52 protein-coding genes, 1 pseudogene and 1 riboswitch are annotated in these 56614 nt (G+C 73.0%); of the genes and pseudogenes, 43 read left to right on the top strand and 10 right to left on the bottom strand.

What is annotated here, in order from left to right; all coding sequences use genetic code 11:
* Positions 1–319: 319 nt before the first annotated feature.
* From ACZ7LB_RS24340 to ccsB, 4 genes are read left to right on the top strand one after another with little or no spacing between them, the layout of a single operon-like run.
* The gene (locus ACZ7LB_RS24340) at positions 320–1000 is read left to right on the top strand and encodes a TlpA family protein disulfide reductase (protein ID WP_471471126.1); all 681 of its coding nucleotides are present in this window, start codon (positions 320–322) and stop codon (positions 998–1000) included.
* Between the two features lies 1 nt (position 1001).
* Positions 1002–1772 carry a cytochrome c biogenesis CcdA family protein gene (locus ACZ7LB_RS24335; RefSeq protein WP_365207727.1) on the top strand — a complete coding sequence of 257 codons (771 nt, stop codon included), beginning with the start codon at positions 1002–1004 and terminating at the stop codon, positions 1770–1772.
* Positions 1773–1776: 4 nt separating this feature from the next.
* On the top strand, positions 1777–3564 hold the full coding sequence (gene resB / locus ACZ7LB_RS24330) for a cytochrome c biogenesis protein ResB (RefSeq protein WP_471471123.1): 1788 nt from the start codon (positions 1777–1779) through the stop codon (positions 3562–3564).
* Positions 3561–4700 (top strand): c-type cytochrome biogenesis protein CcsB, encoded by a 1140-nt coding sequence (gene ccsB / locus ACZ7LB_RS24325; protein ID WP_471471121.1) that lies wholly within the window; start codon positions 3561–3563, stop codon positions 4698–4700. Before resB ends, ccsB begins: the two co-directional genes overlap by 4 nt.
* A gap of 46 nt (positions 4701–4746) precedes the next feature.
* Here the strand turns inward: ccsB and ACZ7LB_RS24320 are convergent, their stop codons facing one another.
* Together ACZ7LB_RS24320 and ACZ7LB_RS24315 are read right to left on the bottom strand one after the other, a co-directional pair.
* A complete protein-coding gene (locus ACZ7LB_RS24320; RefSeq protein ID WP_471471119.1) occupies positions 4747–6147 on the bottom strand; it encodes a condensation domain-containing protein in 1401 nt (466 codons plus the stop codon).
* A 288-nt stretch (positions 6148–6435) separates the two neighbouring features.
* Positions 6436–7047, bottom strand: a complete 612-nt coding sequence (locus ACZ7LB_RS24315; RefSeq protein WP_471471118.1) for a DUF7848 domain-containing protein — start codon at positions 7045–7047, stop codon at positions 6436–6438.
* A gap of 109 nt (positions 7048–7156) precedes the next feature.
* On the opposite strand from ACZ7LB_RS24315, the gene ACZ7LB_RS24310 reads away from it, so the two are divergent.
* Genes ACZ7LB_RS24310 through ACZ7LB_RS24295 form a run of 4 tightly spaced genes read left to right on the top strand, consistent with a single transcriptional unit; the run spans position 7157 to position 8609 of the window.
* Positions 7157–8113: a helix-turn-helix domain-containing protein gene (locus ACZ7LB_RS24310; protein ID WP_471471116.1), complete on the top strand. Its 957-nt coding sequence runs from the start codon at positions 7157–7159 to the stop codon at positions 8111–8113.
* Positions 8061–8174, top strand: coding sequence for a DUF397 domain-containing protein (locus tag ACZ7LB_RS24305; RefSeq protein ID WP_365207719.1), 114 nt, complete (start codon positions 8061–8063; stop codon positions 8172–8174). Before ACZ7LB_RS24310 ends, ACZ7LB_RS24305 begins: the two co-directional genes overlap by 53 nt.
* Positions 8175–8178: 4 nt before the next feature.
* The gene (locus ACZ7LB_RS24300) at positions 8179–8370 is read left to right on the top strand and encodes a DUF397 domain-containing protein (RefSeq protein ID WP_471471114.1); all 192 of its coding nucleotides are present in this window, start codon (positions 8179–8181) and stop codon (positions 8368–8370) included.
* Positions 8371–8408: 38 nt separating this feature from the next.
* Positions 8409–8609, top strand: a complete 201-nt coding sequence (locus tag ACZ7LB_RS24295; protein ID WP_471471112.1) for a DUF397 domain-containing protein — start codon at positions 8409–8411, stop codon at positions 8607–8609.
* 91 nt (positions 8610–8700) lie between these two features.
* On the opposite strand, the gene ACZ7LB_RS24290 is transcribed toward ACZ7LB_RS24295, so the two are convergent.
* Entirely contained in the window at positions 8701–9015 is a 315-nt protein-coding gene (locus ACZ7LB_RS24290; RefSeq protein ID WP_265295068.1) for a PLD nuclease N-terminal domain-containing protein, read from the bottom strand.
* A 97-nt stretch (positions 9016–9112) separates the two neighbouring features.
* Between ACZ7LB_RS24290 and ACZ7LB_RS24285 the strand changes: the two genes are divergently transcribed.
* The 9 genes from ACZ7LB_RS24285 to ACZ7LB_RS24245 all read left to right on the top strand — a co-directional run bounded on the left by ACZ7LB_RS24285 (position 9113) and on the right by ACZ7LB_RS24245 (position 17056).
* Positions 9113–10564 (top strand): menaquinone biosynthesis decarboxylase, encoded by a 1452-nt coding sequence (locus ACZ7LB_RS24285; RefSeq protein WP_471471110.1) that lies wholly within the window; start codon positions 9113–9115, stop codon positions 10562–10564.
* On the top strand, positions 10561–11466 hold the full coding sequence (gene mqnP, locus ACZ7LB_RS24280; RefSeq protein ID WP_471471108.1) for a menaquinone biosynthesis prenyltransferase MqnP: 906 nt from the start codon (positions 10561–10563) through the stop codon (positions 11464–11466). Before ACZ7LB_RS24285 ends, mqnP begins: the two co-directional genes overlap by 4 nt.
* A 142-nt stretch (positions 11467–11608) precedes the next feature.
* Positions 11609–12298 carry a UbiX family flavin prenyltransferase gene (locus tag ACZ7LB_RS24275; protein WP_471471106.1) on the top strand — a complete coding sequence of 230 codons (690 nt, stop codon included), beginning with the start codon at positions 11609–11611 and terminating at the stop codon, positions 12296–12298.
* A gap of 256 nt (positions 12299–12554) precedes the next feature.
* Positions 12555–13010, top strand: coding sequence for an Lrp/AsnC family transcriptional regulator (locus ACZ7LB_RS24270; RefSeq protein ID WP_161227443.1), 456 nt, complete (start codon positions 12555–12557; stop codon positions 13008–13010).
* Positions 13011–13109: 99 nt separating this feature from the next.
* A complete protein-coding gene (mqnE, locus tag ACZ7LB_RS24265; protein ID WP_161227406.1) occupies positions 13110–14273 on the top strand; it encodes an aminofutalosine synthase MqnE in 1164 nt (387 codons plus the stop codon).
* A gap of 217 nt (positions 14274–14490) precedes the next feature.
* On the top strand, positions 14491–15033 hold the full coding sequence (locus tag ACZ7LB_RS24260) for a GNAT family N-acetyltransferase (protein WP_471471104.1): 543 nt from the start codon (positions 14491–14493) through the stop codon (positions 15031–15033).
* A gap of 72 nt (positions 15034–15105) precedes the next feature.
* On the top strand, positions 15106–15405 hold the full coding sequence (locus ACZ7LB_RS24255) for a DUF4229 domain-containing protein (RefSeq protein WP_471471102.1): 300 nt from the start codon (positions 15106–15108) through the stop codon (positions 15403–15405).
* A gap of 177 nt (positions 15406–15582) precedes the next feature.
* Positions 15583–15684, top strand: a complete 102-nt coding sequence (locus tag ACZ7LB_RS24250) for a putative leader peptide (protein ID WP_471471101.1) — start codon at positions 15583–15585, stop codon at positions 15682–15684.
* 64 nt (positions 15685–15748) lie between these two features.
* A complete protein-coding gene (locus tag ACZ7LB_RS24245; RefSeq protein ID WP_471471099.1) occupies positions 15749–17056 on the top strand; it encodes a dicarboxylate/amino acid:cation symporter in 1308 nt (435 codons plus the stop codon).
* Between the two features lie 204 nt (positions 17057–17260).
* Here the strand turns inward: ACZ7LB_RS24245 and ACZ7LB_RS24240 are convergent, their stop codons facing one another.
* Together ACZ7LB_RS24240 and ACZ7LB_RS24235 are read right to left on the bottom strand one after the other, a co-directional pair.
* Positions 17261–17932, bottom strand: coding sequence for a class I SAM-dependent DNA methyltransferase (locus ACZ7LB_RS24240; RefSeq protein ID WP_471471097.1), 672 nt, complete (start codon positions 17930–17932; stop codon positions 17261–17263).
* Positions 17933–18013: 81 nt separating this feature from the next.
* Positions 18014–18217, bottom strand: a complete 204-nt coding sequence (locus ACZ7LB_RS24235) for a cold-shock protein (protein ID WP_004984723.1) — start codon at positions 18215–18217, stop codon at positions 18014–18016.
* A gap of 288 nt (positions 18218–18505) precedes the next feature.
* Between ACZ7LB_RS24235 and ACZ7LB_RS24230 the strand changes: the two genes are divergently transcribed.
* The 5 genes from ACZ7LB_RS24230 to ACZ7LB_RS24210 all read left to right on the top strand — a co-directional run bounded on the left by ACZ7LB_RS24230 (position 18506) and on the right by ACZ7LB_RS24210 (position 22968).
* Positions 18506–19354, top strand: a complete 849-nt coding sequence (locus tag ACZ7LB_RS24230; RefSeq protein ID WP_161227411.1) for an MqnA/MqnD/SBP family protein — start codon at positions 18506–18508, stop codon at positions 19352–19354.
* Between the two features lie 124 nt (positions 19355–19478).
* Positions 19479–20222 (top strand): prepilin peptidase, encoded by a 744-nt coding sequence (locus ACZ7LB_RS24225; RefSeq protein WP_471471094.1) that lies wholly within the window; start codon positions 19479–19481, stop codon positions 20220–20222.
* 140 nt (positions 20223–20362) lie between these two features.
* Positions 20363–21562 carry a cyclic dehypoxanthinyl futalosine synthase gene (mqnC, locus tag ACZ7LB_RS24220; RefSeq protein WP_471471092.1) on the top strand — a complete coding sequence of 400 codons (1200 nt, stop codon included), beginning with the start codon at positions 20363–20365 and terminating at the stop codon, positions 21560–21562.
* A 7-nt stretch (positions 21563–21569) separates the two neighbouring features.
* Entirely contained in the window at positions 21570–22175 is a 606-nt protein-coding gene (locus ACZ7LB_RS24215) for a hypothetical protein (protein WP_471471090.1), read from the top strand.
* A 97-nt stretch (positions 22176–22272) separates the two neighbouring features.
* Positions 22273–22968 (top strand): demethylmenaquinone methyltransferase, encoded by a 696-nt coding sequence (locus ACZ7LB_RS24210; protein WP_471471088.1) that lies wholly within the window; start codon positions 22273–22275, stop codon positions 22966–22968.
* On the opposite strand, the gene ACZ7LB_RS24205 is transcribed toward ACZ7LB_RS24210, so the two are convergent.
* Entirely contained in the window at positions 22955–23491 is a 537-nt protein-coding gene (locus ACZ7LB_RS24205) for a GNAT family N-acetyltransferase (RefSeq protein ID WP_471471086.1), read from the bottom strand. The two genes, ACZ7LB_RS24210 and ACZ7LB_RS24205, sit on opposite strands and share 14 nt — an antisense overlap.
* A 97-nt stretch (positions 23492–23588) precedes the next feature.
* Here ACZ7LB_RS24205 and ACZ7LB_RS24200 point away from each other — a divergent pair, with 97 nt between their 5' ends.
* Positions 23589–24881 (top strand): geranylgeranyl reductase family protein, encoded by a 1293-nt coding sequence (locus tag ACZ7LB_RS24200; RefSeq protein WP_471471084.1) that lies wholly within the window; start codon positions 23589–23591, stop codon positions 24879–24881.
* A 265-nt stretch (positions 24882–25146) separates the two neighbouring features.
* Here the strand turns inward: ACZ7LB_RS24200 and ACZ7LB_RS24195 are convergent, their stop codons facing one another.
* The gene (locus ACZ7LB_RS24195) at positions 25147–26025 is read right to left on the bottom strand and encodes a C40 family peptidase (RefSeq protein WP_471471082.1); all 879 of its coding nucleotides are present in this window, start codon (positions 26023–26025) and stop codon (positions 25147–25149) included.
* A gap of 805 nt (positions 26026–26830) precedes the next feature.
* Between ACZ7LB_RS24195 and ACZ7LB_RS24190 the strand changes: the two genes are divergently transcribed.
* The 15 genes from ACZ7LB_RS24190 to recQ all read left to right on the top strand — a co-directional run bounded on the left by ACZ7LB_RS24190 (position 26831) and on the right by recQ (position 45258).
* Positions 26831–27190, top strand: coding sequence for an NADH-quinone oxidoreductase subunit A (locus ACZ7LB_RS24190; protein WP_161227419.1), 360 nt, complete (start codon positions 26831–26833; stop codon positions 27188–27190).
* Positions 27191–27203: 13 nt separating this feature from the next.
* Positions 27204–27758 (top strand): NuoB/complex I 20 kDa subunit family protein, encoded by a 555-nt coding sequence (locus ACZ7LB_RS24185; protein WP_161227420.1) that lies wholly within the window; start codon positions 27204–27206, stop codon positions 27756–27758.
* Positions 27755–28495 carry an NADH-quinone oxidoreductase subunit C gene (locus ACZ7LB_RS24180; RefSeq protein WP_471471079.1) on the top strand — a complete coding sequence of 247 codons (741 nt, stop codon included), beginning with the start codon at positions 27755–27757 and terminating at the stop codon, positions 28493–28495. Before ACZ7LB_RS24185 ends, ACZ7LB_RS24180 begins: the two co-directional genes overlap by 4 nt.
* Complete coding sequence (locus ACZ7LB_RS24175; protein ID WP_471471077.1) at positions 28492–29826, top strand: NADH-quinone oxidoreductase subunit D; 1335 nt, start codon at positions 28492–28494, stop codon at positions 29824–29826. The genes ACZ7LB_RS24180 and ACZ7LB_RS24175 overlap by 4 nt, the downstream gene beginning before the upstream one ends.
* A complete protein-coding gene (gene nuoE / locus ACZ7LB_RS24170) occupies positions 29823–30692 on the top strand; it encodes an NADH-quinone oxidoreductase subunit NuoE (RefSeq protein ID WP_471471075.1) in 870 nt (289 codons plus the stop codon). The genes ACZ7LB_RS24175 and nuoE overlap by 4 nt, the downstream gene beginning before the upstream one ends.
* Positions 30689–32038: an NADH-quinone oxidoreductase subunit NuoF gene (nuoF, locus tag ACZ7LB_RS24165; RefSeq protein WP_471471073.1), complete on the top strand. Its 1350-nt coding sequence runs from the start codon at positions 30689–30691 to the stop codon at positions 32036–32038. The genes nuoE and nuoF overlap by 4 nt, the downstream gene beginning before the upstream one ends.
* Entirely contained in the window at positions 32035–34548 is a 2514-nt protein-coding gene (locus tag ACZ7LB_RS24160) for an NADH-quinone oxidoreductase subunit G (RefSeq protein WP_471471072.1), read from the top strand. The genes nuoF and ACZ7LB_RS24160 overlap by 4 nt, the downstream gene beginning before the upstream one ends.
* The gene (nuoH, locus tag ACZ7LB_RS24155; protein WP_471471070.1) at positions 34545–35921 is read left to right on the top strand and encodes an NADH-quinone oxidoreductase subunit NuoH; all 1377 of its coding nucleotides are present in this window, start codon (positions 34545–34547) and stop codon (positions 35919–35921) included. The genes ACZ7LB_RS24160 and nuoH overlap by 4 nt, the downstream gene beginning before the upstream one ends.
* On the top strand, positions 35914–36561 hold the full coding sequence (nuoI, locus tag ACZ7LB_RS24150) for an NADH-quinone oxidoreductase subunit NuoI (RefSeq protein WP_471471068.1): 648 nt from the start codon (positions 35914–35916) through the stop codon (positions 36559–36561). Before nuoH ends, nuoI begins: the two co-directional genes overlap by 8 nt.
* The gene (locus ACZ7LB_RS24145; protein WP_471471066.1) at positions 36558–37400 is read left to right on the top strand and encodes an NADH-quinone oxidoreductase subunit J; all 843 of its coding nucleotides are present in this window, start codon (positions 36558–36560) and stop codon (positions 37398–37400) included. The genes nuoI and ACZ7LB_RS24145 overlap by 4 nt, the downstream gene beginning before the upstream one ends.
* Complete coding sequence (nuoK, locus tag ACZ7LB_RS24140) at positions 37397–37696, top strand: NADH-quinone oxidoreductase subunit NuoK (protein ID WP_161227429.1); 300 nt, start codon at positions 37397–37399, stop codon at positions 37694–37696. The genes ACZ7LB_RS24145 and nuoK overlap by 4 nt, the downstream gene beginning before the upstream one ends.
* Before the next feature lie 15 nt (positions 37697–37711).
* A complete protein-coding gene (nuoL, locus tag ACZ7LB_RS24135; protein WP_471471064.1) occupies positions 37712–39685 on the top strand; it encodes an NADH-quinone oxidoreductase subunit L in 1974 nt (657 codons plus the stop codon).
* A gap of 5 nt (positions 39686–39690) precedes the next feature.
* The gene (locus ACZ7LB_RS24130; protein ID WP_471471061.1) at positions 39691–41289 is read left to right on the top strand and encodes an NADH-quinone oxidoreductase subunit M; all 1599 of its coding nucleotides are present in this window, start codon (positions 39691–39693) and stop codon (positions 41287–41289) included.
* Positions 41286–42935 carry an NADH-quinone oxidoreductase subunit NuoN gene (nuoN, locus tag ACZ7LB_RS24125; RefSeq protein WP_471471059.1) on the top strand — a complete coding sequence of 550 codons (1650 nt, stop codon included), beginning with the start codon at positions 41286–41288 and terminating at the stop codon, positions 42933–42935. Before ACZ7LB_RS24130 ends, nuoN begins: the two co-directional genes overlap by 4 nt.
* Positions 42936–43158: 223 nt before the next feature.
* Positions 43159–45258 (top strand): DNA helicase RecQ, encoded by a 2100-nt coding sequence (gene recQ, locus ACZ7LB_RS24120; protein WP_471471057.1) that lies wholly within the window; start codon positions 43159–43161, stop codon positions 45256–45258.
* Positions 45259–45417: 159 nt separating this feature from the next.
* On the opposite strand, the gene ACZ7LB_RS24115 is transcribed toward recQ, so the two are convergent.
* Both ACZ7LB_RS24115 and fahA read right to left on the bottom strand, forming a co-directional pair.
* Positions 45418–46356 carry a M56 family metallopeptidase gene (locus ACZ7LB_RS24115; protein ID WP_471471055.1) on the bottom strand — a complete coding sequence of 313 codons (939 nt, stop codon included), beginning with the start codon at positions 46354–46356 and terminating at the stop codon, positions 45418–45420.
* Between the two features lie 600 nt (positions 46357–46956).
* On the bottom strand, positions 46957–48174 hold the full coding sequence (fahA, locus tag ACZ7LB_RS24110) for a fumarylacetoacetase (RefSeq protein ID WP_471471054.1): 1218 nt from the start codon (positions 48172–48174) through the stop codon (positions 46957–46959).
* Positions 48175–48421: 247 nt separating this feature from the next.
* Here fahA and ACZ7LB_RS24105 point away from each other — a divergent pair, with 247 nt between their 5' ends.
* Entirely contained in the window at positions 48422–49273 is an 852-nt protein-coding gene (locus ACZ7LB_RS24105; RefSeq protein ID WP_471471053.1) for an HAD family hydrolase, read from the top strand.
* Here ACZ7LB_RS24105 and ACZ7LB_RS24100 read toward each other — a convergent pair.
* Positions 49260–49739, bottom strand: coding sequence for a transglycosylase SLT domain-containing protein (locus ACZ7LB_RS24100; protein WP_471471051.1), 480 nt, complete (start codon positions 49737–49739; stop codon positions 49260–49262). The two genes, ACZ7LB_RS24105 and ACZ7LB_RS24100, sit on opposite strands and share 14 nt — an antisense overlap.
* 3 nt (positions 49740–49742) lie before the next feature.
* Positions 49743–49908, bottom strand: a riboswitch (cyclic di-AMP (ydaO/yuaA leader).
* A gap of 638 nt (positions 49909–50546) precedes the next feature.
* Here ACZ7LB_RS24100 and ACZ7LB_RS24095 point away from each other — a divergent pair.
* The 4 genes and pseudogenes from ACZ7LB_RS24095 to ACZ7LB_RS24080 all read left to right on the top strand — a co-directional run bounded on the left by ACZ7LB_RS24095 (position 50547) and on the right by ACZ7LB_RS24080 (position 55619).
* On the top strand, positions 50547–51557 hold the full coding sequence (locus tag ACZ7LB_RS24095; protein WP_471471049.1) for a polyprenyl synthetase family protein: 1011 nt from the start codon (positions 50547–50549) through the stop codon (positions 51555–51557).
* A gap of 442 nt (positions 51558–51999) precedes the next feature.
* Positions 52000–53304: a LolA family protein gene (locus ACZ7LB_RS24090; RefSeq protein ID WP_471471047.1), complete on the top strand. Its 1305-nt coding sequence runs from the start codon at positions 52000–52002 to the stop codon at positions 53302–53304.
* Between the two features lie 493 nt (positions 53305–53797).
* Positions 53798–54742, top strand: a pseudogene (locus ACZ7LB_RS24085) (ABC transporter ATP-binding protein); the annotation flags it as partial.
* The gene (locus ACZ7LB_RS24080; protein ID WP_471471045.1) at positions 54729–55619 is read left to right on the top strand and encodes an ABC transporter permease; all 891 of its coding nucleotides are present in this window, start codon (positions 54729–54731) and stop codon (positions 55617–55619) included. The pseudogene ACZ7LB_RS24085 and the gene ACZ7LB_RS24080, both read left to right, overlap by 14 nt.
* Positions 55620–56614: the final 995 nt, after the last annotated feature.

Below are 56614 nucleotides of genomic sequence, written 5' to 3'. Positions count from 1 at the left end.
GGACGCGCCCCGGTCCCCTTTGAGTCCCCTCCGGAACCTGGCCGCCGAGGCTTCCCGGTGAGACCCGGGCCGAGGCCCCGGCGAGACCCCGGCCGAGGCCCCGGCGAGGCCCGGCCGAGCGCCGCCGCGCCGCCGTCCCCACCCGCCGAGCCGAGCCCCCGCCGCGCCCGCGAGCCGCGCCGCCGGGTCGCGCCCCGCACCCCCGCCCCGGCACCGGCCGACGCCCCCGGCACTCCCGGCGAACACCCCCTGATGTGCGGGTTCCTCCCGGTGAGGGGGGTGCCCAAGATCCCCGGAACCGACATGCGAAACTTTTCACATGAGTGCCGACAGTCGCGCCCCGCTGCTCTCGAACCGCGCCGCCCCCCGGCGCTCGCGCCGCGCCGCCGCCCGCGTCCGCCGACACGCCGCCCTGACCGCCTCGGCCGCCGCGTGCGTGCTGCTGGTCTCCGCGTGCACCTCGGGGGGAGTGTCCGGCGGAGGCGGCCAGACCGGGTTCATCACCGGCCCGGACGGCATCTCCACCGCCAAGGAGAGTGAGCGCGCCGACGTCCCGGACCTGTCCGGCGAGACCGTCACCGGGGGCCGCGCCGACGTCGCCGACTACAAGGGCAAGGTCGTCGTCGTCAACGTCTGGGGCTCCTGGTGCCCGCCCTGCCGCGCCGAGGCCAAGAACTTCGAGAAGGTCTACCAGGACGTCAAGGACCAGGGCGTGCAGTTCCTCGGGATCAACACCCGGGACCCCTCGGTCGGCCCGGCCCGCGCCTTCGAGGAGGACTACGGGGTCACCTACCCGAGCCTCTTCGACCCCACCGGCAAGCTGATGCTGCGCTTCAAGAAGGGCACGCTCAACCCGCAGTCCGTCCCCTCCACCCTGATCGTCGACCGCGAGGGCAGGGTCGCCTCGCGCTCCCTCCAGGCGCTCAGCGAGGAGAAGCTGCGCACCATGCTCGCCCCGTACCTCGACGACGCCCCGAAGAAGACGAACGCGGAGAAGTGACGTGAGCGCCCTCACCACGCTCGCCGCGGACGGCGCCAACGGCACGGTGCTCAACGGCGCCCTGCTGCTCGCCCTGCCGATCGCCCTGCTCGGCGGCCTGGTCTCCTTCTTCTCCCCCTGCGTGCTGCCCCTCGTCCCCGGCTACCTCTCCTACGTGACCGGGGTCGCCGGCACCGACCTGGGCGAGGCCCGGCGCGGCCGGATGGTGGCGGGCGCCTCCCTGTTCATCCTCGGCTTCACCGCGGTGTTCGTCTCCAGCGGCGCGCTGTTCGGGTACTTCGGCGACACCCTCCAGTCCAACCGGGGCGTGCTCACCACCGTCCTGGGCGTGCTGATGGTCCTGATGGGCGTGTTCTTCATGGGGCTGATGCCCTGGCTCACCCAGCGCGAGTTCCGCTTCCACCGCAGGCCGGTCAGCGGACTGGCCGGGGCGCCGGTCCTGGGCGCGCTGTTTGGCATCGGCTGGACGCCCTGCATCGGCCCCACCCTCGCCTCCGTGCTGGCGCTCTCCGCCGACCAGGGCACCGCGGGCCGCGGCGCCGCGCTGACGGTGGCCTACTGTCTCGGCCTCGGCCTGCCGTTCGTGCTGGCCGCGGTCGCCTTCCGGAAGGCGCTCGGCGCCTTCGGCTGGGTCAAGCGGCACTACGTCTGGGTGATGCGGGTCGGCGGCGTCATGATGATCGTGACCGGCGTCCTGCTGATCACGGGTGTGTGGGACACCATCGTGCAGCAGATGCAGGTCTGGTCCAACGGCTTCAACGTGGGAATCTGAACCGATGAGCGGTACTTCGAAAACGGCGCCGGACAAGGGTCCGCGGACCGGCGGCGACGACCGGGAGCTCGGCGCGGCCGGGTCCGCGCTCTCCACCGCCCCGGTGGAGGAGAGCGCCTCGGCTCCGCCCTCCTTCGGGGTGGTCGGCTGGCTGCGCTGGTTCTGGCGCCAGCTCACCTCGATGCGGGTGGCGCTGCTGCTCCTCCTGCTGCTGTCGCTGGGCGCGATCCCCGGCTCGCTGATCCCGCAGTCCGGCTCGGACGCCTTCAAGGTCGCGGAGTTCCGCCGCGACCACGAGGTGCTGGGGCAGGTCTACGACCGGCTGGGCCTCTTCCACGTCTACAGCTCGGTGTGGTTCTCCGCGATCTACATCCTGCTGTTCGTCTCGCTCATCGGCTGCATCGTCCCGCGCACCTGGCAGTTCGTCGGCCAGCTCCGGGGCCGTCCGCCGGGCGCCCCCCGGCGGCTGACCCGGCTGCCCGCCCACACCACCTGGCGCACCTCGGCCTCCCCCGAGGAGGTCCGGGGGGCCGCCCTCGCGCTGCTGCGCCGGCGCCGCTTCCGCGCCCACACCGCCGGTGACGCGGTCGCCGCCGAGAAGGGCTATCTGCGGGAGGTCGGCAACCTCGTCTTCCACGTCGCGCTGATCGTGATGCTGATCTCCTTCGCCTGGGGCCAGCTCTTCAAGTACGAGGGCAACAAGCTGATCCTGGAGGGCGACGGCTTCTCCAACACGTTCACCCAGTACGACGACTTCAAGTCCGGGAACCTCTTCGACCGGGACCACGACCTGGTCCCCTTCAGCTTCTCCCTGAAGGACTTCCACGGCACCTACGAGCTGTCCGGTCCCAACCGCGGCACCCCCCGCACCTTCGAGGCCGAGGTGGTCTACAGCGAGGGCGCCTACGGTGAGGAGAAGGCGAAGACCATCAAGGTCAACAAGCCGATGCAGATCGACGGCTCCAAGGTCTACCTCACCGCCCACGGCTACGCGCCGGTGCTCACGGTGCGGGACGGCCGGGGCAACGTGGTGATGGACCGCGAGGCCACCGCCCTGCTGCCGCAGGACGCGAACATCACCTCCGCGGGCGCCGTCATGGTCCGCGACGGCTACCGGAACGCCAAGGGCGTCAAGGAGCAGCTCGGCTTCTCGGCGGTGTTCGTGCCGACCTTCGCGGGGGAGGGCAGGGGCACGATGTTCTCCCAGTTCCCGGCCCTGGTGAACCCGCGGCTCGCGCTGAACGCTTACCACGGCGACCTGGGCGTCGACGCGGGCATCCCCAAGAGCATCTACCAGCTCGACACCCGCAAGCTGAAGCAGTTCAAGGACGCCGACGGCAAGCCCTTCGCCAAGCGGCTCGCGGTGGGCGAGACCATGACCCTGCCGGACGGCGCCGGGACGGTCACCTTCGACGGCGTCCGGGAGTGGGCCAACTTCCAGGTCACCGAGCAGCCCGCCAGCGGCTGGGCGCTCGCCGGTTCCGTCGCCGCCATCCTGGGGCTCGCCGGCTCCCTGTTCATCCAGCGCCGCCGGGTCTGGGTGCGGGCGGTCCGGGGCGCCGACGGCGTCACCGTCGTCGAGATGGCCGGGCTCGGCCGCAGCGAGTCCGCCAAGGTCCCGGAGGAACTCGGCGACCTCGCCGCGCTCCTGTACGAGAAGGCGCCCGGCGTTACCGACGCCGGACCGGCAGACGGTGCCGCCGGGGACGGGCCCGAGCCCGCCGCCCCGGCGGACGAGACCCCCGAATCCCCCGACCCGCACCCCGCATCCGCCGAAGGGGCTGAGCAGTGACCCTCGCCGCCGCAACCGAGTTGGCCCTCGCGACCAACGAACGCCTCGCGAACGTCAGCAACACGCTGATCTACTCCGCGATGGCCGTCTACACCCTGGCCTTCTTCGCCCACATCGCCGAGTGGCTGTTCGGCAGCCGCAGCAAGGTCGGCCGCACCGCCGCCGCGCTCACCGCCGACGCCGGGGCGCGGGCGGCGGAGGCGGCCGGCCCGTCCGTCACGGTGCGCGAGGGCGGCGGCACCGCCGTGCTGGAGCGGCCGAAGGTCGTCGTGCGCGCGGCGGCCGGCTCCCGCGACGTGCCCGACGGACCGGGCGCCCACGGCGGCACCGAGAAGGGCGACCTGTACGGGCGGATCGCGATCTCGCTCACCGTGCTGGCCTTCGCCGTCGAGGCGGGCGGGGTGCTCACCCGGGCCCTGTCGGTGCGCCGGGCGCCGTGGGGCAACATGTACGAGTTCAACATCACGTTCACGACGGTCGCCGTCGGCGTGTACCTCGTGCTGCTGGCGATGCGCAAGAACGTCCGCTGGCTCGGCCTGCCGCTGATCACCACGGTCCTGCTCGACCTGGGCCTCGCCGTCACCGTGCTGTACACGGCCAGCGACCAGCTCGTCCCGGCCCTGCACTCCTACTGGCTGTACATCCACGTCTCGACGGCGATCTTCTGCGGCGCGGTCTTCTACGTCGGCGCGGTCTCCACGATCCTGTACCTCTTCAAGGACAACTTCGAGAACAAGCTCGCCACCGGCGGCTCGCCCGGCCGCTTCGCCAACTCCGTCCTGGACCGGCTGCCCTCCGCCGCCTCCCTGGACAAGTTCGCCTACCGCGTCAACGCCGCGGTCTTCCCGCTGTGGACGTTCACGATCATCGCGGGCGCGATCTGGGCGGGCGACGCCTGGGGCCGCTACTGGGGCTGGGACCCCAAGGAGACCTGGTCCTTCATCACCTGGGTCGCCTACGCCTGCTACCTGCACGCCCGCGCCACCGCCGGCTGGAAGGGCCGCCGGGCCGCCTATCTGGCCCTGGCCGCCTTCGCCTGCTGGCTGTTCAACTACTACGGCGTGAACATCTTCGTCTCCGGCAAGCACTCCTACGCCGACGTGGGCCTCGCCGCCCTGCGCTCCGCCGGGTTCTGACCGGCGGCCGCCGGCCGGCGGCGGTCACGGCCGCCGCCGGTCCCGGCTACACCCGCTCGCGGGCGGCCGTGCGCACGGTGTCGCGCAGCCGCTCCAGGTACAGCCGCATGTTCTTGTGCGCCTCCTCGGTGTCCGGGTGCCGGGCGGCGAACCACAGGCCGTCGGGGAGCCGGGTGACCCAGACGCACACCTGGTCGCCGTAGGAGACCCGCAGCAGGGCGTAGGCCGTCAGCTCGGTCCAGCGGTCGGCGCCGGGCACGCCGCGCGCGTCGACGTACGACACGATCGAGTACAGGTCGGGCGAGGTGGGGCGGAAGTCCGTGCCGAGCAGGCGCAGCACCCGGTCGACCGGCATCCGGGCGAGCCGCCGGTTGGCGCGCAGTTCGGCGTGGACGGTGCGCAGCGCCGCCGGGAAGCCGGTGGCCGCGCTGACCGGGACCTCGACCGGGGCGGCGCCGACGTACCAGCCCACCGAGTCCGACCACTCGGAGCGGGCCCGGGTGTGGAAGGGCACCACCGTGCGGTACACCGGGAGGCCGCCGATCTCGTGGACGGCGACGGCGGTGGCGGCCAGCACCCCGGCCAGGGTCCCGCCGCTGGTGCGGCAGTACGCCTCGAAGGCGGCGGCGTCGGCGGCGTCCACCAGGGGCTCGCGGAGCATCTTCTGGACGGGCAGCGGGGCTCCGGGCTCCAGGCCGAGGTCCAGCGGGAAGGACGGCAGCCGCCCTTCGCAGCGCTCGATGAACTCCCGCCAGCGGGCGACGATGTCGTGGCCCCCGTCGATCCGGTCCGCGTCGGCCCGCTCCGCCTCGCAGAAGTCGACGTAGCTGCCGACCGGGGGGTCCGCCGGTTCGGTGCCGGCCACGCCCGCCGCGTACAGCTCGTGGATCTCGACGGGGATGCGGTAGATCGAGTAGGCGTCGACGTTGCTGTGGTCGAAGGCCATGTACACGCTGGCGCCGTCGTCGCGCAGGACGGCGGTGTAGATGAGGTTGGGCCAGCGCAGGGCGTCCGCGACCCCGTCGAAGCGGTCCTGGAGGTAGCGCGCGAGGACGGCGGGGTCGGTGAACTCCCCGGCCTCCTCGCGGTGCAGCGACACCGCGTCCGGGCCGAGCGTGAACCGGCGCATCCCGGTGCCGGGTTCGCCGCTCCAGCGGAAGCCGCTGCGCAGCGTCTCGTGCCGGACGGTCCAGCGGCGCAGCGCCTCCTGGAGGGCGTCCAGGTCGACGGGGCCCGGGATGTCGAAGGCGGTGCCGAGCCAGGTGGGCACGAACAGGCCGCCGTCGCGCACGGAACGGGCGGTCCGGATGTGCGACTCCTGGATGTAGGCGGGCGGCCGGACGTCGTCCGGCAGTTCCGCCGCGGCCCGCACGGTGCCCGGGCCGAGGGTCCATTCGACGAGGCGGCCGGGCCTGATCTCGCAGCGCTGGATGTCGGTCATTCGCACGAGGGGCTCCGTTCGCAGGGTGTCACAGACCCGACCAAGGGAATGCCGTTCCGGCCGCGGCACACCCCGGGTCCGGGAACACTTCAGCGAAACGGATGGCTCCTCGAACGCCGATACGCCCCCGGCGGGGCCCGGGGCACGACCCCCGGCCGGTGCCCGCGCCTCCCGGCCGGTGCCCGCGCCTCCCGGGTCCGCCGGGGAGAGGGACGGGCCGCGGGAGGCGGCTGACCGGGTCCCGCTCCGCCGTCCGGCCCGGTACCGCCGTCCGGCCCGGTACCGCCGTCCGGTTCAGCAGGCGAGCCGGACCAGCAGGGCGTGGTCCGTGGCGCTGCGCCGGTAGCGCAGGTGCCGGGTCTCGCGCGCGTGCCGCCGCTGCCAGTCCTCCACGTCGGCCGGGTCCTGGCACGGCCCGGACGCGGCACCGCAGCCGGCGCCCTCGCCGGAGACGCAGCGGGCCTCGTACTCCGGCCGGGCCGAGGGGTCGGGCAGGATCGAGTACGGCACCCGGCGCGGCAGCGGCGCCCCGGGGTGGCCGTCGCGGAGGTGCCGGCCGAGCAGCACGTCGGCGTCCGTCTCCGCGCTGCCGTCCCCCGCGGCGCGGGCGGTCTCCCGCCGCGCGGTCAGGGCGGCGCAGCCGGCGCACCCCGCGACCGGCTCGGGCGCGGGCCCGGCCGGGACCAGCGGCCGGGCGTCCCACACCCCGTACGGGGAGAGGCCCTCGGCCGCCCGGCCGCCCGCCCCGCGCCGCTCCTCGGGGGTCACCGCCCGGAGCGCGGCCGGATCGGCCTGCCACTCCCGGCCGCCGCCGACCTGCCGCAGCGTCACCCGTGGCCCGGCGGGCCCCCGGTACTCACCCACCGCGCGCGTGTGCCGGTCGTAGACGAACGTTCCCGGTTCCATGTTCCTGCCTCCGTCACTCTGGGTGCAACGAGAGTTGCCCAATGGAACCGGCTGGGGCAATGCTTGACGCGTGACACCGATCGTCTGTCACGGAGGGGGAGTTCGTCCCATGGCACGGCGCAGGACCGGCGGCTCGGGCGCGACCACGGCCGTCGTATTCGGTGAGGTGCTGCGGCACTTCAGGGAGGGCGCGTCCCTGACGCAGGAGGCCCTGGCGGCCCGCATCCCCTGTGACCGCTCGCACGTGGCGCGGGTGGAGGCGGGCACGCGGGTCCCGCAGGACACGTTCGCGAGGACGTGCGACACCCTGCTGGCGACGGGCGGGGTACTGACCCGCCTGTGGAGCCGGATCGACTGGTACCCGCAGGTGGAACACCCGGACTGGTTCCAGCGGCGGGCGGAGATGGACGAGACGGCGGTCGCGTTGTGGCAGTACCAGGAGCGGGTGATCCCGGGACTGCTGCAAACGCCCGCGTACGTGCACGCGCTGTTCTCGCGTGTGACCAAGGGCCGGGAGCTGGAAGAACGCGTGCAGGCCCGGCTGAGTCGGCAGCAGCGCTTCCTCAGCGAGGACGGACCGTCGTACGTGGCTGTGCTGGATGAGAGCTGCCTGCGCAATGTCCTGGGTGACCCGGGGCTGATGATGGAGCAGTGCGCACATTTGCTGGAAGTCGGCCGGAAGCCCAATATTCGCCTCCAGGTGGCTCCGGCGAACCTTCCCGGGCTGGCCCGGCCGAATGCCTCCATGTCGCTGATCCGGTTGCCGGACGGCCACGAGTGGGTCTACTCGGAGTCGGTGGACCGGGGGCATTTCAACGACGACCCGGCCATCTACGCACGGCACTTCCGAACTTATGATGTGCTCAGGGCAGACACTCTGTCGGCTCCGGAATCCGCCGCACTGATCAGCGACTTGATGGCGAGGTACGAGCAGGATGAACAAGGACGAGCTCGGCGCGACGACCTGGGTCAAGAGCAGCTACAGCGGCGACAACGGCGGCGACTGCGTCGAGGTGGCCCCCGGATTCTCCGGCGTCGTTCCGGTCCGCGACAGCAAGAACCCTGACGGTCCGGTGCTGGTCGTCGGTGCGGTGGCGTGGTCCGCGTTCACGTCGGCGCTGGACTGATCCGGTGGACGGCCGGGAAGCCGACCGGACCCGCTGGGTCAGAAGCAGCCACAGCGACGCCAACGGCGGCAACTGCGTGGAGGCCGTTCTCGGATTCCCGGGCGTCGTTCCGGTCCGCGACAGCAAGAACCCCGACGGGCCGGTGGTGGCCATGGGCCGCGATGCCTGGAGAGCCTTCATCCCCATGCTTGGCTGACGACGGAACGCCCCGGCACGCGGGCGGAAGGGGACGAGATGGCGAGACACCAGGGTCTTGGTACGGCCGTGACCTGGAGCAAGAGCAGCTACAGCGGCGCCAACGGCGGCGACTGCGTCGAGGTGGCCCCCGGATTCCCCGGCGTCGTTCCAATCCGCGACAGCAAGAACCCTGACGGCCCGGTGCTGGTCGTCGGCCGGGCCGCGTGGACCGCGTTCACCGCGCCCCTGTCCGGCTGACGCCGGGGACCGCCCCGCGCGCCCGGAGGCGGCGCCCCGTGGCCGTCGTCCTTCCGCGCAACCCCGGGAGGGTCCGCGCCCCCCGGGAGGCTCAGTCCCCCTTCGGGTCCTCGTCGCGGTCCTTCTTGCGCTCCTCGTCCAGGGACTTCAGGAACTCCGGGTTGTCGTCCGGGGCCACCCACTGCCGGCGGGAGCCGCCGGGCTGCCAGGGCGAGCCGGCGCCCGGGTGCCGCTTCTTGCCGGCGATCAGCCACGACAGGGAGCCGACGAGCGGGAAGAGCAGCACGAGGATCGCCCAGAGCGGCTTGGGCATGTGGCGGATGTCCTCGTCCTTCGTGCTGATGCAGTCGATGAACGCGTACACGCTCATCGCCAGGGGCACGAGGAACATCAGCACCCGGAGCATGGTGCCCTCCAAGGGACGAGGTGGGGCGATACGGGCCGGTGCGGCCGATACGGGGTCGGTACCAGGCCAGGGTAGCCGCTCGGGGATACTGGACCGCATGGCTTACGACGATCTCCGCTCCCTGCTCAGGGCCCTGGAACGCGAGGGCGACCTCAAGCGCGTCAAGGCGGAGGTGGACCCGCACCTGGAGGTCGGGGAGATCGTCGACCGGGTGAACAAGGCCGGCGGCCCCGCCCTGCTCTTCGAGAACGTCAAGGGCTCCGACATGCCCCTGGCGATGAACGTCTTCGGCACGGACCGCCGGCTGCTCAAGTCCCTCGGCCTGAAGTCCTACGACGAGATCTCGGAGCGGATCGGCGGGCTGCTCCGCCCCGAGCTGCCGCAGGGCTTCGGCGGGATGCGCGAGGCGTTCGGCAAGCTCGGCACGATGACGCACGTCCCGCCGAAGAAGGTCAAGGACGCGCCCGTCCAGGAGGTCGTCCTCACGGGTGACGACGTGGACCTCGACCGGCTCCCCGCCCTCTTCACCTGGCCGCAGGACGGCGGCTCCTTCTTCAACCTCGGCCTCACCCACACCAAGGACCCGGAGACCGGCATCCGCAACCTGGGCCTCTACCGGCTCCAGCGCCACGACGAGCGCACCATCGGCATGCACTGGCAGATCCACAAGGACAGCCGCAACCACTACCAGGTGGCCGCCCGGCGCGGCGAGCGGCTGCCCGTCGCCATCGCCTTCGGCTGTCCGCCCGCCGTGACCTACGCCTCCACCGCCCCGCTGCCCGGCGACATCGACGAGTACCTGTTCGCCGGGTTCGTGCAGGGCAAGCGGATCGAGATGGTGGACTGCAAGACCGTCCCGCTCCAGGTGCCGGCCAACGCCGAGGTGGTGCTGGAGGGCTGGCTGGAGCCCGGCGAGATGCTGCCCGAGGGCCCGTTCGGCGACCACACCGGCTTCTACACGCCCCAGGAGCCCTTCCCGGCGCTCACCATCGACTGCGTGACCATGCGGAAGCGCCCGCTGCTCCAGTCCATCGTGGTCGGCCGGCCGCCGACCGAGGACGGGCCGCTGGGCCGCGCCACGGAGCGGTTCTTCCTGCCGCTGCTCAAGATCATCATTCCGGACATCGTGGACTACCACCTGCCCGAGGCGGGCGGCTTCCACAACTGCGCGATCGTCTCGATCGACAAGAAGTACCCGAAGCACGCCCAGAAGGTGATGCACGCCGTCTGGGGCGCCCACATGATGTCCCTGACCAAGCTGATCGTGGTGGTCGACGCCGACTGCGACGTCCACGACCTGCACGAGGTCGCCTGGCGGGCGCTCGGCAACACCGACTACGCCCGCGACCTGACCGTCGTCGAGGGCCCGGTGGACCATCTGGACCACGCCTCCTACCAGCAGTTCTGGGGAGGCAAGGCCGGTATCGACGCCACCCGCAAGCTGCCCGGGGAGGGGTACACACGGGACGGGGGCTGGCCGGAGATGGTGCTGTCCGACCCGGAGACGGCGGCGAAGGTCGACCGCCGCTGGAAGGAGTACGGACTGTGACGTCGGCCTCCGCCGCCCTGCCGCGGCAACCGGGGCGCACCAGGGCGTTCCTGCGCCTGGTGATGATCGAGCACTCGGTCTTCGCGCTGCCCTTCGCCTACATCGCCGCGCTGACCGCGATGTACGAGTGGGACCGGAACATCCACTGGGCCCGGCTGCTCCTGGTCACCGTCGCCATGGTGGGCCTGCGGACCTTCGCGATGGCCGTCAACCGGATCATCGACCGCGAGATCGACGCCCGCAATCCGCGCACCGCCCAGCGGGAGCTGGTCACCGGCGCGATGTCGGTCCGGCACGCCTGGACGGGCGCGGCGGTCGCCCTGGTCGTCTTCCTCGGCGCGGCGGCCCTGCTGAACCCGCTCTGCCTGCTTCTCGCGCCGGTCGCGGTGGTCCCGATGGTGGTCTATCCGTACGGCAAGCGGTTCACCGACTTCCCGCAGGCCATCCTGGGGCTCGCGCAGGCGATGGGACCGATCGGCGGCTGGCTGGCGGTCACCGGGACCTGGTCGTGGGACGCGGTGATCCTCGGCCTGGCGGTCGGCGTCTGGATCGGCGGCTTCGACCTGATCTACGCCTGCCAGGACGTGGAGACCGACCGCGAGGTCGGCGTCCGCTCGGTCCCGGCCCGGTTCGGCGTCCCGGCGGCCATCTGGGGCGCCCGCGGCTGCCACGCCGTCACCACGGCCCTGTTCGCCTGGTACGCGGTGGCCACGGACGCGGGCGCGTTCTTCTGGCTGGGCCTGCTGATCGTCGCCGGGGCCTTCGTCTACGAGCACCGCATCGTGCGTCCGGGCGACCTGACCCGGCTGAACCGGGCGTTCTTCTCCGTCAACGGCTTCATCGGCATCGCGCTGTTCGTCTGCGCGCTGCTGGACCTGCTGGTGCGCGGCCTGACGGTCTGACGCCGCGGGGCGGCCGCCGGTCCGGCGAGGGGGTCCGCGGGACCCGCGGACCGGGAGCGGCGCCCGGACCGCGGGCGGCCGGGACCGGTCCACGCGCTGGACCGGTCCTCTGGACTGGCGCGTCGAACGGTAGGCTCAAGATGTGAACCCAGGAGAAACGCAGCCCGCGCCTTGGATCGTGGGGGTGTCCGGTGCCTCCGGCACTCCGTACGCCGCCGCCGTGCTGCGGGCGCTGCTCGCCGCCGGTGAGCGGGTCGACCTGGTGGTCAGCCGGGCCTCGCGGCTCACCCTGCTCGACGAGACCGGCATCTCCTTCCGGGACGCCCACTGGCAGCACGACCTGCGGGAGTGGCTGTCCCGGGGGGCCGACGGCAAGCCCGGCACCTTCGACGTGGACGTGACCGGCGTGCGGTACTGGAGCGCGGGCGACCTCGCGGCCGGGCCGTCGTCCGGGTCGTACCGGACCCGGGGCATGCTGATCGTGCCCGCGTCGACGGCGTGCGTGGCCGGTGTCGCGCTGGGGCTGTCGAAGGACCTGCTCCAGCGGGCGGCCGGGGTGACCCTGAAGGAGGGCCGCAAGCTGGTGGTGGCCGTCCGGGAGACCCCGCTGGACGGCCGGACCCTGCGGCACCTGGTGGCGCTCGACGACGCGGGCGCGACCGTCCTGCCCGCCTCGCCGGCCTTCTACGCGGGGGCGACGCACATCCAGGACCTGGTGGACTTCGTCGCCGGACGGGTCCTCGACGCCGCCGGTGTCGAACACGGCCTGTACCGGCGCTGGCGCGGCGAGCTGGGCGGAGGGTCGGACAGGGCGCCGCACACCCCCGGCTGAGCCCCCCTCGGACCGGGCACCCGCCCGGAGCACGGGTCCGGGCCGCCCGGACCGCCCCGGCGGGACGCGTCCCGCCGACCGCCCCGGCCCCCGCACCCCGGCGGACCGCACGGCCCCGGCCGGCGCGGCGCCCCCGCCACGGAGCACGACCACCGACCCGCCGAGCACGGAACGACCCGGACACCCCGCCCCCCACCCGCTTCGGTCACCGCAATCGTCAGACTGTTCAGTCTCTTCAGTGGAAGGCTTCGATCGCATGGACGCCGTGGACAGGCAGCTCATCCAGGCCCTCAGGGAGAACGGCCGGGCCTCCTACGCGGAACTGGGGCGCCTCGTCGGCCTCTCGGGCCCCAGTGTCACCGACCGCATCAACCGGCTGGAGGCGGCCGGCGTCATCACCGGCTACCGGGCCACCGTGGACTCCGCCTCCCTCGGGCTCGGGGTCACCGCGCTGATCGGCATCTCGCTCTCCGACGCCGCCGACCACGAGGACGTGGCGCAGCGGCTCAAGGACCTGGGGGAGATCGAGGACTGCTGGTTCATCGCCGGTGACGACTCCTTCATGCTCAAGGTCCGCGCGAGCGACGTGGACGGGCTGGAGAGCATCATCCGGAGGCTGTCCGGGACCAAGGGCGTCTCCCGGACCCGCACCACCATCGTGCTCTCCACCAAGTGGGAGAACCGGGTGGGCGAGCTGCCCGAGGCCGTCTGAGCCGCCCCGCGGAGCGCCCGGGTCCGGGCCGGTCCCCGGGGGCGGTCCGGGCCGCGCGGCGTACGGTGGTCGGAGTCTGAATTCGGAAAGAGGTATCGCATGGACGCCGGGCTCAAGCGCGAGCTGGAGGAGAAGGTGCGGGCGGGCGTCCGCCTGACCCGCGAGGACGGCATCGCGCTGTACGAGTCGGACGACCTGGCGTGGCTGGGGGGCCTCGCGCACGAGGTGCGGACGCGCCGGAACGGCGACGTCGTGCACTTCAACGTCAACCGGCACCTCAACATGACCAACGTGTGCACCGCGTCCTGCGCGTACTGCTCCTTCCAGCGCAAGCCGGGGGAGAAGGACGCGTACACGATGCGCATCGAGGAGGCCGTGCGGCTCGCCAAGGAGATGGAGGGCGAGAACCTCACCGAGCTGCACATCGTCAACGGGCTGCACCCGAACCTGCCGTGGCGCTACTACCCGCGCTCGCTGCGGGAGCTGAAGGCGGCCCTGCCGGGCGTCTCGCTGAAGGCGTTCACCGCCACCGAGATCCACCACTTCGAGACCATCTCCGGGATGTCCGCCTCCGAGATCCTCGACGAGCTGATCGACGCCGGTCTGGAGTCGCTGACCGGCGGCGGCGCGGAGATCTTCGACTGGGAGGTGCGGCAGCACATCGTGGACCACCGCACCCACTGGGAGGACTGGTCCCGCATCCACCGGCTGGCGCACGAGAAGGGGCTGAAGACCCCGTGCACCATGCTCTACGGCCACATCGAGGAGCCCCGCCACCGGGTGGACCACGTGCTGCGGCTGCGCGAGCTGCAGGACGAGACCGGCGGCTTCCAGGTCTTCATCCCGCTGCGCTACCAGCACGACTTCGTGGACATGAAGGACGGCAAGGTCCGCAACCGGCTCCAGGAGCGGACGCGGATGGCGACCGGCGCGGAGGCCCTGAAGACCTTCGCCGTCTCCCGGCTGCTGTTCGACAACGTGCCGCACGTCAAGGTCTTCTGGGTCATGCACGGGGTGCGCACCGCCCAACTGGCGCTCCAGCACGGCGCGGACGACATGGACGGCTCGGTCGTCGAGTACAAGATCACGCACGACGCCGACGACTACGGCACGCCGGACAAGCTCACCCGCGACGACCTGCTGGACCTGATCCGCGACGCGGGCTTCCGCCCGGTGGAGCGGAACACGCGCTACGAGATCATCCGGGAGTTCGACGGCCCCGACGCGTCCCGCCGGGACGCGCCGCAGCCGATGCGGGTGTGACGCCGGGCGCCCGGTACGGGTGCGCGGGTGCCGGGCCGCGTACCGGGCCCGGGGCCGGGTGAGCGGTGCCGGGCGGCGCGGCCGGGGCCGTCCCCGGGCGCACCGGGCGGTCGAGGGCCGTCCCGGGCCGCACCGGGTCCCGTCCGGGCCGCCGCGGGCCGTCCGGCGGTCCCGCGCGGCCCGGGGAGGGACATCGGGTAAGGGTTAGACTTCGTCCGTGCCTCTTACCTTCACCCTCGATCCCCCCGTCGACCGCGCCCTGCGGGACGGCGTCCTCGACCTGTGGGCCGACGTCACGAACGCCGGGGGCTCCGTCGGGTTCGTGCCGCCGGTGACGCGCGAGGACGTGCGGCCCGACCTCGTCGGGCACCTGGCCGGCATGGCCGAGGGGCGGACCCGGCTCCTCGTCGGGCACGACGAGGAGGGTGCGGTGGCCGCCACCGCGTTCCTCGCCCTCAACGGCCACCGGCTGATGCGCCACTGGCTGTGGCTGTACACGGTGATGGTCCACCCCCGCCACCAGGGCCGCGGGTACGGCCGGGACCTGTTGGCCGCCGCCGCGGGCGCCGCCCGGGGCATCGACGGCATTGAGGCGGTCCGGCTCACCTGCCGGGGCGGCCTCGGCCTGGAGCGGTTCTACGCCTCCTGCGGCTACCGGGAGGTCGGGCGGGTGCCCGGCGCGATCCGGGTGGCGCCCGGCGACGACCGCGACGACGTCGTCATGCTGCTGCCGCTCGGCCGGGTGCCGCACCCCGCCTGACGGGACCGCCGCCCGGCGTGCTTCACTGGACAGTGCCCTTTGGCCCTGTTCGGAACGGAAGAGTGGGTTCGGATGCTCCGCTACACGCTGATGCGCCTCGGGATCTTCGTGGGCTGCCTCGTGGTCGTCTGGGGCCTGGTCCAGTCGGGTCTCTTCCCGCGCGGGCTCGGTGACTCCAACGGCATGTGGGTCGTCCTGCTCTCCCTGCTGCTGTCCGCCCCGCTGAGCTTCGTGCTGCTGCGCGGCGAGCGCGAGCGCGCCTCCGTGCGGGTCGTGGAGCGGGTGGACCGGATGAAGGCCAACCTGGACGCCAGCCGCAACCAGGAGGACCAGGCCGACGACGCCGCCCGCGCGCAGGGCCAGGGCGCCTGACCCCCCGACAGCCCGCGGTGCGTGCCTCCTGCACGTAATCCGTGTCACACACGGTCCGCCCCGGTTTCCCAACTCATGGGAAACCGGGGCGACTTGCTTCTACCGGGCAGTAGTTGACTCGTGTCCCTCAAAGCAAACCTTTGAGAGTCCCAAAGCCCCGGTGTTAAAGTCATGCGCATGGAATCAGCAGCCGCGCCGCACACACCGCAGGGCCTCGCCCTCGTGGTGCGCCTGCATGTGGACCTCTGCCGGTGCGCGTCCGCGACCTGTCGCCCCTGACGTATCCCCCCACCATCCGCCGTTCCACGTCAGCCCATTCCGCGCGTCCCGTCCCTTACGGAGCATGTCCGTGTCCTCTGTGACCAAGTCCTTCAAGGTGCCCTTCTGGGCCCAGATACTCGCCGGCCTCGTCCTCGGTGTCCTGCTCGGCTGGCTCGCCCGCAGCCAGGACCTCGCCTGGCTCGTCACCACGCTGGACAAGATCGGCGGCATCTTCATCGGTCTGCTGAAGCTGGCCGTCGCCCCCCTCGTCTTCTTCGCGATCCTGGTGTCGATCACCAACCTGCGGAAGGTCAACAACGCGGCGCGCCTGGCGTCCCGCACCCTCCTCTGGTTCATGATCACCTCGCTGATCGCGGTGGCCATCGGCCTCGTCATCGGCCTCGTCACCGACCCCGGCTCCGGCACCGGCCTCTCCCCGGCCGACGGCTCCAAGCCCGAGCACACCGGCTCCTGGATCGACTTCCTCACCGGCATCGTGCCGACGGACGTGATCACCCCGTTCACCGAGCTGAACGTGCTCCAGATCGTCTTCATGGCCGCCGTCGCCGGCATCGCCGCGCTCCAGCTCGGTGACCGGGCCAAGCCGATCCTGACGCTGAGCGAGTCCGTCCTCGAACTCCTGCAGAAGGCCCTCTGGTGGGTCATCCTGCTCGCCCCGCTCGGCACCGTCGGCCTCATCGGCCGCGCCATCGCCACCTACGGCTGGGACCTGCTCGGCCAGTACGCCACCTTCACCATCGACATCTACGTCGGCTGCGCGATCGTGCTGTTCGGCGTCTACCCGGCGCTGCTCGCCACGGTGGCCAGGCTCAGCCCGCTCCAGTTCTTCAAGGGCGCCTGGCCCGCGATCCAGCTCGCCTTCGTCTCCCGCTCCTCGGTGGGCACGATGCCGCTCACGCAGAAGGTCACCGAGCGCCTCGGGGTGCCGAAGGAGTACGCCTCCTTCGCCGTGCCGTTCGGCGCGACCACCAAGATGGACGGCTGCGCCGCGATCTACCCGGCCATCGCCGCGATCTTCGTGGCCCAGATCTTCGGCATCCAGCTCGGCTTCGGCGACTACCTGCTGATCGCGTTCGTGTCGGTGGTCGGCTCCGCGGCCACGGCGGGCCTGACCGGCGCCACGGTGATGCTGACCCTCACCCTGTCCACGCTGGGCCTGCCCATGGAGGGGGTCGGCCTGCTGCTGGCCATCGACCCGATCCTGGACATGATGCGCACCGCGACCAACGTCGCCGGCCAGGCCCTGGTGCCGGTCATCGTCTCGGCCCGCGAGGGACTGCTCGACCGCGACGCCTACGACCACGCGCACAGCTCCCCGCTGGACGAGGTCCCGTCCCGCGCCCCGGAGCAGGTGCCCGTCCCGGCCTGACCCTCCGGCCCGGCGGTCCGTCCGCCCGGCCCCGCGCCCGCCGCCCCGGCCGCCCCGCCGTGCACCGCCACGGGGGCGCCCGGGGCGGCGGCGTGTCCGGTGCCGGCGCGGAGGCACCGACGGCGGGGGGCCGTGACCGGCGGTCCGTGACCGGGGGCCGTGCCGGGGACCCCGCGGAGTGCCGGGCGCGGAGGTGCCGGACCGTCAGCGGCGGGCCATCAGGCAGGCCTGGGGGACGCGGGAGGCCGTGTCGGTCTCCGAGAGGCGGACCGTGCGGGAGAGGACCGTGAAGCCCGCGCGCTCCAGCAGTTCCGCCATCGGCCCGGGGCGGCGGCGCTCGAAGTCCAGGGCGACCGGGTGGCCGAAGGGGCGGTCCAGGCGCAGGGGTTCGTCCCCCACCTGGAAGGCGAGCAGCAGATGGCCGCCGGGGGCCAGCACCCGCCGCACCTCCCCGAACAGGTCCGGCAGCCGGTCCCAGGGCGTGTGGATGGAGGAGTACCAGGAGACCGCGCCCGCGAGCGACCCGTCGGGCAGGTCCAGCTCCAGCATCGAGCCCCGGTCGAACCGCAGCTCGGGATGGTCCCGGCGGGCCACCGCCAGCATGGACTCCGAGAGGTCCAGGCCGAAGACCCGCAGGCCGAGGGAGGCGAGGTGGGCGGTGACCCGCCCCGGACCGCACCCCAGGTCGGCCACCCGTCCGGCGGGGCCCACCAGCTCCGCGAAGGCGCCCAGCAGCGCCCGGTCCAGCGGGCTCTCCTCCAGCGCGGCGCGGAACCGGTCGGCGTACTCCTCGGCGACGGCGTCGTAGAAGGCGCGGGTGGCGGCCGTGGAGCCGTCCTCGGGGGCGGCGCCGCGGCCGGTGGCGGTCTCGGTCATGGGGCGCACCCTACGCGGCCCGGGAAGGGCAGGAGCCCCGCCGCCGGGATCGGCGCGGGGCTCCTTGGGTACTGCTGTCGGTCAGACAGGAGTGACGTTCTCCGCCTGCGGGCCCTTGGGGCCCTGCGTGACGTCGAAGGACACCTGCTGGTTCTCCTCGAGGGACCGGAAGCCGGTCGCGTTGATCGCGGAGTAGTGGACGAAGACGTCGGGGCCGCCGCCTTCCTGGGCGATGAATCCAAAGCCCTTTTCGGCGTTGAACCACTTCACGGTTCCGGTAGCCATAAGCCCTCCTTGGGCTCAAAGGGTTGCCCTGCTCCAGAACCAGCAATGTGAAGACCAATTCCGCACAACTGCATATGTCTGAGAATGACGAGAGCCCGCGGTCACATGCTCCGCAGGCTCTGTACTGCAAGGGAAACCAAACTGCAACTTGCTGTGAGCCTAGCACGCGGTCCGCCGGGCGCAACAGAGGCCAAGATCACTTCACCCGGACGTTTGAACCGGTGTGCCGTTCGGCTGACGCCGGGGGTCGGCTCGGTCCGTCCGCCGGGTGAGGGCTAGCCTCGCGATGTGGACAATTCTCGCACCCGGCCGCGTGTCGGCCACATTCAGTTCCTGAACTGCCTGCCCCTGTACTGGGGGCTCGCGAGAACGGGCACCCTCCTCGACGTCGAACTCACGAAGGACACCCCGGAGAAGCTCAGCGAGCGGCTGGTGCGCGGCGACCTCGACGTCGGCCCGGTCACCCTGGTCGAGTTCCTGCGCAACGCCGACCGGCTGGTCGCGTTTCCCGACATCGCCGTCGGCTGCGACGGCCCGGTGATGAGCTGTGTGATCGTCTCCCAGGTCCCGCTGGACCGGCTGGACGGCGCCCGGGTCGCCCTCGGGTCCACCTCGCGCACCTCCGTCCGCCTCGCCCAGTTGCTGCTGGCCGAACGCTACGGGGTGCGGCCCGACTACTACACCTGCCCGCCCGACCTCAGCGTCATGATGCAGGAGGCCGAGGCCGCCGTGCTGATCGGGGACGCCGCCCTGCGCGCCAACCTGATCGACGGTCCGCGCTACGGCCTCGCCGTGCACGACCTGGGCTCGCTGTGGAAGGAGTGGACGGGGCTGCCGTTCGTCTTCGCGGTCTGGGCGGCCCGGCGCGAGTACGCCGAGCGCGAGCCGGCCCTCGTCCGCCAGGTGCACGAGGCGTTCCTCGCCTCCCGCAACCTCTCCCTGGAGGAGGTCGCCAAGGTCGCCGAGCAGGCCGCCCGCTGGGAGAGCTTCGACGAGAAGACCCTGGAGCAGTACTTCACCACCCTCGACTTCCGCTTCGGCGCCCCCCAGTTGGCGGCGGTCGCCGAGTTCGCCCGCCGCGTCGGCCCCACCACCGGCTTCCCCGCCGACGTGACGGTGGACCTGCTGCGCCCCTGAGCGCGCCGCCACCCTCTCCCCGTTCCGGCCCGCGCGCTCCCTGCCGCCCGCGCGCCTTCGCACCGGGGACACGGGGGAGGGGCCGCCGCCATACTGGGGCCATGAGGGAGGCCGTGGTCACCGGATGAGCGCCGGGGGCGGAGCGGCGGCCGTCGCCGCCGCCGCGCTGTGGGGCGGCGGGGCCGGGGCGCTGCTGCCGCGCGCCGCGTACCGCTTCGCCGCGCCCTGGGGCGAGCCCTGGCACGGGAGCTGTCCCGCCGGGCACCCGCTGCGGGGCTGGCTCGGCGGCGCGCGGTGCGGGGAGTGCCCGGCGGGCGCGGCCCCGCTGGGTCCCGGCGCGGCCCTGCCCGCCGCCGTCACCGCCCTGGTCTGCGCCGTCCTCGCCGCCGCCACCGGCCCCCGGCCCGAACTGGCCGTCTGGCTGCTGCTGGCGCCCGCCGGGGTGCTGCTCGCCGTCGTCGACGTCCGGGTGCGGCGGCTGCCCGACCCGCTGACCCTGCCCGCCGCCGCCCTCGCGCTCGCCCTGCTCGGGGCCGCCGCGCTGCTGCCCGGACACGCCGGGCGGTGGACGACCGCGCTGCTGGGCGCCCTGGTGCTGGCGGCCGGGTACGGGGCGCTGTGGTGGCTCAACCCCGCCGGGATGGCCTTCGGCGACGTCAAGCTCGCCCTGGCCGCGGGCGCCGCCCTCGGCTGGTACGGCTGGCCGGTGCTGCTGCTCGGCACCTTCGCCGGGTTCCTGCTCGGCGCGCTGTACGGGGGCGCGCTCGTCGTCGCCGGGCGGGCCGGGCGCCGGACGGCCATCGCCTTCGGGCCGTTCCTGCTGACCGGCGCGCTGCTCGGCGTCCTCGCGGGCGGGTACGGGGCCTGACCGCCGGGTGGCCCCGCACGGCGCGACCGCCGGGCGGCCCCACGCGGCCCGGCCGGCGGGCGCGGCCTGACCGACGGCCGGGGAGGGCCCTGACGTAGGCTGGTCGCCGTCCGTCCACACCCCCGCAGAAAGGGACGCCGGTGACCGAGAAGGCCGACCTTCAGCCCCTCCTCGACCGCGCCGCCGCCGGTGGGCGGATCACCCCCGAGGAGGCACTGGCCCTCTACCGGGACGCCCCGCTGCACGCGCTGGGCGCCGCCGCCGACGCCGTGCGCCGCCGCCGGTACGCGGGTACCGAGCACATCGCGACGTACATCATCGAGCGGAACATCAACTACACGAACGTCTGTGTCACGGCCTGCCGCTTCTGCGCCTTCTACGCCGCGCCCAAGGACACCGCCAAGGGCTGGACCCGCGACCTCGACGACATCCTGCGCCGCTGCGCGGAGACCGTCGAACTGGGCGGCACCCAGATCATGTTCCAGGGCGGCCACCACCCGGACTACGGCGTCGAGTACTACGAGGAGCACTTCTCCGCCATCAAGAAGGAGTTCCCGCAGCTCGTCATCCACAGCCTGGGGGCGAGCGAGGTCGAGCACATGGCCCGGATCTCCAAGGTGTCCGTCGAGGAGGCGATCACCCGCATCCACGCGGCCGGGCTCGACTCCTTCGCCGGGGCCGGCGCCGAACTGCTGCCGGAGCGCCCGCGCAAGGCCATCGCGCCGCTGAAGGAGTCCGGCGAGCGCTGGCTGGAGATCATGGAGATCGCCCACGGGCTGGGCGTCGAGTCCACCTCCACCATGCTCATGGGCACCGGCGAGACCAACGCCGAGCGGATCGAGCACCTGCGGATGATCCGCGACGTGCAGGACCGCACCGGCGGCTTCCGCGCCTTCATCCCGTACACCTACCAGCCCGAGAACAACCATCTGAAGGGCCGCACCCAGGCCACCCTCTTCGAGTACCTGCGGATGATCGCCATCGCCCGGGTCTTCCTCGACAACGTGGCCCACATCCAGGGCTCCTGGCTGACCACCGGCAAGGAGGTCGGCCAGCTCTCCCTGCACTACGGCGCCGACGACCTCGGCTCGATCATGCTGGAGGAGAACGTGGTGTCCTCCGCCGGCGCCCGGCACCGCTCCAACCGGCTGGAGATCATCGACCTGATCCGCCGCGCGGACCGCGTCCCCGCGCAGCGCTCCACGACGTACGAGCACCTCGTCGTGCACGACGACCCGGCCGACGACCCCGTCGACGAGCGGGTCGCCTCGCACATCTCGTCCGTGGCCATCGAGGGCGGCACCGCCCACCCGGAACTGAAGCTGCTCGCCTCCAACTGACCGCGCCGTGCTGACGATCCACGCCGACTCCCGGGACCGCGCCCTCGCCGTCGAGGGCGGCCTGATCGTGGCCGTCGGCCCGCCGGCCGCGCTGATCGCCGACCGTCCCGGGGCCCGGGTGCGCCGCTGGCCCGGCATCCTCACCCCCGGCCTCGTCAACCAGTACGGCGACGAACTGCTGGAGGCGGCCTACCACCCGGACCCGCGCGAGGCCGGTGAGCTGGGCACCGCTCCGCTGACCGGCGAGGCGCTCGCCGCGCTGGCGCCGGACGAGGCCCGCCGGGGCGCCAGCGCCCGGCGCGGGGTGCAGCGGATGCTGGCCCACGGCACCGTCGCCGTCGCCTGCGGGGAGCTGCGGGTGCGCGCGGTGCGGGACGCCCTGCGCCGCTCCGGACTGGACGTGGTGGGGCGGGCCGGGCGCCCGGACGGGGTGCCCTCGCTCGACCCGTACGCCTCCGGGTCCCCGGTGGTCTTCGCGCCGCCGAGGGAGCCGGGCTCCGCCGCCCGGTTCGCCGTGTTCGACGTGCCCGACGAGGCGGCGCTCGCCGCCGCCGGGGCCGGGAGCTGCGTGGCGACGGTCGTCGCGGGGCGGCTGGTGCACCGGCGCCGCTGACGGTCCCGCCCGGGGCGCCGCGCCGGAGCCGCCCGCCGCCCCGCGGATCGGGGCTCCCGGGCCCGGCCGGGCGCGGGGGTGCTGCAACAATGGGCCCGTGACCCGCGCCTCCCTGAACAAGCAGCCGCACGAAGTCGCCACGATGTTCGACCACGTCGCGGAACGGTACGACCTGACCAACACCGTGCTCTCGCTCGGCCGGGACCGGGCGTGGCGCAAGGAGGTCGCGGCGGCCGTCGACGCCCGGCCCGCGCAGCGGGTCCTCGACCTGGCGGCCGGCACGGCCACCTCGTCCCTGCCGTTCGCCCGCACCGGCGCCCACGTGGTGCCCTGCGACTTCTCCCTCGGCATGCTCCAGGTCGGCAAGGAGCGCCACCCCTGGCTGCCGTTCACCGCGGGCGACGCGACCCGGCTGCCGTTCCGGGACGACGTGTTCGACGCCGTCACCATCTCCTTCGGGCTGCGCAACGTGCAGGACACCGACGCGGCGCTGCGCGAGCTGTACCGGGTGACGCGCCCCGGCGGCCGGGTGGTCATCTGCGAGTTCTCGCACCCGACCTGGGCGCCGTTCCGCACCGCGTACACCGAGTACCTGATGCGGGCCCTGCCGCCGGTGGCCCGCGCGGTCTCCTCCAACCCGGACGCCTACGTCTACCTCGCCGAGTCCATCCGCGCCTGGCCCGACCAGCCCGCCCTGGCCCGTCGGCTCACCGGGGCCGGCTGGTCCCGGGTGGCGTACCGGAACCTGTCGGGCGGCATCGTCGCGCTGCACCGGGGCTTCAAGGAGGACTGAGCGGCCGGGCCCCGGCCCGGAGCGCGAGCCGGTAGCAGTGCCCCCGCCGCCGTGAGCCGGGCGTGGCGAACACCTCGTCGAGCCGCATCCCCAGCCGCTCGGTCACCGCGATCGAGCGGGTGTTGCGGGCGTCGACCATCGCGACCACCTCGGCCACGCCCGCCGCGCGCACCCGCTCCAGGGTCTGCCGGGCCGCCGCGGTGACGTATCCCCGGCCCCAGAACTCCCGGCCGAGCCGCCAGCCGATCTCGATGTCGCCCCGGGGGCCCCAGTCCCGGGGCCAGGGCTGGGCGCCGGTGAAGCCGACGACCCGGTCCGCGCCGTCCACCAGGGACCAGAGGCAGAAGCCGCGCTCCGCGTCGTGGCGGCGCTGGCGGGCGGTCAGCTCCTCGTAGACGGACAGCTCGGCGGGGCTCCCGCCGTGGAACTCCATGACGTCGGGGTCGGCGAAGAGGCGGTGCCAGACGAGGGCGTCCTCGTCGGTGGGGACGCGGAGCCGGACGGCGGGGAGTGCTCGGTTCACGGGGCAGCCCTTCAGCCGGGTGATCGGTGACGCTGAATAGACTGCCCATGACCAGTGCCGGTCGGCACGCAGATTTCGAACTTGGGGAGATCCCGCCGTGACCGTCGAGACCGAGCCGCTCTCCGAGAACTCCGCGGACGTGATCGTCGTGGGCGCCGGCCCGTCCGGCTCCGCGACCGCCTACCACCTGGCCCGGTCGGGGCTCGACGTCCTCCTGCTGGAGAAGACGGCCTTCCCCCGCGAGAAGGTCTGCGGCGACGGGCTCACCCCGCGCGCGGTCAAGCAGCTCGTCGCCATGGGCGTCGACGTCTCGGAGGAGGCCGGCTGGCTGCGCAACAAGGGGCTGCGCATCATCGGCGGCGGCTCCCGTCTCCAGCTCGACTGGCCGGATCTCGCCTCCTTCCCCGACTACGGACTCGTCCGCAAGCGCGACGACTTCGACGAGCAGCTCGCCCGGCAGGCCCAGAAGGCCGGGGCCCGCCTCCACGAGCGCTGCAACGTGGGCGCCCCCCTCGTGGACGACCGCACCGGCCGGATCACCGGGGTGCGCGCCAAGCTGGGCGAGGAGAAGCGGGAAGTCACCTTCCACGCCCCGCTGGTGGTGGCCGCCGACGGCAACTCCACCCGGCTGTCCCTCGCGATGGGCCTGCACCGCCGCGAGGACCGCCCGATGGGCGTCGCGGTGCGCACCTACTTCACCTCCCCCCGGCACGACGACGACTACCTGGAGTCCTGGCTGGAGCTGTGGGACCGCCGGGGCGCCCAGGACCGGCTGCTGCCGGGCTACGGCTGGATCTTCGGCATGGGCGACGGCACCTCCAACGTGGGACTCGGGGTGCTCAACACCTCCGCGTCCTTCAAGGAGCTGGACTGGCGCGAGATCCTCAAGGCCTGGTGCGCCTCCATGCCGGAGGACTGGGGCTACACCCCCGAGAACATGACCGGCCCGATCCGCGGCGCCGCCCTGCCGATGGCCTTCAACCGCCAGCCGCACTACACCCGGGGGCTGCTCCTCGTCGGTGACGCGGGCGGCCTGGTGAACCCGTTCAACGGCGAGGGCATCGCCTACGCGATGGAGTCGGGCCAGATCGCCGCCGACGTCATCGTGCAGGCCCAGGCGCGGGCGACGCCGGCCCAGCGCGAGACCGCGCTCCAGCGCTACCCGAGGGTCCTCAAGGACACCTACGGCGGCTACTACACGCTGGGCCGCGCCTTCGTGAAGCTGATCGGCAACCCGAAGGTCATGCAGATCGCCGCCCAGCGCGGGCTGACCCACCCGGTGCTGATGAAGTTCACCCTCAAGATGCTGGCCAACCTCACCGACCCGACGGGCGGCGACGCGATGGACCGCATCATCAACGGCCTGACCAAGGTGGCCCCGAGGGCCTGACGCGCGCCGCGCGCGGTCCCTCCCGGCCGCCGTCCCCCCGCCCCTCCGCTCCCGCCCCTCCGCTCCCGCCCCGGCGGCGGGACGGCCGGGCGGCGGCCGCGGGACGGCCGGGCGCGGCACGGGCGGGCGCTGGGCAGGGGGCGCGGGAACGCCAGAAGGACCGCGGCCCCCGAGCGGCCGCGGTCCTTCGGGCGTACAGGAGCGGACCGGTCCGGCCGGGGGCACCGGGGACGGAAGTGCCCCGCCGGACGCGTCCGCTGGGGTGTCAGAGCACCCGCACCGCGCCGGTCGGCGGGTCGTAGGAGAGCGGCTTCATGACGACGCCGCTGGCCGGGTTCTGCGCGCCGACGAACATGCCGTCGCCCACGTACACGGCCACGTGGTAGGCGCTGCCCGCGCTGCCCCAGTAGAGGATGTCGCCCGGCTGGAGGTTGCCCAGCGAGACCTGGGTGCCGGTGGTGGACTGGGCCTGGGAGACGCGCGGCAGGTCCACGTTGATCTGGCGGAAGGCGGCCTGGGTGAGGCCGGAGCAGTCCCAGGAGTTGGGGCCGGTGCCGCCAGGCACGTAGGCGTCGCCGACCTGGGCCTTCACGAAGGCGATGACGGCCGCGGCCGAACCCGTCGCCGTGGAGGAGCCGGTGGGGGCGCTGACGGTGGTGGCGGTGGCCGCGGCCCCGCCGGAGGAACCGATGGCGCCGGAGGCGGCGGAGGAGCCGGTGCCGGCCGACGACGTGGCCAGGGCGGTGCGCTCGGCGGTCCGGGAGGCGCGCTCGGCGGCCTCCTTGCGGGCGGCCTCGGCGGCCTTCTTCCTGGCCTCGGCCGCCTTCTTCTTGGCCGTGACCAGGTCGGCCCTGGCCTCCTCGGCGGCCCTGGTGGCGGCGGCGTCGCGCTCGGCCCGCAGCTCGTAGTGGGCGGCGGCCTGCTGGGTGGCGTCCGCGGACTGGGCGGCCTGGGCGGCCAGGTCGGCCGTCAGGATGGGCAGTTCGAGGGTCTGCGGGGCGGGTGCGGCGGCGTTCGCCGAGCCCGAGGCCCCGGCCACTGCCAGGGTGCTGAGGACGCCACCAGCAACTCCGGCCCGCATCGCGATGGTCGACGCGCTGCGGCGGGGCTTCCGGTGGCTGCGTATGTGAGCGGTGTGGGACATAGGGACAAGCGGTATCAGGACACCCTCCGGTCCTTCAAGGAACGTGTCCTGCGCCACAGTTGTCCGCTCGCGCGACCGAATCCCGGGCGTGTCGGCCTTTATTGACGCCGTAACGGACAAAGCGGGCGGGCCGTGATCGGCCTGTGATCACGGTGTTCGATCGTTACGCCCGAATTGCCCGGCACCTACCACTGGTCGAGACCGTTGGCCAAGCCCGGTTTCCGGACGCGGGACCCGGAGTGACGGAGGTCACGGAACGGTCACTCCGTCACCCGCGTCCGTCGCGCGGGCGGGGAACGGGGAGGGTGCCGCGGGGAGACCGGCGCCCGGGGGGCGCGCGGTGGGGAGCGCGCGCCGCCGCTCGTGAAAGCGCGCACGCGTCCACATCACGCTCCGTGCCCCCTCCGGGGTGTGAACGCGGCCCACTATCAAGCCTTTCGGTCCAGGGCCAATTTGCATGCACGGGAAGCATCTTGATATGGAGACGCCCTTCGTAAGGGGTCTCTGGCCAGCGATGACGGGCGAAATTGTCACCTCTGGTGATCAAGTGAACGCTTCACGTGCGAAGATCACCGCTCATCCGACTTCATGATCCTTCGTCAGGTGGTGGAGATCACAAAGGTTGTGCAATACCCCGTGTCGCAGATCACAGAGCGACGGGCATAGGATGCGGAGCTGTTGGGCTTGTGACCTGCTTCACATGTTCGCGATCTTCGTCGGGACGGTGGTCGCGCGACGGGTGGTGCGGACGCGGGCCCAGTGCACACCGCCAGCAGTCAGCGCCGACTGAGAGGAGCGAGGAGCGGTGAACGCGTATGCGCCCATCCTCGTACTGGGAGCCCTCGGGGCAGGCTTTGCGATCTTCTCCGTGGTCATGGCCACGCTGATCGGTCCGAAGCGGTACAACCGGGCCAGGCTCGACGCCTACGAGTGCGGCATCGAGCCGACCCCGACGCCGGCCGGCGGCGGGCGGTTCCCCATCAAGTACTACCTGACGGCGATGCTCTTCATCGTCTTCGACATCGAGATCGTCTTCCTCTACCCCTGGGCCGTCACCTTCGACGCCCTGGGGATCTTCGGGCTCGTGGAGATGCTGCTCTTCGTGCTCACCGTCTTCGTCGCGTACGCGTACGTATGGCGGCGCGGCGGCCTGGAATGGGACTGAGGGGCCTTTTGTCATGGGACTCGAAGAAAAGCTGCCGAGCGGCTTCCTGCTGACCACCGTCGAGCAGGCCGCGGGCTGGGTGCGCAAGGCGTCGGTCTTCCCCGCCACCTTCGGACTCGCCTGCTGCGCCATCGAGATGATGACCACCGGCGCCGGCCGCTACGACCTGGCGCGCTTCGGCATGGAGGTCTTCCGCGGCTCGCCGCGGCAGGCCGACCTGATGATCGTCGCGGGCCGGGTGAGCCAGAAGATGGCCCCCGTGCTGCGGCAGGTCTACGACCAGATGCCGAACCCCAAGTGGGTCATCTCCATGGGCGTCTGCGCCTCGTCGGGCGGGATGTTCAACAACTACGCGATCGTCCAGGGCGTCGACCACGTCGTCCCGGTCGACATCTACCTGCCCGGCTGCCCGCCGCGGCCCGAGATGCTGCTCGACGCCATCCTCAAGCTCCACGAGAAGATCCAGGGCTCCAAGCTCGGGGTGAACGCCGAGGAGGCGGCCCGCGAGGCGGAGGAGGCGGCGCTCAAGGCCCTGCCGACCATCGAGATGAAGGGGCTGCTGCGGTGAGCGACGCGCACGACGAGGGGGCCAACCCCGAGAAGGAGCTGTCCGCCGAGAACCTCCCCGGACAGCGCGGCCAGGGCGGCGAGGAGATCCGCGTCCAGCGCGGCATGTTCGGCGCCAACAACGGCGGCGACACCTCCGGTTACGGCGGACTGGTCCGCTCGATCCGGCTGCCCGGACCGGCCTCCCGCCCCTACGGCGGCTGGTTCGACGAGGTCGCCGACGAGCTGGAGGGCGCGCTGGAGGAGCAGGACCTGCTGCCCGCCCACGCCATCGGCAGGACCGTCGTCGACCGCGGTGAGATCACCTTCCACATCGAGCGCGAGCACCTGGTCCGCGTCGCCCGCACCCTGCGCGACGACCCGGCGCTGCGCTTCGAACTCTGCACCGGCGTCAGCGGCGTCCACTACCCGCACGACACGGGCCGCGAGCTGCACGCCGTCTACCACCTGCGCTCGATCACCCACAACCGGCTGATCCGGCTGGAGGTCGGCGTCCCCGACAGCGACCCGCACATCCCGTCGCTGTGCGAGGTCTACCCGACGAACAACTGGCACGAGCGCGAGGCCTACGACTTCTTCGGCATCCTCTTCGACGGCCACCCGGCCCTGACGCGGATCATGATGCCGGACGACTGGCAGGGCCACCCGCAGCGCAAGGACTACCCCCTCGGCGGCATCCCCGTCGAGTACAAGGGCGCCCAGATCCCGGCTCCGGACCAGCGGAGGTCGTACTCGTGAGCACTCCCCACCCGTCGTCCGCCGCATCGGCGCGCGAGACCACCGAAGGCACCGTCTACACGGTGACCGGCGGGGACTGGGACGAGGTCGTCCAGACCGCGGCCCGCAGCGACGACGAGCGCATCGTCGTCAACATGGGCCCCCAGCACCCCTCCACCCACGGCGTGCTCCGGCTGATCCTGGAGATCGACGGCGAGACCGTCACCGAGGCCCGCTGCGGCATCGGCTACCTGCACACCGGCATCGAGAAGAACCTCGAATTCCGGAACTGGACGCAGGGCACCACCTTCGTGACCCGCATGGACTACCTGATGCCGTTCTTCAACGAGACGGCGTACTGCCTCGGCGTCGAGCGGCTCCTCGGCATCGAGGACCAGATCCCCGACCGGGCCTCGGTCATCCGGGTGCTCCTGATGGAGCTGAACCGGATCTCCTCCCACCTGGTGTGCATCGCCACCGGCGGGATGGAGCTGGGCGCCACCACCGTCATGGTCTACGGCTTCCGCGACCGCGAGATGATCCTCGACATCTTCGAGCTGATCACCGGCCTGCGGATGAACCACGCGTACGTCCGCCCCGGCGGCCTCGCGCAGGACCTGCCGCCCGGCACCGTGGACCGCGTCCGCGAGTTCGTGAAGACCATGCGCAAGAACCTCACCGAGTACGACGCCCTCGCCACCGGCAACCCGATCTTCAAGGCCCGGCTCCAGGACGTCGGCTACCTCGACCTGGCCGGCTGCATGGCGATCGGCGCCACCGGGCCCGTCCTGCGCTCCGCCGGCCTCCCGCACGACCTGCGCAAGACCCAGCCCTACTGCGGCTACGAGACGTACGACTTCGACATCCCGACCGCCGACACCTGCGACTCCTACGGCCGCTTCCTGATCCGGGTGGAGGAGATGCGCCAGTCCCTGCGCATCGTCGAGCAGTGCCTGGACCGGCTCCAGCCCGGCCCGGTGATGGTCGGCGACAAGAAGATCGCCTGGCCCGCCCAGCTCGCGCTCGGCCCCGACGGACTGGGCAACTCCCTGGACCACATCAAGAAGATCATGGGCACCTCCATGGAGGCCCTGATCCACCACTTCAAGCTGGTCACCGAGGGCTTCCGGGTGCCTCCGGGCCAGACCTACGCGGCCATCGAATCGGCCAAGGGCGAGCTGGGGGCGCACGTGGTCTCCGACGGCGGCACCCGCCCCTTCCGGGTCCACTTCCGCGACCCGTCCTTCACCAACCTTCAGGCCATGGCGGCGATGTGCGAGGGCGGCCAGGTGGCCGACGTCATCGTCGCGGTGGCGTCCATCGACCCCGTGATGGGAGGCGTCGACCGGTGACCACCTCATCCCCGGAGCACGGCGTCAGCCTGGGAATGCCCGAGCTGCCCGCGCCCGACTACCCGGCCGACGTCCGGGCCCGGCTGGAGGCCGACGCGCGCGAGGTCATCGCCCGCTACCCGGACTCCCGGTCCGCCCTGCTGCCGCTGCTGCACCTCGTGCAGTCGGAGGAGGGCCACGTCACCCGCACCGGCATGCGGTTCTGCGCCGAGGTGCTCGGCCTCACCACGGCCGAGGTCACCGCCGTCGCCACCTTCTACACCATGTACCGGCGGCGGCCGAGCGGCGACTACCAGGTCGGCGTCTGCACCAACACGCTGTGCGCGGTCATGGGCGGCGACGCGATCCTCGAGACCCTCCAGGAGCACCTCGGCGTCGGCAACGGGGAGACCACCGACGACGGCAAGGTCACCCTGGAGCACATCGAGTGCAACGCGGCCTGCGACTTCGCCCCGGTCGTGATGGTCAACTGGGAGTTCTTCGACAACCAGAACCCCGAGAGCGCCAAGCGCCTCGTCGACGACCTGCGCGCCGGCCGCACCGTGTCGCCCACCCGCGGCGCCCCCCTGTGCACCTTCAAGGAGACCGCCCGCATCCTGGCCGGCTTCCCCGACGAGCGCGAGGGCGCCGTCCAGGCCGGCGGCAGCGCCGGACCGGCCTCCCTGACCGGGCTCCGGCTCGCCAAGGGCGAGACCCCCGCCGCCCGCGTGGTCCACCCCCGGGACGCCGGACCGCAGGACGTCCCGCCGCGGGACGCGCACGACCCGTCGCCCGCCGAACACCTCGGCTCGCACGACGCGCCGCAGGACACCTCGGCGTCCGACCCGGCCCACCCGTCCGGTCCCGCCGCCGAGGAGGGGGAGTGATGACCTTGGCAGCCGAGCTCAAGGACACCGGCCCGGAGAAGCTGCTCGCACCCGTGCTGTCGGCCTTCTGGGACCAGGACGAGTCCTGGACCCTGGACGTCTACCGGAGGCACGAGGGGTACGAGGGCCTCCGCAAGGCGCTGGCCATGGCGCCCGACGACCTGATCGCCTACGTCAAGGACTCCGGGCTGCGCGGCCGCGGCGGCGCCGGCTTCCCCACCGGGATGAAGTGGCAGTTCATCCCGCAGGGCGACGGCAAGCCCCACTACCTCGTGGTCAACGCCGACGAGTCGGAGCCGGGGACCTGCAAGGACATCCCGCTCCTCTACGCCAACCCGCACGCCCTCATCGAGGGCATCATCATCGCCTGCTACGCCATCCGCTCCTCGCACGCCTTCGTCTACCTGCGGGGCGAGGTCGTCCCCGTCCTGCGGCGGCTGCACGAGGCCGTGCGCGAGGCCCGCGAGGCCGGCTACCTGGGCGAGAACATCCTGGGCAGCGGACTCGACCTCGAACTCACCGTGCACGCCGGCGCCGGCGCGTACATCTGCGGCGAGGAGACCGCGCTCCTCGACTCCCTCGAAGGCCGCCGCGGCCAGCCGCGGCTGCGCCCCCCCTTCCCGGCCGTCGCCGGTCTCTACGCCTGCCCCACAGTGGTGAACAACGTCGAATCCATCGCGTCGGTTCCCTCGATCCTCAACAGGGGCAAGGACTGGTTCCGTTCGATGGGCAGCGAGAAGTCCCCGGGCTTCACGCTGTACTCGCTCAGCGGGCACGTCACCAACCCCGGCCAGTACGAGGCCCCGATGGGCATCACCCTGCGCCAGCTCCTCGACATGAGCGGCGGCATGCGCCCCGGCCACCGGCTCAAGTTCTGGACCCCGGGCGGCTCCTCGACCCCGATGCTCACCGACGAGCACCTCGACGTGCCCCTCGACTACGAGGCGGTGGGCGCCGCCGGCTCCCTGCTCGGCACCAAGGCGCTCCAGTGCTTCGACGAGACCACCTGCGTGGTCCGCGCCGTCACCCGCTGGACCGAGTTCTACGCCCACGAGTCCTGCGGCAAGTGCACCCCCTGCCGCGAGGGCACCTACTGGCTGGTCCAGCTCATGCGCGACATCGAGGCGGGCAAGGGCGAGATGGCCGACCTCGACAAGCTCAACGACATCGCGGACAACATCAACGGCAAGGCCTTCTGCGCCCTCGGAGACGGTGCCGCCGCGCCGATCTTCTCCTCGCTCCAGTACTTCCGCGAGGAGTACGAGCAGCACATCACGGGCCGTGGCTGCCCCTTCGACCCGGCCAAGTCGACGGCCTGGGCCGACCGTACGGAGGTGAAGGCATGACCGTCCAGCAGTCCGCGGGCGGCCCCGCCGCGGGCGGGGCACGGCCGGCGGTCCCGCCGGAGGACCTCGTCGCCCTGACCATCGACGGCATCGAGGTCAGCGTGCCCAAGGGCACCCTGGTCATCCGGGCCGCCGAACAGCTCGGCATCGAGATCCCCCGCTTCTGCGACCACCCGCTCCTCGACCCGGCCGGCGCCTGCCGCCAGTGCATCGTCGAGGTCGAGGGCCAGCGCAAGCCCATGGCGTCCTGCACCATCACCTGCACCCCGGGCATGGTGGTCAGGACCCAGCTCACCTCACCGGTCGCGGAGAAGGCCCAGCACGGGGTGATGGAGCTGCTGCTCATCAACCACCCGCTGGACTGCCCGGTCTGCGACAAGGGCGGCGAGTGCCCGCTGCAGAACCAGGCGATGTCGCACGGCAACGCCGAGTCCCGCTTCGACGGAATGAAGCGGACCTTCCAGAAGCCGGTGCCGATCTCCGCCCAGGTCCTCCTCGACCGCGAGCGGTGCGTCCTGTGCGCCCGCTGCACCCGCTTCTCCAACCAGGTCGCGGGCGACCCGATGATCGAACTCCTGGAGCGCGGCGCCCTCCAGCAGGTCGGCACCGGCGAGGGCGCCCCCTTCGAGTCGTACTTCTCCGGCAACACCATCCAGATCTGCCCGGTCGGCGCGCTCACCTCGGCGGCCTACCGGTTCCGCTCCCGCCCCTTCGACCTGATCTCCTCGCCGTCCGTCTGCGAGCACTGCTCCGGCGGCTGCGCCACCCGCACCGACCACCGGCGCGGCAAGGTCATGCGGCGGCTCGCGGCCGACGACCCCCAGGTCAACGAGGAGTGGATCTGCGACAAGGGCCGCTTCGCGTTCCGCTACGCCCAGCAGCGCGACCGGCTCACCACCCCCCTGGTCCGCAACGCCGACGGCGAGCTGGAGCCCGCCTCCTGGCCGGAGGCGCTGCGGATCGCCGCCGAGGGGCTGCTGGCCGCCCGGGGCCGCACCGGCGTCCTCGCCGGCGGGCGGCTCACCGTCGAGGACGCCTACGCGTACGGCAAGTTCGCGCGGGTCGCGCTCGACACCAACGACGTCGACTTCCGCGCCCGGGCGCACAGCCCCGAGGAGGCCGACTTCCTGGCCGCCCGGGTCGCCGGACGCGGCATCGACCTCGACGGCACCGGCGTCACCCACGGCGCGCTGGAGAAGGCGCCCGCCGTGCTGCTGGTCGGCTTCGAGTCCGAGGAGGAGGCGCCCGGCGTCTTCCTGCGGCTGCGCAAGGCCTGGCGCAGGACCGGGCTGAAGGTCTTCGCCCTGGCCACCCACGCCACCCGGGGCCTGGAGAAGGCCGGCGGCACCCTGCTGCCCGCCGCCCCCGGCACCGAGACCGAGTGGCTGGACGCCCTCGCCGGAGGGGTCGGCCTGGAGGACTCCGGGGTCGGCGCCGCCGAGGCGCTGCGCGCCGAGGGCGCCGTGATCGTCGTCGGGGAGCGGCTGGCCTCGGTGGCCGGCGGGCTCACCGCGGCCGTGCGGACCGCCGCGGCCACCGGCGCCCGGCTGGTGTGGATCCCGCGCCGGGCCGGGGAGCGCGGTGCCATCGAGGCGGGCGCGCTGCCCTCGCTGCTGCCGGGCGGCCGTCCGGCCACCGACCCGCGCGCCCGCGAGGAGGTCGCCGCCGTCTGGGGCGTCGCCCACCTCCCGCACCGCTACGGGCGCGACACCGCCCAGATCGTGGAGGCCGCCGCCGACGGCTCGCTCCAGGCGCTGCTGGTGGCGGGCGTGGAGGTCGCGGACCTGCCCGATCCGGCCCGCGCCCGGCAGGCGCTCGACGCGGCCGGTTTCGTGGTGTCGCTGGAGCTGCGGCCCAGCGAGGTCACCGGGCACGCCGACGTCGTCCTGCCGGTCGCGGCGGTCGTCGAGAAGGCCGGCACCTTCCTCAACTGGGAGGGCCGGGCGCGCTTCTTCGAGGCCGCGCTCAAGCCCGACCAGATGACCCGCCCGCTGCCCCCGACGGACACCCGGGTGCTCCAGATGCTCGCCGATGCCATGGACGTGCACCTGGGCCTGCCGGATCTGCGCACCACCCGCGCGGAGATCGACCGGCTCGGCGCCTGGGACGGCCCCCGGGCGGACGACCCGGAGGCCACCGCGGTCGCGCTGCCCCGCCCGGCCGCCGGGGAGGCGGTGCTCGCGGGCCACCGGATGCTGCTCGACCAGGGCCTCCTCCAGCGCGGCGACGACGCGCTGGCGGGCACCCGGCACGCGGCCCGCGCCCGGGTCTCGGCGGCCACGGCCGGGGAGGCGGGCGTCAAGGACGGCGACGTCCTCGCCGTCACCGGGCCCGCCGGATCGGTCGAACTCCCGCTGGAGATCACCGCGATGCCCGACCGGGTGGTCTGGCTCCCGCTGAACTCGGCCGGTGCCGGTGTCGCCTCCGACACCGGGGTGCCGCCCGGGTCCCTCGTCCGCATCGGTCCGGCCACACCGGCCGGTGGAACCCCCAAGGAGGTGGAGGCATGAGCGCGTACCTCGCCGCCGAGAACCTGTCGATGTTCGGCCGCGATCCCTGGTGGCTGATCGTCGTCAAGGCGGTGTTCTGCTTCGCCTTCCTGATGGTGACCGTGCTGCTGTCCATCGTCTGGGAGCGCAAGGTCGTCGGCTGGATGCAACTGCGCATCGGCCCCAACCGGAACGGCCCCTGGGGGCTGCTCCAGTCGCTGGCCGACGGCGTGAAGCTGATGCTCAAGGAAGACGTCGTCGTCAAGCGCGCCGACAAGGCCGTCTACATCCTGGCGCCGATCGTGGCGGCCGTGCCGGCCTTCATGGCCATCGCGGTCATCCCGTTCGGCCCGGCCGGCAACGAGGTCTCGATCTTCGGCCACCGCACCACGATGCAGCTCACCGATCTGCCGATCGCGATGCTGTACGTGCTGGCGGTCGCCTCGATCGGCATCTACGGCATCGTGCTCGCCGGATGGAGCTCGGGATCGACGTACCCGCTCCTGGGGGGACTGCGCTCCTGCGCGCAGATGATCTCCTACGAGATCGCCATGGGCGCCGCGTTCGCCTCGGTGTTCCTCTACTCCGGCTCCATGTCGACCTCGCAGATCGTGGAGGCGCAGGCCGACCGCTGGTACATCGTCCTGCTGCCGGTCTCCTTCATCATCTACGTCGTCACCATGGTCGGGGAGACCAACCGCGCCCCGTTCGACATGCCGGAGTCCGAGGGCGACCTCGTCGGCGGCTTCAACACCGAGTACTCGTCGATCAAGTTCGCGATGTTCATGCTCGCCGAGTACGTCAACATGGTGACGGTCTCGGCCGTCGCCACCACCCTCTTCCTGGGCGGCTGGCGGGCCCCGTGGCCGATCAGCACCTTCTGGGAGGGCGCGAACCACGGCTGGTGGCCGATGCTCTGGTTCGTCCTCAAGGTGCAGGTGCTGCTGTTCTTCTTCATCTGGCTGCGCGCGACGCTCCCGCGGGTGCGCTACGACCAGCTGATGAAGCTGGGCTGGAAGGTCCTGATCCCGGTCGCCCTGGTGTGGCTGATGCTGGTCGCGACCGTGCGGGCGCTGCGCAACGAGAACTACGGCTTCGCCGACATCGCCCTCTACGTCGGCGCCGCCGTCCTGGCCGTGCTGCTCCTCTCCTTCCTCGCGGACCTCTACCGCGACCGGAACAGGCGGGCCGAGGCGCCGGCCGCCGCGCCGGCCTCCTTCGACCCGATGGCCGGCGGCTTCCCCGTACCGCCGCTGCCCGGCCAGAAGCTGCCGCCGGTGCCCCGGCGCGCCCCCCGCCGGGAGCGCGAGCTGGTCGCCAGCGGCGGACCCGATACCCACAGCGACGAGACTCCGGGTGGATCGACGGAGGGAAAGGAGGCGTCCGATGGCTGAGGAGCCCAAGGGAACCGACACCGAGCCCGGATTCCTGAACCCCGTGGCCGGCTTCGGCGTGACCTTCAAGGCCATGTTCAAGAAGCGGCTGACCGAGCAGTACCCGGAGCAGCAGAAGACCACGGCTCCGCGCTTCCACGGGCGGCACCAGCTCAACCGCCACCCGGACGGCCTGGAGAAGTGCATCGGCTGCGAGCTGTGCGCCTGGGCCTGCCCCGCCGACGCCATCTACGTGGAGGGCGCCGACAACACCGACGAGGAGCGCTACTCGCCGGGCGAGCGCTACGGCCGCGTCTACCAGATCAACTACGCCCGCTGCATCCTGTGCGGGCTGTGCATCGAGGCGTGCCCGACGCGGGCGCTGACGATGACCAACGAGTTCGAGCTGGCCGACTCCAGCCGCGCCGACCTCATCTACACCAAGGAGCAGCTCCTCGCCGGTCTGGAGGAGGGCATGGTGGACTCCCCCCACTCCATCTTCCCGGGCACGGACGAGCAGGACTACTACCGGGGCCTGGTCACCGAGGCCGCGCCGGGCACGGAGCGGCAGGTGGCCCGGTCCAAGGGCGAGGACGCTCCGGGGGCCGGACCGGCCGCCGGCGCGGACGGGTCCGCCGGGGAGAGGGTGACCGGACGATGACCGCGCAGCTCGCGGCCTACTCCACCTCCACCGGAGAGGCCGTCCAGTTCTGGATTCTCGGCACGGTCGCCGTGATCGGCGCCCTGTGCACCGTGCTCATGCGCAAGGCGGTGCACAGCGCCCTCTGCCTGGCGGGCACGATGATCGTCCTGGCGGTGTTCTACCTCGCCAACGGGGCCTACTTCCTGGGCATCGTGCAGATCGTCGTCTACACCGGCGCGATCATGATGCTGTTCCTGTTCGTGGTGATGCTCGTCGGCGTCACCGCGGCGGACTCCCTGAAGGAGACCATCAGGGGCCAGCGCTGGCTGGCCCTGCTGTGCGGGCTCGGCTTCGGCATCCTGCTGTTCGCCGGGATCGGCAACGCCTCCCTCACCTCCTTCGCCGGGGTGGGCGGGGCCAACGCGGCCGGGAACGTGGAGGGCCTCGCCTCCCTGATCTTCACCCGGTACGTGTTCGCCTTCGAGATCACCGGCGCCCTGCTCATCACGGCCGCGGTCGGCGCCATGGTGCTCACCCACCGCGAGCGCACCGAACGGGCCCGCACCCAGCGCGAGATGTCCGAGCAGCGCGTCCGCGACGGCAGCCACCTGCCGCCGCTGCCCGCCCCCGGCGTCTACGCCCGGCACAACGCGGTGGACATCGCGGGGCTGCTGCCCGACGGCACCCCGTCCGAGCTGACCGTCAGCGGGACGCTGCGCGACCGGGGCCAGATCCGGGACGTCTCCACCGAGGCCCTGAACGACCTCAGGGCGCTGGAACAGCGCTCCGAGGAGCGTCTGGAGCGTCGCGGCGCCGGCCCGTCGACCGTCGGACGGACCGAGGAGGCGTCGAAGTGAACCCGGTCAACTACCTGTACCTCGCTGCCCTGCTGTTCACGATCGGCGCCACCGGGGTGCTGATCCGGCGCAACGCCATCGTGGTGTTCATGTGCGTGGAGCTGATGCTGAACGCCTGCAACCTCGCGTTCGTCGCCTTCTCCCGGCTGCACGGCAACCTCGACGGCCAGATCATCGCCTTCTTCACGATGGTGGTCGCCGCCGCGGAGGTCGTGGTGGGGCTCGCGATCATCGTGTCCCTGTTCCGCGCCCGCCACTCGGCCTCGGTCGACGACGCCAGCCTGATGAAGCTGTAAGGGGTCGGAAGAATCGTGGAGAACCTGATTGCGCTGCTGGTGGCGGCGCCCCTGCTCGGAGCGGTGGTCCTGCTGTGCGGCGGGCGCCTGCTGGACGCGGTCGGTCACTGGATCGGCACGCTGCTGGCCGCCGCCTCCTTCGTGATCGGCGTCGTCCTCTTCGCCGACATGCTCGGCAGCGGCGCCGCCGACCGCACCCTGACGCAGCACCTGTTCAGCTGGATCCCGGTGGAGGGCTTCCAGGCCGACGTCGCCTTCCGGCTCGACCAGTTGTCGATGACGTTCGTCCTGCTGATCACCGGTGTCGGCTCGCTGATCCACCTGTACTCGGTCGGGTACATGGAGCACGACGAGCGCCGCCGCCGCTTCTTCGGCTACCTCAACCTGTTCCTCGCGGCGATGCTGATCCTGGTCCTCGCCGACAACTACCTGCTGCTGTACCTCGGCTGGGAGGGCGTCGGCCTCGCCTCCTACCTCCTGATCGGCTTCTGGCAGCACAAGCCCAGCGCGGCCACCGCCGCCAAGAAGGCGTTCCTGGTCAACCGCGTGGGCGACATGGGCCTGTCCATCGCCATCATGCTGATGTTCCTGTGGTTCGGGACCTTCGCCTTCGGGCCGGTGCTCGGCGGCGGCGACCAGGCGGGCCTCGCGGCCTCCGCGAGCGAGGGCAAGCTCACCGTCATCGCGCTGATGCTGCTGCTCGCCGCCTGCGGCAAGTCCGCCCAGGTGCCGCTGCAGTCCTGGCTCGGGGACGCGATGGAGGGCCCGACCCCCGTCTCGGCCCTGATCCACGCGGCGACCATGGTGACGGCGGGCGTCTATCTGATCGTCCGCTCCGGGGCCGTCTTCAACGGCGCCCCGGACGCACAGCTCGTCGTCACCGTCGTCGGCGCGGTCACGCTGCTGTTCGGCGCGATCGTCGGTTGCGCCAAGGACGACATCAAGAAGGCGCTGGCCGGGTCGACCATGTCGCAGATCGGCTACATGGTGCTGGCCGCGGGCCTCGGCCCGATCGGCTACGTCTTCGCGATCATGCACCTGGTGACGCACGGCTTCTTCAAGGCCGGGCTGTTCCTCGGCGCCGGCTCGGTCATGCACGGCATGAACGACGAGGTCGACATGCGCCGCTACGGCGGACTGCGCAAGTACATGCCGGTCACCTTCGTCACCTTCGGCCTCGGCTACCTGGCCATCATCGGCTTCCCGGGGCTGTCCGGCTTCTTCTCCAAGGACAAGATCATCGAGGCGGCGTTCGCCAAGGGCGGCACCGAGGGCTGGATCCTCGGCGCCTGCGCCCTGCTGGGCGCGGCCATCACGGCGTACTACATGACGCGCGTGATGCTGATGACGTTCTTCGGCGAGGAGCGCTGGCGGAACCTGCCCGCGGCGTCAACGGCGTCAACGGCGGACTCCGCCCCGGCCGCGGGCGGGGGGACGGCCGGCGGGTCCGCGGTGCCGCACCCGCACGAGTCCCCGGGGACCATGACGATCCCGATGATCGTGCTGGCCGTCGGATCGGTCGCGGGCGGTGCCTTCTTCAGCATCGGCGACCGCTTCCTCAAGTGGCTGGAGCCGGTCACCGGCTTCGACCACGGCCACGCGCCCCTCGGCGCGGGGGTCATCACCGGGGCCACCGTCGCCTGCATGGTGATCGGCGTCGCCGTCGCCTGGGCGCAGTACGGGCGCCGTCCGGTCCCGGCGGTCGCCCCGCGCGGCTCGCTGCTCACCCGGGCCGCCCGCCGCGACCTGCTCCAGGACGACTTCAACCACGTCGTCCTGGTGCGCGGCGGCGAGCACCTCACCCGGTCCCTGGTCTACGTCGACCACACCCTGGTCGACGGGGTCGTCAACGGCACGGCCGCTTCGTTCGGCGGCCTGTCCGGGCGGATGCGCAAGCTGCAGAACGGCTTCGCCCGCTCGTACGCGGTCTCGATGTTCGGCGGTGCGGCACTCCTCGTCGCCGCGACCCTGCTGATGAGGGCGGTCTGATACCGATGTCCTTTCCCCTGTTGACAGCGACGGCGGTGCTCCCGGCGGCCGGGGCCATCGCCACGGCCGCCGTGCCCGCCGCGCGACGCACCGCCGCGAAATGGGTGGCGCTGCTGGTCTCGCTGGGCACGCTCGCCCTGGCCGTGGCGGTGCTGATCCGCTTCGACCCGGGCGGCGGCCGCTACCAGCTCACCGAATCGCACGCCTGGATCGCCGAGTTCGGCGTCCGCTACGAACTGGGTGTGGACGGCATCGCGGTGGCGCTGCTGGCGCTGACCGCCCTGCTGGTCCCGTTCGTCATCCTGGCGGGCTGGCACGACGCCGACCCGCTGGAGAGCGGCAGCAGGCGGTGGCGGCCCACCCAGGGCTACTTCGCCCTGATCCTGGCGCTGGAAGCGATGGTGATCCTCTCCTTCGAGGCCACCGACGTCTTCCTCTTCTACATCCTGTTCGAAGCCATGCTGATCCCGCTGTACTTCCTGATCGGCGGCTTCGGGGACCGGGCGCACGGTGCCTTCCGCACCGCGGCGACCGAGGACGAGGGCGAGCGGGCGGCCGCCGCCCAGCGGTCGTACGCGGCGGTCAAGTTCCTGCTCTACAACCTGGCCGGCGGTCTGATCATGCTGGCCGCGGTGATCGGGCTGTACGTGGTCGCCGGCAGCTTCTCGCTCGGCGAGATCGCCGAGGCGCGGGCCAACGGCTCGCTGTCCATCGCGACCAGCACCGAGCGCTGGCTGTTCCTGGGCTTCTTCTTCGCCTTCGCGGTGAAGGCGCCGCTCTGGCCGCTGCACACCTGGCTGCCCAACGCCATGGGGGAGTCCACCGCCCCGGTCGCGGTGCTCATCACCGCGGTCGTCGACAAGGTGGGCACCTTCGCGATGCTGCGCTACTGCCTCCAGCTCTTCCCGGAGGCCAGCAAGTGGGCGACGCCGGTGATCCTGGTCCTCGCGGTCATCGGCATCATCTACGGCGCGCTGCTGGCGGTCGGCCAGCGCGACATCAAGCGGCTGATCGCCTACGCGTCGATCTCGCACTTCGGCTTCATCATCATGGGCATCTTCGCGATGACCAGCCAGGGCCAGTCCGGGGCGACGCTGTACATGGTCAACCACGGTCTGTCGACGGCCGTGCTGATGCTGATCGCCGGGTTCCTGATCTCCCGGCGCGGCTCCCGCCTCATCGCGGACTACGGCGGGGTGCAGAAGGTGGCGCCGATCCTGGCCGGCACCTTCCTGATCGGCGGTCTGGCGACGCTGTCCCTGCCCGGGCTCGCCCCGTTCGTCAGCGAGTTCCTGGTCCTGGTGGGCACGTTCACCCGCTACCCGGCCATCGGCGTCGTCGCCACCTTCGGCATCGTGCTGGCCGCGCTCTACACCCTCGTCCTCTACCAGCGGACGATGACCGGGCCGGTGAAGCCCGAGGTGGCCGCGCTGCCCGATCTGCGGGCGCGTGAACTGCTGGTGGTGGCACCGCTGGTGGCGCTGCTGATCTTCCTCGGCGTCTATCCGAAGCCCGTCGCGGACATCGTCAACCCGGCGGTCCAACAGACCATGTCCGACGTACACAAGCAGGACCCCCGGCCCGAGGTGGAGGCGGCCAAGTGAGTGCAACAGCCGTCCACAGCCTGTGGACAACAGCGGCCGAGCCGATCACGAAGATCGACGCGCCGAAGATCGAGTACGGGCAGCTCGCGCCCGTCCTCATCGTGATCGGCGCGGCGCTCGTCGGCATCCTGATCGAGGCCTTCGTACCGCGCAAATCCCGTTACCACGCCCAGCTCCTCGTCTCCGTCGTCGCCCTGGTGGCCTCGTTCGCCGCGGTCGTGGCGCTGGCGGCGGACGGATACGGCACGACCAAGGCCCGCATCGTGGCGATGGGCGCCATCGCCGTCGACGGACCGGCCCTGTTCCTCCAGGGCACGATCCTGCTGGCCGCCCTGGTCAGCCTGTTCACCTTCGCCGAGCGGCGGCTCGACCCGGCCGCCCACGGCAGCCGGGTGGACTCCTTCGCCGCGCAGGCGGCGGCCGTACCGGGCAGCGAGAGCGAGCAGAAGGCCGTGAAGGCCGGGTTCGCCACCACCGAGGTGTTCCCGCTGCTGCTGTTCGCCGTCGCGGGCATGCTGGTCTTCCCGGCCGCCAACGACCTGCTGACGCTCTTCGTGGCGCTGGAGGTCTTCTCCCTCCCGCTCTACCTGCTGTGCGCCCTGGCCCGCCGCAAGCGGCTCCTGTCGCAGGAGGCGGCGGTCAAGTACTTCCTGCTCGGCGCCTTCGCCTCGGCGTTCACCCTGTTCGGCATCGCCCTGGTGTACGGCTACGCGGGCTCGATGTCGTACGCCACCATCGCCCGGGTCGTCGACGGCACCCTGCCGAACGTCACCCCGGCCCTGGCCGACACCACGGGCAACGACGCGCTGCTGCTGATCGGGGCCGCGCTCATCGTCATGGGGCTGCTGTTCAAGGTGGGCGCGGTGCCGTTCCACATGTGGACGCCGGACACCTACCAGGGCGCGCCGACGCCGGTCACCGGCTTCATGGCGGCGGCCACCAAGACGGCCGCCTTCGGCGCGCTGCTGCGCATCCTGTACGTGGTCCTGCCGGGGCTGCGGTGGGACTGGCGGCCGGTGATGTGGGGCGTGGCGATCGTCACCATGCTGGTCGGCGCGATCGTCGCGATCACCCAGACCGACATCAAGCGGCTGCTGGCGTACTCGGCGGTCTCCCACGCGGGCTTCATCCTCGCGGGTGTGATCGCGGCCACCCCGTCCGCGATCTCGTCGGTCCTCTTCTACCTGGTCACCTACTCCTTCGTGACCATCGGCGCCTTCGCCGTGGTGACGCTGGTGCGGGACGCGGGCGGCGAGGCGACCCACCTGTCCAAGTGGGCGGGGCTGGGCCGGCGGTCCCCGCTGGTGGCGGCCGTGTTCGCGGTGTTCCTGCTGGCCTTCGCGGGCATCCCGCTGACCTCCGGGTTCGCGGGCAAGTTCGCGGTGTTCAAGGCCGCCGCGGAGGGCGGCGCGGTGCCGCTGGTCGTGGTCGGTGTGATCTCGTCCGCGATCGCCGCGTTCTTCTACATCCGGGTGATCGTGCTGATGTTCTTCAGCGAGCCCCGGCCGGACGGCCCGACGGTCGCCGTGCCGTCGGCGCTGACCATGACGACGATCGCCTTCGGCGTGGCGGTCACGGTGGTGCTCGGTGTGGCGCCGCAGTACTTCCTGGATCTGGCCGGCCAGGCGGGGGTGTTCGTGCGCTGACCCCGCGCCGCGGCGGCCGACGGCCCCGGCTCCCTTCCGGTACCGCACCGGGGGAGCCGGGGCCGTCGGGCGTGCGGGCCGGGGGTGGCCGGAAGCGGGCGGGCCGGTACGACAAGTGGAGCCGGCTTGTGGACAACCTTCGGGGGCTGTCGGCGCGGGCGCCTATCGTGGACGCAGTGGTCGAAGGACGGCGCACGGGGGACAGGAGTCGGGGGAGCGGACGATGAGCGGGACGGGCGTGATCGGCGAGATGACAGGCACGGGTGGCGCGGGCGGCGGCGCGCTGGACACGCTGCACCGGGTCTTCGGGTTCGACTCCTTCCGCGGTGAGCAGGAGGCGGTCGTCGAGCACGTGATCGCGGGCGGCGACGCCGTGGTGCTCATGCCGACCGGCGGCGGCAAGTCGCTGTGCTACCAGATCCCGGCCCTGGTCCGCCCCGGCACCGGCATCGTGGTCTCCCCGCTCATCGCGCTCATGCAGGACCAGGTGGACGCGCTGCGGGCGCTCGGCGTGCGGGCCGGGTTCATGAACTCCACGCAGGACTTCGACGAGCGGCGCATGGTGGAGGCCGAGTACCTGGCCGGGGAGCTGGACCTGCTCTACCTGGCCCCGGAGCGGCTGCGCCTGGAGGGCACCCGGGATCTCCTCTCCCGGGGGCGGATCTCCCTCTTCGCCATCGACGAGGCGCACTGCGTCTCCCAGTGGGGCCACGACTTCCGGCCGGACTACCTCGCCCTGTCCCTGCTCGGCGAGCGCTGGCCGGACGTGCCCCGCATCGCGCTCACGGCGACGGCCACCCGCGCGACCCACAGCGAGATCACCGAGCGGCTGGGCATGCCGACCGCCCGCCATTTCGAGGCGAGCTTCGACCGGCCCAACATCCAGTACCGGATCGTGCCCAAGACGGAGGCGAAGAAGCAGCTCCTCGCCTTCCTGCGGGAGGAGCACGCCGGGGACGCGGGCATCGTCTACTGCCTCTCGCGCAACTCGGTGGATAGGACCGCCGAGTTCCTCTCGCGCAACGGCATCGAGGCGGTGCCCTACCACGCGGGGCTGGACGCGGGCACCAGAGCGGCGCACCAGTCCCGGTTCCTCCGCGAGGAGGGGCTGGTGGTGGTCGCGACCATCGCCTTCGGCATGGGGATCGACAAGCCCGACGTGCGGTTCGTCGCCCACCTCGACCTGCCGAAGTCCGTCGAGGGCTACTACCAGGAGACCGGCCGCGCCGGGCGCGACGGGCTGCCGTCGACGGCCTGGATGGCGTACGGGCTCAATGACGTGGTCCAGCAGCGCAAGCTGATCCAGTCCGGCGAGGGGGACGAGACCTTCCGCCGCCGGGCCCAGTCCCATCTGGACGCGATGCTGGCGCTCTGCGAGACCTCGCAGTGCCGCCGGGGCCAGCTCCTCGCCTACTTCGGCCAGGAACCCGCCCCGGTGGGCTGCGGCAACTGCGACACCTGTCTGACCCCGCCGGAGACCTGGGACGGCACGGTCGCGGCGCAGAAGGTGCTGTCGACGGTGGTGCGGCTGAAGCGGGAGCGCGGGCAGAAGTTCGGCGCCGGTCAGATCGTCGACATCCTGATGGGCAAGCGCACCGCCAAGGTCATCCAGTTCGACCACGACCGGCTCTCCGTCTTCGGCATCGGCGAGGAGCTGACCGAGGGCGAGTGGCGGGGCGTCACCCGGCAGCTGCTGGCGCAGGGCCTGCTCGCCGTCGAGGGGGAGTACGGCACGCTGGTGCTGACCGACGCCAGCGGCTCGGTGCTCCGCCGGGAGCGGGAGGTGCCGCTGCGCAAGGAGCCCAAGAAGCCGACGACGGCCCGGGGCACCGGCGCCCGCGGCGAGCGCAAGCCCAGGGCGGCGGCGGTCGAGCTGCCCGAGGCACTGCTGCCCGCGTTCGAGGCGCTGCGTGCCTGGCGGGCGGAGCAGGCCCGTGAGCAGGGCGTTCCGGCCTATGTGATCTTCCATGACGCGACGCTGCGGGAGATCGCCACCGTCTGGCCGACCTCGGTCGGGCAGCTCGCCGGGGTCACCGGCGTCGGCGAGAAGAAGCTGGCCACCTATGGGGAAGGGGTGGTGGCGGTGCTCGCCGGCCTGGCCGACGGTGCGCCGGACGCCCCGGCTCCGGCGTCGGCCTCCTCCCCGGTCCCGGCCTCCTCCTCGGCTCAGGTCTCCTCTTCGACTCGCGCCCCGGACCCGGCCCCGGTTCCGGCTCGGGGGAGCGGTTCCGCTCCGGACGGGCCGCGGACGGCCGCCGCCGTGGACGCCCCGGACGACTACTGGCCCGAGGAGGAGCCGGAGCCGTTTCCCGATTGGGAGTGACCGGCGGGGAGTGACCGACTGGGAGTGACCGACTGGGAGTGACCGGCCGAGGGCCGGGGCGGGGGACCGGGCGATCCTAAGGAGCCGCCGCCCCCGGGGCGCCGTCCCCCGGGCCGCCGTCGTCCGGGGCCGGTGTTCCGGACGGCCCGGGGGTGCGGGTCATGCCAGGGCGGTGAGTCCCGGCGCGAAGGTGATGAGGAGGGGGACGAGGGGCACCAGGGCGGCCGTGGTGGTGGCCAGGGCGCGGCGGCGGCGGCCGAGACGGGGCCGGGGTTCCAACAGGCGGTCGACCCGCTCGCCCAGCAGGCGGTGGCTGGAGGCGCAGGACAGGACGCCGCGGTGCTGGTTCAGCTCGATCAGGGCCAGCGCGGTGGTGAGATGGCCGCAGCGGCGGGAGGCGGCGTCGTCGGCGGCGAGTTCCACCAGGCGGTGGGTCTGGTCGCAGAAGTGGGCGAAGACCGGGATCCGGGGGAAGCCGGTCGCCAGCGCGGTGGACAGGTGCAGCAGCCAGTCGTGGTGGGCGCGGGCGTGGCCGCGCTCATGGGTGAGGACGGCGTCGAGCTGGTGGTGGGTGAGGCGCCGCAGGGCACCGGTGGTGACGATGAGCTGGGGCGGGCTGCCGGGCATCCACCAGGCGTCCGGGTACTCGTCCTCCAGCACCAGCAGGGGCCCGCGGGCGGCGGGCAGGCCGGCCGGGAGGTCCGGGGCGCGTTCGCGCAGATGGGCCCGGGAGCGGAGGCGCCGACGGCGGGCCTCGGCCAGTTCCCTGGCGAGCACGGCGGTCGTCCAGGCCGCGCCCGCGGCCAGCAGCAGGGTGATCACCGCCGCCCAGACCGGGCCGGCGGAGAGGTTGTAGGCGGCGGTCACGGCGGGCGGCGCGGGCGCGAAGAGCTGGGCGCGGACGGTGCCGAAGACGGCGGCGGCACCGAGGGCGAGCGAGGTCAGGCAGCACAGCAGCACGGTGGCGACCAGGCACTGCCACACCCACAGCCCGACCACGGGGTCCCGCTCGGGCCACCGGGACCGGGTCAGCGCACGCGGCACCGGCACGGCGGCGGTGACGCCGACGGTGAAGAGCAGGAGCAGGCAGACGGTCATGCCACGGGCTCCGAATCCTGGTCGGAAGGGGCGGCTCGGGGAGGTGCGCCCGACGGTGCGGGCGGCGCGGAGAGGGGGTGCTGAGGGGTGCGGGATGCGGAGTGCCGGGGTGCGGGCGTCGTGGGGTGCCGGTGGGGCCGGAGGTGGTCCGGTGGGCCGGGTTCCCGGGGCCCCGGGGGTGTGGTGTTCCGGCGGCCGGGCGGGGCGCGCGGTGCGCACCGCCCGGCGCCAGTATGCCGGTGACGGGGGTGCGGCGGCAGGGGAGAACGCCTGTCGATCCGGCCACGCACCCGCCGGACCCACCGGAACGGGGCCGTGAGCCGTGAGCCGGGCGCCCGGCGCCAAGCTCACGGCTCACGGCGCGGCAGTCACGGGGGCCGGTGTCCGTCGGAATCGGTGAACACTTCGGTCTCAGGTGTTCACGGATCGCGCGGTACGGGGTCCGGTGGCGACCGTTCCCCGGGCCGGGTCCCGCGCGACCGGTCCGGCGGCGGACCCGCCCGCCCCCGTGGCCGTCGGACGGGGCACCGTGCCGCCCGCCGCCCGGGGCCGGCGGGCGGCGAGGCACCGTCGGCGCCGCGGCCCGTGCCCGGCGGGGAGCTACGCCGCGACCACGCGGCCGGTGACCTCGCCCAGGCCGACGCGGGTGCCGTCGGGGCCCGGGGCCCAGGCCGTCAGGGTCACCACGTCGCCGTCCTCCAGGAAGGTCCGCTTGCCGTCGGGCAGTTCGAGCGGTTCGCCGCCGTTCCAGGTCAGCTCCAGCAGGGAGCCGCGCTCGCCCTCGGCGGGACCGCTCACCGTGCCGGAGCCGTAGAGGTCGCCGGTGCGCAGGGAGGCGCCGTTGACGGTCATGTGGGCCAGTTGCTGGGCGGCGGTCCAGTACATGCCGGAGAACGGCGGCTCGGAGATCACGTGCCCGTTGAGGGCGACGGAGATCCGCAGGTCGTAGCCGCCGGGCTCGATCCGCTCGGGGTCGGTGTCGTCCAGGTAGGGCAGCAGTTCGTGGGTGCGCGCGGGCGGCGCGACCCGGGCCTCCTCCAGGGCCTCCAGCGGAGTGATCCAGGCGGACACCGAGGTGGTGAACGACTTGCCGAGGAACGGGCCCAGGGGCACGTACTCCCATGCCTGGATGTCGCGCGCGGACCAGTCGTTGAGCAGGCACAGCCCGAAGACGTGCTCGCGGAAGCCGGTGAGCGGCACCGGGTGCCCCATGTCGGAGGGCACGCCGACCACGAAGCCGACCTCGGCCTCGATGTCGAGGCGCACGGACGGGCCGAAGACCGGCGCGGCGTCGGCGGGCGCCTTGCGCTGGCCGGAGGGCCGCACGACGTCCGTGCCGGAGACCACGACGGTGCCGGAGCGGCCGTGGTAGCCGATCGGGAGGTGCTTCCAGTTCGGGGTGAGGGGGTCGGAGCCGGGGCGGAAGATCCGGCCGACGTTGTGGGCATGGTTCTCGGAGGCGTAGAAGTCGACGTAGTCGGCCACCTCGAAGGGGAGGTGCAGGGTCACCGAGGACAGCGGGTGGAACAGCGGCTCCACGGTCTCGCGGTGGGAGGGCACCGTCAGCCAGGCGGTCACCGCGCGCCGTACGTCGGACCAGGCGGTGCGGCCCGCGGCCAGCAGCGGGTTCAGGGTCGGCCGGTCGAGCAGGGAGGCGTACGGGGAGCCGAGGGCCCGGGCCGCCGCGCCGGCGTCGAGGACGTGGTCACCGAGCCGGACGCCCACCGTCCGGTCCCGCGTGCCGGGGATCGAGAACACGCCGTAGGGAAGGTTGTGAGGACCGAAGGGGTCGCCCTCGGGGAGGTCGAAGGGGGGCATCGGGTTCGCCGCCTCGCTTTCGTGCTCGCCATGCGCGTCAGCCGCGCCGTGTGCGCCGGTCGGCCGCGTGATCCGCGGCCGGGCCACACGTTACGGCGGGGACACCGGTCTTGGGCAGGGGCACCGGCCGCGGTGCCCCTGCCCGGCGGTCCGGGCGGGCGGCGGGAACCGGCCCCGTGGCGGGTGTTTTCCCGCCCGTACGGCGGAGGGGGAGCCGGCGCGGGGCGCCGTCCGTATGCTCGGGCCCATGGGCCGTCCCGCGTACGCACTCGTCGCCACCGACCTCGACGGCACCCTGCTCCGCGGCGACGACACCCTCTCGGCGCGGACGCGGGCGGCGCTCGGCCGGGCGGAGCGGGCGGGCGCGCGGCACCTGGTGGTGACCGGACGGCCGGTGCCCCGGGTACGGCCGCTGCTGGCGGAGCTGGGCGCGACGGGGCTCGCGGTGTGCGGACAGGGCGCGCAGGTCTACGACGCGGGGGCGCGCCGGATGCTCTGGTCCCTCGCCCTGGACCGGGAGACGGCGGAGGCCGCGCTCGGCAAGATCGAGGCGGAGACCGGGCCGGTGCACGCGGCCGTCGACCAGGACGGCACGGACGGGGAGACGCTCGTCGAGCCGGGCTTCGTGATGCCGCACCCCACGTTGCCGGCCCGGCGGGTGGGGCGGCGCGAGGAGCTGTGGCGGACGCCGGTCAGCAAGGTGCTGCTGCGCCACCCCGGGCTGTCCGACGACGCGCTGGCGGCGGCGGCCCGTGCGGCGGTGGGCCCGCTGGTGACGGTGGTGGTGTCGGGGCCGGGCACGGTGGAGCTCCAGCCGCCCGGCGTGACCAAGGCGACCGGGCTGGCGCTGGCCGCCGGGCGGCTGGGGGTGGACGGGGAGCGGACCATCGCCTTCGGGGACATGCCCAACGACGTCCCGATGTTCCGCTGGGCGGGCCACGGCGTCGCCATGGCGGGCGCGCACCCCGAACTGAGGGCGGTGGCCGACGAGGTCACCCTGACGAACGAGGACGACGGCGTCGCCGTCGTCCTCGACCGGATCTTCGGGGCCGTCCGCCGGGGCGGACGGGGCGCGGGGCGCCGGATCAGTACGCGCTGAAGACGTTGTCGATCGAGCCGTACCGGTCGGCCGCGTAGTTGCAGGCGGCGGTGATGTTGGCGACCGGGTCGTAGGGGTCCCAGGAGGTGCCGGCCACGTGGTAGGCGCGGAAGGTCGGGTCGATCACCTGGAGCAGGCCCTTGGACGGGGTGCCGTTGACGGCGTTGACGTCCCAGTTGTTGATGGCGTACGGGTTGCCGGACGACTCGCGCATCACGTTGCGGTGGATGCCGTCGTAGGAACCGGGGATGCCCTGCTGCGCCATGATCGCGAGGGACTGCCGGATCCAGCCGTCGAGGGTGTCCGGGTAGGCCGTCGAGGCGGCGGCGGTGGTGGTCGTGGCGGCCGAGGCGCCGGTGGCGCCGAGGAGCGGCAGGGCGAGCACGGCGGCGCCGGTTCCGGCGACGGCGATCCGGCGGGCCAGGCGGGCGGTGCGGGCAGGACGGTGCTGACCGATGGCAGGCATGGGTGATCCCTCTCCTGACGCCTGCGAGGTGAGCTGTCGGGTTCGGGCGGGGAGGTGCCCGGCCGTGCCCTGACGGGCGCGGCTTCACCCCTAGCCGTTCCGGTGGGTCCGGTGCGGCGACTTACCTTGGGTCCCCCGCTCCTGCCCGCGAGTGTGTCGAATGGATGACTGTCGGTCCGGCGGTGGCAGGATTCGGCGTCCGCCCGACAGGCCGGGAACGTATGCGAGAGCACATGTCGGGAACAAGTGCGGGAATCACCCGACGTACCTGTTGACCTTGATCGGTACGGTTTGGGGTGCTTGATCCTTTGCGGTCGCGACCGGCCAACTGGCCTACGGGGCAACGGGCCCCCGCCGGGCGGGGCGCGGGGGCCCGGCGGCGGTGGACGGTGCGGTGGAGTGAGCCAACTCACGGAGGCGGCCAAGGGTGGCAAATCGGGCATTCAGTCCAACTGTGAATTAATCGGCTCCGGTTGGGGGCGCCCCCGGTGTGCGGCCGCTCCGGCGGGACGGGGGGCGTGCCGGGCGGGTGACGTTCTGGCGGTGCGCGCCGTTGGGTGGGGTGATGGGATCTTCGGTGGCGGCCCGGGGTGCGCCGCGCGCCGGGCCGCGCCCCGGATGTCCGGTCATGGCGGGCGACATTTGCCGATATCACTTGATCAAAAACATACCGTGCGCGATCCCCTACGGACCGGTGTCTTGCGGTGGGCGCTAGCGGTGATCGAAACATGACCGGATACGCTGACTTGAGTGGTGGCAGCGACCTATCGACAAACCAGATAGACAGCAGCAGACAGGAGACCCCTCGTGACCGTCGTCGGGCCGTTCGGGCTGAGCGTGCGGGACCAGGCTCTGGAAGCCGATGTCCAGACCGGGCTGGCGGCCGTCGAGGAAGGGTTGCTTGAGGCAACCAAGAGTGAGGTCCCGTTCATCACGGAAGCCGCCCAGCACCTCGTGCGGGCCGGCGGCAAGCGGTTCCGACCGCTGCTCGTCATGCTCGCCGCCCAGTTCGGCGACCCCTACGCCCCCGGCGTCGTGCCCTCGGCCGTGGTCGTGGAGCTGACCCACCTCGCCACGCTCTACCACGACGACGTGATGGACGAGGCCGCCGTGCGGCGCGGGGTGGCCAGCGCCAACACCCGCTGGGACAACTCGGTCGCGGTCCTCACCGGCGACTTCCTGTTCGCCCGTGCCTCCCAGATCCTCGCCGACCTCGGGCCGGAGGCGGTCCGGGTGCAGGCCCTCGCCTTCGAGCGGCTGGTCACCGGCCAGATCCTGGAGACGGCGGGACCGCAGGACGGGCGGGACCCGGTCGACCACTACCTCGACGTGCTCGGCGGCAAGACGGGCTCGCTGGTGGCCGTCTCCTGCCGGTTCGGCGCGATGGTGTCGGGCGCCGACGAGACGGTCGTCGACGTGCTCACCCAGTACGGGGAGCGGCTCGGCGTCGCCTTCCAGCTCGCCGACGACGTCCTGGACATCGCCTCCGACTCCCGCGAGTCCGGCAAGACCCCCGGCACCGACCTGCGCGAGGGCATCCCCACGCTGCCGGTGCTGCGGCTGCGCGAGCGGGCCGAGCGGCTGGGGCTGGCCGAGGACCGGGAGCTGTGCGAGCTGCTGGACTCCGACCTGACCGACGACGGCCGGCACGCCGAGGCGCTGCGCCTGCTGCGCGCCCATCCCGCCCTCGAACAGGCCCGCCGGGACACCGTCCGCTACGCCGAGGAGGCGCGGGCGGCGCTGGCCCCGCTGGTGGAGTGCCAGGCCAAGGCCGCGCTGGTGGAGCTGTGCGACGCGGTGGTCCACCGCGCGGGCTGAACCCGGGACCGGTCAGGGTGCCGGGCGGAGCCGGACGCGGCGGAGGCCGCAGGACGGGACACGCTCGCCGTAGGGGCCGTAGGGGCCGTAGGGCCGGAGTGGCGGGCCGGGGTGGGTCAACCGCCGTACGGGTCACGGGGGATCGTCCGCCCGTGCCGGCGGCGCGAGGGGCGCGCCCCCTGGGGACCGGGGCGGCTCCGGGCCTCCTCGTACGGGCGCCGTACCCCACCCCTACGGGCCGGAGGGGCCGGGACTCCCCGGTGTCATCCCGCAGGAGTACGCGGAGTTGGGCCCGGGGGCTGACGATTCCGTGCCCCCGATTTGGTCGTATGGACACCACGGAAAACACCGGTCCTCACCGATTCGGGTGAGAATGGCGGCTCACGGGTGGAGACGTGCGACATCGCGGGACACCGCCGCCGACAACGGAGGTAGGGCACACATGGCACCGTACGAATCCGACGGCAGCACCACCACCGCCGGGGAGCGCGAGGAACCCCGGACGTCCCGGCGCAGGGCCGCGCGGTACGCCGTCCCGGTGGCGGTGATGGGACTGGCCGCCGCGACGATCGGCCTCGTCCCCGCCCTCGCCGACTCCGGGGACCCCGATCTGCCCGGGATCACGGCCCAGCAACTCGTCGAGCGCATCGCCCGGTCGGACGTCCAGCACCTGTCCGGCACGGTGAGGATCAACACGGATCTGGGGCTGCCCGACCTCGGCGGCCTCGGCCGGGGCATGCTGTCCGGCCGGTCCGGAGTCCCGGGCGCGGGCGGCGGGGACGCGGAGGACGGCGGGGGCTCGGCCGCCGACCCCTCGGCCAAGCTGACCGCGCTGGTCTCCGGCAGCCACACGCTGCGCGTCGCGGCCGACGGCCCCGACCGGCAGCGGCTCTCCGTCCTGGAGGACGCCGCCGAGTACAGCCTGATCCGCAACGGCGAGGACGTCTGGGGCTACGACAGCGCCTCCAACGAGGTCTACCACGCCACCGCCGGCCCGTCCGGCCGCGCCGGTGACGAGGGCGCCCGCCGGCACGCGGAGCTTCCGGCCACGCCCAAGGAACTCGCCGAGCAGGCCCTGGCGGCGGTCGACGCGACCACGTCGGTGACCGTCGACGGCACCGCGAGGGTGGCGGGACGGGACGCCTACCGGCTCGTGGTCGAGCCCCGGCAGAAGGGCTCCACGGTGGGCGTCGTCAGCATCGCCGTGGACGCGGAGACGGGCGTGCCGCTGAAGTTCACGCTCACCCCTGCGGGCGGCGGCGCCGCCGTCGTCGACGCGGGCTTCACCCGGGTGAGCTTCGCCGAGCCGGACGCGTCGACCTTCGACTTCACCCCGCCCAGGGGCGCGAAGGTCACCGAGGCGGACGGGTCCGGGAAGGACGGCGCGTCGGGGAAGGCCGACTGGCCGGGCAAGGCGGACGCGTCCGGCGGGGAGGGCCCCGCCGGTGTGCCGGGCGGCGGACCCGCCGGCGGCGCGGAGGGCGTCGAGGTCGTCGGCGAGGGCTGGAACACGGTGGCCGTGCTCCGCACCGGCGGCCGGGGACTGCCCACCGCGGCGAAGGAGGGTGACGCGGGCGCCCTCGGCGGCTTCCTCGGCTCCTTCGGGGACCCGGTCAAGGGCGGCTTCGGCTCCGGCACGGTCTTCAAGACCCGTCTGATCAACGCCCTGATCACCGACGACGGCACGGTCTACGTCGGCGCGGTCACCAAGGACGCCTTGGTGAAGGCGGCCGACGCCGCGCGGTAGCGGCCGGTACCGCGAGAGCGAGCAGGGGCGCCGGTCGTCCCGCGAGGAGAGGAAGCCGATGCGCGGGACGACCGCCGGAGAGCCGGAGCACCGGGACCGGGAAGCGCCGGGCCCGGACGAACCGGGCCGGGGACCCCTGCGCGGGGAGCCCCGGCCCGGGGAGCCCCGCGCGGGGAGGTCCCGTGCCCCGGAGACCCGTGCCCCGGAGACCCGGGACCGGGACGGCACCGCGGCCGGAGGCACCGCCCCGGGCGCCGCCGACGGCACGGCCGCCCCGGCCGGCCCCACCGCCGGGAGCACGGCGACCGCCACCGGCACCGCCACGGCCGACGACACCGGCGGCCCGGATGCCCCCGGCGGCCCGGATACCCCCGGCGGCACGGATGCTCCCGGTGGCACGGGTGCCGCAGGCGGCTCCGGAGGCCCCGCCGCCCGCCGGGCGCCCGCCGTCCCCGGCCGCGCGGGCGCCCCCGCCGGGAGGGCCGGCGCCCTCCCCGGGGACGCGGACGGCGCCGTCATCGCCACCCGGGGGCTCACCAAGCGCTTCCGCGGCGGTCAACTGGCCGTCGACGGCCTGGACCTGACCGTTCCGGCCGGGAGCGTCTTCGGCTTCCTCGGCCCCAACGGCTCCGGCAAGACCACCACCATCCGCATGCTGATGGGGCTGATCGAGCCGACCTCCGGCACAGCGCGGGTCCTCGGCCGCCCGATGCCGCGCTCCGCCCGCTCCGTTCTGCCCCGGGTCGGCGCCCTCATCGAGGGCCCGGCCCTCTACGGCTTCCTGTCCGGCCGCGACAACCTGCTGCGCCAGGACGCCGCCGACCCCACCGCGGACCCCCGCACCCGGCGCGCCCGGGTCGCCGCGGCCCTGGACCGGGTGGGGCTCGGGGCCGCCGCGGGCAAGAAGGCGAAGGCGTACTCGCTCGGCATGAAGCAGCGCCTCGGGCTCGCGGCGGCCCTGCTCCAGCCGCGCAGCCTGCTGGTGCTGGACGAGCCCACCAACGGGCTCGACCCGCAGGGCATGCGGGAGATCCGCACCCTGGTGCGGGAGCTGGCCGACGACGGCACGACCGTCTTCCTCTCCTCCCATCTGCTGGACGAGATCGAGCAGGTGTGCACGCACGCCGCCGTGATGGCCCACGGGCGGCTGATCGTCCAGGGCCCGGTGGCCGACCTGGCGGCCGGGGCGCGCGGCAGGCTGGTGGTCACCACGCCGGACCCGGCGGAGGCCGCCCGGGTGCTGGAGAAGCTGGGCGTGGCGGACGTGACGGCCGGGGCGGACCGGGTGACCGGGGCGCCCCCGGAGGGCGACCCCGCCGGGGTGAACGCCGCGCTGGTCGCGGCGGGCGTCCGGGTCCGGGGCTTCGTGGTGGAACGTGCGTCGTTGGAGGACGCCTTCGTGGCGCTGACGGGAGAGGGCTTCGATGTCGCGGGCTGAGGCACCGGACGTGGCGCGCGGGCCGCGGGTCCGCCGGTCCGGGGGGCTGCTGCGGAGCGAACTGCTGATGACCTTCCGGCGCTGGCGCACCGCCGCGCTGCTGGGCGTGCTGGCGGCGGTGCCGGTGCTGATCGGCATCGCGGTGCGGATCGAGACCGGGGGCGGCTCCGGGCCCGGCGGCTCCGGCGGGGAGGGCGGGCACGGGGGACCGGCGTTCATCTCGCAGATCAGCAACAACGGCCTCTTCCTGGTCTTCACCGCGCTCGCCGCCACCCTGCCGTTCTTCCTGCCCCTGGCCGTCGGGGTGGTCGCCGGGGACTCCGTCGCGGGCGAGGCGAGCGGGGGCACGCTGCGCTACCTGCTGGTCGCCCCGGCCGGCCGCACCCGGCTGCTGATCACCAAGTACGCCTCGGTCCTGGCCTTCTGCCTGGCCGCGACCCTGGTCGTCGCGGTGTCGGCGCTGGCGGCCGGGGCGCTGCTGTTCCCGCTCGGCGACCTCACCACCATCTCCGGCACCCGGATCGGCTACGGCGAGGGGCTGGGCCGGGCCCTGCTGATCGCCCTGGCGGTGGCCGCCTCGCTGGTGGGCCTCGCGACCCTCGGGCTGTTCGTCTCGACGCTCACGAGCAGCGGGATCGCGGCGATGGCGACCACCGTCGGGCTGCTGATCACGGTGCAGATCCTCGACCAGATCCCGCAGCTGGACGCCGTGCAGCCGTACATCTTCTCCCACTACTGGATGTCCTTCACGGACCTGATGCGGGAGCCGGTGTACTGGGACGACCTGGTGCGCAACCTCGGCCTCCAGGCCGTCTACGCGGCGGTGTTCGGCTCCGCGGCATGGGCCCGGTTCACCACGAAGGACATCACCACCTGACCGCGCCCCGGGGGCCCGCGACGCCGGGCTCCCGGGCCCCGGGACGTCCGGTGGCGGCCGGGACCACCGCGGCGCGCCCGCCTGGAACGAGCCTGTGACATCGCGGTGACGAGAGGAGCGCCGCCGACCGGAGAGACTCGACGTCAGGTGGACAACAGCAGGACTCGGCTCTGGACGGCACGGGCACCGCGGCCGACGGAAGCCGTCGATGAGTGGGGGAACGATGTCTCGACTCGGCCGTGACGAAGCGCGGGACGCCGGGCGCGCCGGGCGCCCGTCCGCACCGGTGGCGGAGGCGGCCCCGATCGCTGTCCGGGTGCCCGTGCCCGGCGCGGGGGCGCGCAGCGCCTCGGTGGACGGCGCGCTGCTGGTGGCTCCCCCGGGGGAGGAGATCCAGCACATCGTCCTGGACCGGCTGCACCGCCTGGCCATCGTCGCCGGGCGGCCGGTCCTGGCCACCATCCACGACGAGCGCCTCGGCTGCACCGTTCCCCTCCGGGTCGACCCGGACGGGTCCAGCCATCTGGCGGCCGACCCGACCCCGACGGCCCCGGAAGGCAGGCCGGTACGGCGCGACCAGCCCACGCACTTCCTGCGCCGGGCGACGGTCCTCCCGGCGGACGCCACCGCCCCGCCGCTCCGGACCCCCGCCCCCGCCCCGGTTCCGCCGCCCGCCCCGGTCCGGGACCCGGCGTCGGCCGCGGTGCCGGTGCCGGTGCCGGTGCCGGTTCCGACGTCCGCTCCGGTCCGGGACCCGGCGTCCGCGCCCGGCACCGTGGTGCCGCCGACGGGGGTGTTCGGCCCGCCGCCCGCGATGGACCCGGAGGCCGCGGCCGCGCGACGGGCGGAGGCGGGACCGATGGGCCCCCTGGGCGCACCGCCCCCGAGGGGCACGACCATCCCTACGGCCCCTACGGCCCCTACGGCCCCTACGGCCCCTACGGCCCCTACGGCCCCTACGGCCCCTACGGCCCCTACGGCCCCTACGGCCCCTA

Source organism: Streptomyces sp. NPDC107521, assembly GCF_055598485.1.
This window is presented reverse-complemented; position numbering and strand designations above follow the sequence as displayed.

What these genes read in the sequence shown, in the direction of transcription:
- ACZ7LB_RS24315 (WP_471471118.1), bottom strand. Translation starts at nt 7,047, where the DNA reads ATGGAACCGGGAACGTTCGTCTACGACCGGCACACGCGCGCGGTGGGT.
- ACZ7LB_RS24290 (WP_265295068.1), bottom strand. Translation starts at nt 9,015, where the DNA reads ATGCTCCGGGTGCTGATGTTCCTCGTGCCCCTGGCGATGAGCGTGTAC.
- ACZ7LB_RS24225 (WP_471471094.1), top strand. Translation starts at nt 19,479, where the DNA reads ATGAGCGCCGGGGGCGGAGCGGCGGCCGTCGCCGCCGCCGCGCTGTGG.
- ACZ7LB_RS24080 (WP_471471045.1), top strand. Translation starts at nt 54,729, where the DNA reads ATGTCGCGGGCTGAGGCACCGGACGTGGCGCGCGGGCCGCGGGTCCGC.
- fahA (WP_471471054.1), bottom strand. Translation starts at nt 48,174, where the DNA reads ATGCCCCCCTTCGACCTCCCCGAGGGCGACCCCTTCGGTCCTCACAAC.
- nuoI (WP_471471068.1), top strand. Translation starts at nt 35,914, where the DNA reads ATGGCTGAGGAGCCCAAGGGAACCGACACCGAGCCCGGATTCCTGAAC.
- ACZ7LB_RS24285 (WP_471471110.1), top strand. Translation starts at nt 9,113, where the DNA reads ATGGCTTACGACGATCTCCGCTCCCTGCTCAGGGCCCTGGAACGCGAG.
- ACZ7LB_RS24310 (WP_471471116.1), top strand. Translation starts at nt 7,157, where the DNA reads ATGGCACGGCGCAGGACCGGCGGCTCGGGCGCGACCACGGCCGTCGTA.
- ACZ7LB_RS24295 (WP_471471112.1), top strand. Translation starts at nt 8,409, where the DNA reads ATGGCGAGACACCAGGGTCTTGGTACGGCCGTGACCTGGAGCAAGAGC.
- ACZ7LB_RS24245 (WP_471471099.1), top strand. Translation starts at nt 15,749, where the DNA reads ATGTCCGTGTCCTCTGTGACCAAGTCCTTCAAGGTGCCCTTCTGGGCC.
- ACZ7LB_RS24160 (WP_471471072.1), top strand. Translation starts at nt 32,035, where the DNA reads ATGACCGTCCAGCAGTCCGCGGGCGGCCCCGCCGCGGGCGGGGCACGG.
- ACZ7LB_RS24195 (WP_471471082.1), bottom strand. Translation starts at nt 26,025, where the DNA reads ATGTCCCACACCGCTCACATACGCAGCCACCGGAAGCCCCGCCGCAGC.
- nuoH (WP_471471070.1), top strand. Translation starts at nt 34,545, where the DNA reads ATGAGCGCGTACCTCGCCGCCGAGAACCTGTCGATGTTCGGCCGCGAT.
- ACZ7LB_RS24270 (WP_161227443.1), top strand. Translation starts at nt 12,555, where the DNA reads ATGGACGCCGTGGACAGGCAGCTCATCCAGGCCCTCAGGGAGAACGGC.
- ACZ7LB_RS24090 (WP_471471047.1), top strand. Translation starts at nt 52,000, where the DNA reads ATGGCACCGTACGAATCCGACGGCAGCACCACCACCGCCGGGGAGCGC.
- ACZ7LB_RS24130 (WP_471471061.1), top strand. Translation starts at nt 39,691, where the DNA reads ATGTCCTTTCCCCTGTTGACAGCGACGGCGGTGCTCCCGGCGGCCGGG.
- ACZ7LB_RS24115 (WP_471471055.1), bottom strand. Translation starts at nt 46,356, where the DNA reads ATGACCGTCTGCCTGCTCCTGCTCTTCACCGTCGGCGTCACCGCCGCC.
- ACZ7LB_RS24105 (WP_471471053.1), top strand. Translation starts at nt 48,422, where the DNA reads ATGGGCCGTCCCGCGTACGCACTCGTCGCCACCGACCTCGACGGCACC.
- mqnE (WP_161227406.1), top strand. Translation starts at nt 13,110, where the DNA reads ATGGACGCCGGGCTCAAGCGCGAGCTGGAGGAGAAGGTGCGGGCGGGC.
- recQ (WP_471471057.1), top strand. Translation starts at nt 43,159, where the DNA reads ATGAGCGGGACGGGCGTGATCGGCGAGATGACAGGCACGGGTGGCGCG.
- resB (WP_471471123.1), top strand. Translation starts at nt 1,777, where the DNA reads ATGAGCGGTACTTCGAAAACGGCGCCGGACAAGGGTCCGCGGACCGGC.
- ACZ7LB_RS24235 (WP_004984723.1), bottom strand. Translation starts at nt 18,217, where the DNA reads ATGGCTACCGGAACCGTGAAGTGGTTCAACGCCGAAAAGGGCTTTGGA.
- ACZ7LB_RS24255 (WP_471471102.1), top strand. Translation starts at nt 15,106, where the DNA reads ATGCTCCGCTACACGCTGATGCGCCTCGGGATCTTCGTGGGCTGCCTC.
- ACZ7LB_RS24145 (WP_471471066.1), top strand. Translation starts at nt 36,558, where the DNA reads ATGACCGCGCAGCTCGCGGCCTACTCCACCTCCACCGGAGAGGCCGTC.
- ACZ7LB_RS24250 (WP_471471101.1), top strand. Translation starts at nt 15,583, where the DNA reads ATGGAATCAGCAGCCGCGCCGCACACACCGCAGGGCCTCGCCCTCGTG.
- ACZ7LB_RS24185 (WP_161227420.1), top strand. Translation starts at nt 27,204, where the DNA reads ATGGGACTCGAAGAAAAGCTGCCGAGCGGCTTCCTGCTGACCACCGTC.
- ACZ7LB_RS24340 (WP_471471126.1), top strand. Translation starts at nt 320, where the DNA reads ATGAGTGCCGACAGTCGCGCCCCGCTGCTCTCGAACCGCGCCGCCCCC.
- ACZ7LB_RS24240 (WP_471471097.1), bottom strand. Translation starts at nt 17,932, where the DNA reads ATGACCGAGACCGCCACCGGCCGCGGCGCCGCCCCCGAGGACGGCTCC.
- ACZ7LB_RS24100 (WP_471471051.1), bottom strand. Translation starts at nt 49,739, where the DNA reads ATGCCTGCCATCGGTCAGCACCGTCCTGCCCGCACCGCCCGCCTGGCC.